This is a genomic window from Streptomyces sp. NBC_00846 (assembly GCF_045207325.1).
Taxonomy (GTDB): Bacteria; Actinomycetota; Actinomycetes; order Streptomycetales; family Streptomycetaceae; genus Streptomyces.
The window spans coordinates 1954270-2010092 of the sequence record NZ_CP108846.1; the positions used below are offsets into that span (position 1 = coordinate 1954270).

Annotated in this window: 52 protein-coding genes, 1 other RNA gene and 1 pseudogene (2 of these 54 only partly in view); 27 read left to right on the forward strand and 27 right to left on the reverse strand. The window is 71.3% G+C overall.

All coding sequences use genetic code 11. The annotated features are described in order from the left end of the window. The 5 genes from OG936_RS09040 to OG936_RS09060 form a co-directional block, all read right to left on the reverse strand. On the reverse strand, positions 1-11 hold the start of the coding sequence (locus OG936_RS09040; RefSeq protein WP_406493771.1) for a GNAT family N-acetyltransferase. 538 nt of this gene lie to the left of the window's left edge; only the first 11 of its 549 coding nucleotides appear in the window; its start codon is at positions 9-11; the stop codon falls past the left edge of the window. A gap of 616 nt (positions 12-627) precedes the next feature. Beyond that, the gene (locus OG936_RS09045) at positions 628-1728 is read right to left on the reverse strand and encodes an NAD(P)-dependent alcohol dehydrogenase (RefSeq protein WP_406493772.1); all 1101 of its coding nucleotides are present in this window, start codon (positions 1726-1728) and stop codon (positions 628-630) included. 475 nt (positions 1729-2203) lie between these two features. Continuing rightward, positions 2204-2605: RNase P RNA component class A (rnpB, locus tag OG936_RS09050), an RNA gene on the reverse strand. A gap of 70 nt (positions 2606-2675) precedes the next feature. Next, entirely contained in the window at positions 2676-3245 is a 570-nt protein-coding gene (locus OG936_RS09055; protein WP_406500369.1) for a Uma2 family endonuclease, read from the reverse strand. Positions 3246-3447: 202 nt separating this feature from the next. Beyond that, entirely contained in the window at positions 3448-4869 is a 1422-nt protein-coding gene (locus OG936_RS09060) for an RNB domain-containing ribonuclease (protein ID WP_406500370.1), read from the reverse strand. Between the two features lie 200 nt (positions 4870-5069). On the opposite strand from OG936_RS09060, the gene yaaA reads away from it, so the two are divergent. Next, positions 5070-5870, forward strand: coding sequence for a peroxide stress protein YaaA (yaaA, locus tag OG936_RS09065; RefSeq protein ID WP_406493773.1), 801 nt, complete (start codon positions 5070-5072; stop codon positions 5868-5870). Between the two features lie 127 nt (positions 5871-5997). Next, complete coding sequence (gene eda, locus OG936_RS09070) at positions 5998-6618, forward strand: bifunctional 4-hydroxy-2-oxoglutarate aldolase/2-dehydro-3-deoxy-phosphogluconate aldolase (protein ID WP_406493775.1); 621 nt, start codon at positions 5998-6000, stop codon at positions 6616-6618. A 110-nt stretch (positions 6619-6728) separates the two neighbouring features. On the opposite strand, the gene OG936_RS09075 is transcribed toward eda, so the two are convergent. From OG936_RS09075 to OG936_RS09090, 4 genes are all read right to left on the reverse strand, one after another. Next, on the reverse strand, positions 6729-8009 hold the full coding sequence (locus OG936_RS09075) for a bifunctional RNase H/acid phosphatase (protein ID WP_406493777.1): 1281 nt from the start codon (positions 8007-8009) through the stop codon (positions 6729-6731). Continuing rightward, on the reverse strand, positions 8009-8752 hold the full coding sequence (locus OG936_RS09080) for a zinc ribbon domain-containing protein (protein WP_406500371.1): 744 nt from the start codon (positions 8750-8752) through the stop codon (positions 8009-8011). Before OG936_RS09080 ends, OG936_RS09075 begins: the two co-directional genes overlap by 1 nt. Then, entirely contained in the window at positions 8749-9591 is an 843-nt protein-coding gene (locus OG936_RS09085) for a Nif3-like dinuclear metal center hexameric protein (protein WP_406493778.1), read from the reverse strand. Before OG936_RS09085 ends, OG936_RS09080 begins: the two co-directional genes overlap by 4 nt. 152 nt (positions 9592-9743) lie before the next feature. Further along, complete coding sequence (locus OG936_RS09090) at positions 9744-10781, reverse strand: ABC transporter substrate-binding protein (RefSeq protein ID WP_406493779.1); 1038 nt, start codon at positions 10779-10781, stop codon at positions 9744-9746. Between the two features lie 200 nt (positions 10782-10981). On the opposite strand from OG936_RS09090, the gene OG936_RS09095 reads away from it, so the two are divergent. Next, complete coding sequence (locus tag OG936_RS09095; protein WP_406493780.1) at positions 10982-12262, forward strand: hypothetical protein; 1281 nt, start codon at positions 10982-10984, stop codon at positions 12260-12262. Between the two features lie 123 nt (positions 12263-12385). Next, a complete protein-coding gene (locus OG936_RS09100; protein ID WP_406493782.1) occupies positions 12386-12559 on the forward strand; it encodes a hypothetical protein in 174 nt (57 codons plus the stop codon). Between the two features lie 85 nt (positions 12560-12644). On the opposite strand, the gene OG936_RS09105 is transcribed toward OG936_RS09100, so the two are convergent. From OG936_RS09105 to OG936_RS09115, 3 genes are read right to left on the reverse strand one after another with little or no spacing between them, the layout of a single operon-like run. Next, positions 12645-13598 (reverse strand): 3-oxoacyl-ACP reductase, encoded by a 954-nt coding sequence (locus OG936_RS09105; protein WP_406493784.1) that lies wholly within the window; start codon positions 13596-13598, stop codon positions 12645-12647. 49 nt (positions 13599-13647) lie between these two features. Next, positions 13648-14724, reverse strand: coding sequence for a Zn-dependent alcohol dehydrogenase (locus OG936_RS09110; RefSeq protein ID WP_406493786.1), 1077 nt, complete (start codon positions 14722-14724; stop codon positions 13648-13650). 43 nt (positions 14725-14767) lie between these two features. After that, complete coding sequence (locus OG936_RS09115; RefSeq protein WP_406493787.1) at positions 14768-15640, reverse strand: MaoC/PaaZ C-terminal domain-containing protein; 873 nt, start codon at positions 15638-15640, stop codon at positions 14768-14770. Positions 15641-15915: 275 nt separating this feature from the next. Between OG936_RS09115 and OG936_RS09120 the strand changes: the two genes are divergently transcribed. The 5 genes from OG936_RS09120 to OG936_RS09140 all read left to right on the forward strand — a co-directional run bounded on the left by OG936_RS09120 (position 15916) and on the right by OG936_RS09140 (position 19882). Further along, positions 15916-16908: an ABC transporter ATP-binding protein gene (locus OG936_RS09120; protein ID WP_406493789.1), complete on the forward strand. Its 993-nt coding sequence runs from the start codon at positions 15916-15918 to the stop codon at positions 16906-16908. After that, positions 16908-17630, forward strand: a complete 723-nt coding sequence (locus OG936_RS09125) for an ABC transporter permease (RefSeq protein ID WP_406493791.1) — start codon at positions 16908-16910, stop codon at positions 17628-17630. Before OG936_RS09120 ends, OG936_RS09125 begins: the two co-directional genes overlap by 1 nt. 83 nt (positions 17631-17713) lie before the next feature. Then, positions 17714-18991 carry a sensor histidine kinase gene (locus tag OG936_RS09130; RefSeq protein ID WP_406500372.1) on the forward strand — a complete coding sequence of 426 codons (1278 nt, stop codon included), beginning with the start codon at positions 17714-17716 and terminating at the stop codon, positions 18989-18991. A gap of 93 nt (positions 18992-19084) precedes the next feature. After that, positions 19085-19231 (forward strand): hypothetical protein, encoded by a 147-nt coding sequence (locus OG936_RS09135; RefSeq protein ID WP_406493793.1) that lies wholly within the window; start codon positions 19085-19087, stop codon positions 19229-19231. 12 nt (positions 19232-19243) lie between these two features. Next, on the forward strand, positions 19244-19882 hold the full coding sequence (locus OG936_RS09140; protein ID WP_266745866.1) for a response regulator transcription factor: 639 nt from the start codon (positions 19244-19246) through the stop codon (positions 19880-19882). A gap of 47 nt (positions 19883-19929) precedes the next feature. On the opposite strand, the gene OG936_RS09145 is transcribed toward OG936_RS09140, so the two are convergent. Together OG936_RS09145 and OG936_RS09150 are read right to left on the reverse strand one after the other, a co-directional pair. Continuing rightward, on the reverse strand, positions 19930-21126 hold the full coding sequence (locus tag OG936_RS09145; protein ID WP_406500373.1) for a lipid-transfer protein: 1197 nt from the start codon (positions 21124-21126) through the stop codon (positions 19930-19932). A gap of 92 nt (positions 21127-21218) precedes the next feature. Next, positions 21219-23516, reverse strand: coding sequence for an acyl-CoA dehydrogenase (locus OG936_RS09150; protein WP_406493795.1), 2298 nt, complete (start codon positions 23514-23516; stop codon positions 21219-21221). Between the two features lie 268 nt (positions 23517-23784). Between OG936_RS09150 and OG936_RS09155 the strand changes: the two genes are divergently transcribed. Continuing rightward, positions 23785-25581, forward strand: a complete 1797-nt coding sequence (locus OG936_RS09155; RefSeq protein ID WP_406493797.1) for an MFS transporter — start codon at positions 23785-23787, stop codon at positions 25579-25581. Here the strand turns inward: OG936_RS09155 and pepE are convergent. Beyond that, positions 25544-26272 carry a dipeptidase PepE gene (pepE, locus tag OG936_RS09160; protein WP_406500374.1) on the reverse strand — a complete coding sequence of 243 codons (729 nt, stop codon included), beginning with the start codon at positions 26270-26272 and terminating at the stop codon, positions 25544-25546. The genes OG936_RS09155 and pepE overlap by 38 nt on opposite strands. 29 nt (positions 26273-26301) lie before the next feature. Next, entirely contained in the window at positions 26302-27132 is an 831-nt protein-coding gene (locus tag OG936_RS09165; protein WP_383750664.1) for an IclR family transcriptional regulator, read from the reverse strand. Between the two features lie 155 nt (positions 27133-27287). On the opposite strand from OG936_RS09165, the gene OG936_RS09170 reads away from it, so the two are divergent. The 3 genes from OG936_RS09170 to OG936_RS09180 are packed head-to-tail and all read left to right on the forward strand — an operon-like array spanning position 27288 to position 30993. Further along, the gene (locus OG936_RS09170) at positions 27288-28241 is read left to right on the forward strand and encodes a DUF1177 domain-containing protein (RefSeq protein ID WP_406493799.1); all 954 of its coding nucleotides are present in this window, start codon (positions 27288-27290) and stop codon (positions 28239-28241) included. Beyond that, positions 28241-29632 (forward strand): cytosine permease, encoded by a 1392-nt coding sequence (locus OG936_RS09175; RefSeq protein WP_406493800.1) that lies wholly within the window; start codon positions 28241-28243, stop codon positions 29630-29632. The genes OG936_RS09170 and OG936_RS09175 overlap by 1 nt, the downstream gene beginning before the upstream one ends. After that, the gene (locus OG936_RS09180; RefSeq protein WP_406493802.1) at positions 29629-30993 is read left to right on the forward strand and encodes a M20/M25/M40 family metallo-hydrolase; all 1365 of its coding nucleotides are present in this window, start codon (positions 29629-29631) and stop codon (positions 30991-30993) included. Before OG936_RS09175 ends, OG936_RS09180 begins: the two co-directional genes overlap by 4 nt. 183 nt (positions 30994-31176) lie before the next feature. Here the strand turns inward: OG936_RS09180 and OG936_RS09185 are convergent, their stop codons facing one another. Continuing rightward, positions 31177-32109, reverse strand: coding sequence for a UTP--glucose-1-phosphate uridylyltransferase (locus OG936_RS09185; protein WP_406493804.1), 933 nt, complete (start codon positions 32107-32109; stop codon positions 31177-31179). Positions 32110-32453: 344 nt separating this feature from the next. On the opposite strand from OG936_RS09185, the gene OG936_RS09190 reads away from it, so the two are divergent. The 4 genes from OG936_RS09190 to OG936_RS09205 all read left to right on the forward strand — a co-directional run bounded on the left by OG936_RS09190 (position 32454) and on the right by OG936_RS09205 (position 36240). Continuing rightward, complete coding sequence (locus OG936_RS09190; RefSeq protein WP_406500376.1) at positions 32454-33041, forward strand: class I SAM-dependent methyltransferase; 588 nt, start codon at positions 32454-32456, stop codon at positions 33039-33041. Positions 33042-33152: 111 nt separating this feature from the next. After that, the gene (locus OG936_RS09195) at positions 33153-34094 is read left to right on the forward strand and encodes an N-acetylmuramoyl-L-alanine amidase (protein ID WP_406493805.1); all 942 of its coding nucleotides are present in this window, start codon (positions 33153-33155) and stop codon (positions 34092-34094) included. A gap of 191 nt (positions 34095-34285) precedes the next feature. Further along, complete coding sequence (locus tag OG936_RS09200) at positions 34286-35110, forward strand: hypothetical protein (protein WP_406493807.1); 825 nt, start codon at positions 34286-34288, stop codon at positions 35108-35110. 122 nt (positions 35111-35232) lie between these two features. Further along, the gene (locus tag OG936_RS09205; protein WP_406500378.1) at positions 35233-36240 is read left to right on the forward strand and encodes an LLM class F420-dependent oxidoreductase; all 1008 of its coding nucleotides are present in this window, start codon (positions 35233-35235) and stop codon (positions 36238-36240) included. A 106-nt stretch (positions 36241-36346) separates the two neighbouring features. On the opposite strand, the gene OG936_RS09210 is transcribed toward OG936_RS09205, so the two are convergent. From OG936_RS09210 to OG936_RS09235, 6 genes are all read right to left on the reverse strand, one after another. Further along, positions 36347-36952, reverse strand: a complete 606-nt coding sequence (locus tag OG936_RS09210; protein WP_406493809.1) for a VOC family protein — start codon at positions 36950-36952, stop codon at positions 36347-36349. Between the two features lie 4 nt (positions 36953-36956). Further along, positions 36957-38036 (reverse strand): PHP domain-containing protein, encoded by a 1080-nt coding sequence (locus OG936_RS09215; protein WP_406493811.1) that lies wholly within the window; start codon positions 38034-38036, stop codon positions 36957-36959. A 273-nt stretch (positions 38037-38309) separates the two neighbouring features. Beyond that, complete coding sequence (locus OG936_RS09220; protein ID WP_406500380.1) at positions 38310-38873, reverse strand: hypothetical protein; 564 nt, start codon at positions 38871-38873, stop codon at positions 38310-38312. 146 nt (positions 38874-39019) lie between these two features. After that, positions 39020-40093, reverse strand: a complete 1074-nt coding sequence (locus tag OG936_RS09225; protein WP_406493813.1) for a prenyltransferase — start codon at positions 40091-40093, stop codon at positions 39020-39022. Then, the gene (locus OG936_RS09230; RefSeq protein WP_406493815.1) at positions 40090-40845 is read right to left on the reverse strand and encodes a class I SAM-dependent methyltransferase; all 756 of its coding nucleotides are present in this window, start codon (positions 40843-40845) and stop codon (positions 40090-40092) included. The genes OG936_RS09225 and OG936_RS09230 overlap by 4 nt, the downstream gene beginning before the upstream one ends. Before the next feature lie 59 nt (positions 40846-40904). After that, positions 40905-42236: a glycosyltransferase family 4 protein gene (locus OG936_RS09235; RefSeq protein WP_406493817.1), complete on the reverse strand. Its 1332-nt coding sequence runs from the start codon at positions 42234-42236 to the stop codon at positions 40905-40907. Between the two features lie 230 nt (positions 42237-42466). On the opposite strand from OG936_RS09235, the gene OG936_RS09240 reads away from it, so the two are divergent. The 8 genes from OG936_RS09240 to OG936_RS09275 all read left to right on the forward strand — a co-directional run bounded on the left by OG936_RS09240 (position 42467) and on the right by OG936_RS09275 (position 49561). Beyond that, positions 42467-43075 carry a TetR family transcriptional regulator gene (locus OG936_RS09240; protein ID WP_406493818.1) on the forward strand — a complete coding sequence of 203 codons (609 nt, stop codon included), beginning with the start codon at positions 42467-42469 and terminating at the stop codon, positions 43073-43075. Positions 43076-43232: 157 nt separating this feature from the next. Continuing rightward, a complete protein-coding gene (locus OG936_RS09245) occupies positions 43233-43613 on the forward strand; it encodes a DUF4190 domain-containing protein (RefSeq protein WP_406493820.1) in 381 nt (126 codons plus the stop codon). Positions 43614-43838: 225 nt separating this feature from the next. Next, positions 43839-45086 carry a substrate-binding domain-containing protein gene (locus tag OG936_RS09250; protein ID WP_406493822.1) on the forward strand — a complete coding sequence of 416 codons (1248 nt, stop codon included), beginning with the start codon at positions 43839-43841 and terminating at the stop codon, positions 45084-45086. A gap of 3 nt (positions 45087-45089) precedes the next feature. After that, on the forward strand, positions 45090-45890 hold the full coding sequence (locus OG936_RS09255; protein ID WP_406493823.1) for an ABC transporter ATP-binding protein: 801 nt from the start codon (positions 45090-45092) through the stop codon (positions 45888-45890). Next, complete coding sequence (locus OG936_RS09260) at positions 45887-46630, forward strand: ABC transporter ATP-binding protein (protein ID WP_383750700.1); 744 nt, start codon at positions 45887-45889, stop codon at positions 46628-46630. The genes OG936_RS09255 and OG936_RS09260 overlap by 4 nt, the downstream gene beginning before the upstream one ends. Further along, positions 46630-47517: a branched-chain amino acid ABC transporter permease gene (locus OG936_RS09265; RefSeq protein WP_406493825.1), complete on the forward strand. Its 888-nt coding sequence runs from the start codon at positions 46630-46632 to the stop codon at positions 47515-47517. Before OG936_RS09260 ends, OG936_RS09265 begins: the two co-directional genes overlap by 1 nt. Continuing rightward, positions 47514-48659, forward strand: a complete 1146-nt coding sequence (locus OG936_RS09270; protein ID WP_406493826.1) for a branched-chain amino acid ABC transporter permease — start codon at positions 47514-47516, stop codon at positions 48657-48659. Before OG936_RS09265 ends, OG936_RS09270 begins: the two co-directional genes overlap by 4 nt. Further along, positions 48656-49561, forward strand: coding sequence for an alpha/beta hydrolase (locus OG936_RS09275; RefSeq protein ID WP_406493828.1), 906 nt, complete (start codon positions 48656-48658; stop codon positions 49559-49561). Before OG936_RS09270 ends, OG936_RS09275 begins: the two co-directional genes overlap by 4 nt. 107 nt (positions 49562-49668) lie before the next feature. Here the strand turns inward: OG936_RS09275 and OG936_RS09280 are convergent, their stop codons facing one another. From OG936_RS09280 to OG936_RS09290, 3 genes and pseudogenes are all read right to left on the reverse strand, one after another. Next, on the reverse strand, positions 49669-51648 hold the full coding sequence (locus tag OG936_RS09280; protein ID WP_406493830.1) for a helix-turn-helix domain-containing protein: 1980 nt from the start codon (positions 51646-51648) through the stop codon (positions 49669-49671). A gap of 30 nt (positions 51649-51678) precedes the next feature. Further along, positions 51679-52521: a 3-hydroxybutyrate dehydrogenase gene (locus tag OG936_RS09285; protein ID WP_406493832.1), complete on the reverse strand. Its 843-nt coding sequence runs from the start codon at positions 52519-52521 to the stop codon at positions 51679-51681. Positions 52522-52715: 194 nt separating this feature from the next. Next, positions 52716-52970: pseudogene (locus OG936_RS09290) on the reverse strand (aldo/keto reductase); the annotation flags it as partial. A 230-nt stretch (positions 52971-53200) separates the two neighbouring features. On the opposite strand from OG936_RS09290, the gene OG936_RS09295 reads away from it, so the two are divergent. Together OG936_RS09295 and OG936_RS09300 are read left to right on the forward strand one after the other, a co-directional pair. After that, positions 53201-54676: a PHB depolymerase family esterase gene (locus tag OG936_RS09295; RefSeq protein WP_406493834.1), complete on the forward strand. Its 1476-nt coding sequence runs from the start codon at positions 53201-53203 to the stop codon at positions 54674-54676. A 492-nt stretch (positions 54677-55168) separates the two neighbouring features. Beyond that, positions 55169-55693, forward strand: coding sequence for a hypothetical protein (locus tag OG936_RS09300; RefSeq protein WP_406493836.1), 525 nt, complete (start codon positions 55169-55171; stop codon positions 55691-55693). 58 nt (positions 55694-55751) lie between these two features. Here OG936_RS09300 and OG936_RS09305 read toward each other — a convergent pair whose 3' ends face one another. Beyond that, positions 55752-55823 carry the end of a nuclear transport factor 2 family protein gene (locus OG936_RS09305; RefSeq protein WP_406493837.1) on the reverse strand. Its footprint extends 333 nt past the window's final position, so the window shows 72 of its 405 coding nt (coding positions 334-405); its start codon lies beyond the right edge, outside the window — the gene reads right to left on this strand; it ends in the stop codon at positions 55752-55754.

Consider the following 55823-nt stretch of genomic DNA (forward strand, 5'->3'; position numbering starts at 1 on the left):
CGAAGATCCATGCCCGGAGGGTAAAGACCCCTCGGGTGGCTCGCACACGGTTTTGGAGCCGGAAGGACACGCGGCCAGTGACCGTTCGGTCCCATACCGGACCAGCATCCGAACGGAGCGTCTCGCTCCGACGGGGCGAAGGTCCGCTGATACAGCACTGGACCGTGGCACCCCGCTCCTTGAGCGCCGTGAACAACGGCGCCAGGGCGGGGGTTTCTTCATTTTCGCTACCTCTGTCCATACTCCAGCAGGTCCTGGAGATGCCCGCTTCTGGCGTTGCAGGCGCCCTCGGCCACCACCACGTCACTACGCCCCCGGATCCGAAGCTGGAGACAACCTGGGCTGATACGCCGCCGGCAACCACACACGGTCACCAGCAGGGCTGGTCCGGCGGGGAACTGGCGACAGTCGAACAGGAGAGCCCACCAGTAGAAGCCGGTGTTCGAGCCGAGGATGGACTGGGCCTTCCGGCGGCAGGAACCGGCACCACCGGGATTCAGGTGAAGTCCGAGGGGCGCACGAGCTCAACAGCTCGTGCGCCCCTCGCGTTCGGACTGCGGGGCCCACAGGACTCGATCCCCGATCCCCGATCCCCGTCCCTGGCCTCGACGGCCCTCGACCGGAACGTCAGAAGACGACGACCGGCTTGACCGCCGCCCCACTGGCCGAGTCGGCGAATGCCTCGTTGATCGCCTTGAACTCGTAAGTCCGGACGAGCTCGTCGAAGGGGAAGCGGCCCTGCTGCCACAGCTCGACGAGGCGGGGGATGAAGACCTGCGGGACCGCGCTGCCCTCGATGACGGTCTTGAACGTCCAGCCCTTCAGGAGGGACTCGCCGATCTCGAAGGGAACCGTCGTACCGGCCGCCGCGGCTCCGACGAGAACGATGGTTCCCCGGATCGCCAGGGCGTCCAGCGCCTGGGTCAGCAGGGCCGGTACGGCGGTGGTGTCCACCGCGTAGTCCACGCCCTTGCCGCCGGTGATCCTCTTCAGCTCGGACACGACATCGGCGCTGCCGGAATTGATGGTGTGGGTGGCGCCGATCCGCAGGGCCAGGTCCAGCCGGGAGTCGTGCAGGTCCACGGCGACGATCGTGGTGCAGCCGGCGACCTTGGCCGCCATGATGGCCGCCGAGCCCACCGCGCCGGCCCCGAAGACCACCAGGGACGTGCCCGCGGCGGGCTGCAGCTCGTTGAGCACCGCCCCGGCGCCGGTCTGCAGGCCGCAGCCCAGCGGGCCGAGCTTCTCCAGCGGTACGTCGGCCGGAACCTTGACCACGCTGCGCTCCACGACGTTGGCGTATGTCGCGAAGGAGGACTGGCCGAAGAAGTGGGAGGACACCTGTTCCCCGTTCGAGGACAGGGAGGTGGTGCCGTCCGGGCGCCGACCGCCGAAGCACTGCGCGTAGGCGTTCTCGCAGTAGGTCGGGCTCCCGCTCATGCACTGCGAGCAGACCCCGCAGGACGCGGCCGACAGGACCACGTGATCCCCGGGCACCACACTGGTGACCGCGCTGCCGACCGCTTCCACGACGCCGGCTCCCTCGTGGCCGAGGACAGCGGGCAGCGGGGTCGGGTACACCTGGTCTCTCACGATCGCGTCCGTGTGGCACACACCGGTGGCGACCATGCGGACCCGGACCTCGCCCGGTCGGAGGTCGTCCAGTTCGAGTTCCTCGATCGTCAGCGGCTTCGACTTGTCCCGGGCGACAGCGGCGGTGATGTTCATGGCACAAACCATCCTTTCGCTTCTGCGTCGTGCAGATAGTTGAACCGTAAATCATTTTGCGAGCAAACGCTAACCAAGGGTTCGGGGAGTGTCTGAGCAGGGACGACCGCTACGGCGTTCGGTTTCGTGAACGCATGATGGTGGCGCCGATGGGGTGGGAGGCTGTCGCCAGTGGCAGGTGAGCGGGTGAGGAAGTCCCGCCGGGAGCGTCGGGTGCCGGCGCGGGTACGGCGGGCGGCGTGGCGGTTGGAGCAGCGAGCGGGAACGCCGGTGGGCGCCGGCCTCCGCCCGGGAGGAGAAGGTCTCGGTGCGCAAGGTCGCCGACCCGCCGCGGCAGACGATCGCCGCGAGACGATCAGCCCGCTATCAGCACGAGCCGATCACCCTCGACTCACACCAGCCCTGTGACCTGCGACTTCAGGCGGAAACGTCCACCCCGTGGAAACACGCTCTGAGCTGCAGAAAAGCAGAGCGGCAGACGAGTCGGGCTGTACGCCGGGTTCTGTCGCCCGGTCGCCTCGCGGCTGCCGGGGAGACGGCCATCCATCTAGGACCGGCATTGCTGCCGGCCTCGTGCGGTCTACCCGCGAACTCGGGCGGGCCGCCCTCGAACATTCGCGCAGGGCCGTCTCGCGACGGCCCCTCTTGACCTTGCTCCGGGTGGGGTTTACCTAGCCGCCTGAGTCACCTCAGGCGCTGGTGGTCTCTTACACCACCGTTTCACCCTTACCGAGGACCGAAGTCCCCGGCGGTCTGTTTTCTGTGGCACTGTCCCGCGGGTCACCCCGGGTGGCCGTTAGCCATCACCCTGCCCTGTGGAGCCCGGACGTTCCTCGGGGAGATCCGAAGATCCCCACGCGGCCGTCCGCCCGGCTCGTCTGCCGTGCCGACCATGCTACCCGCCTGGCCGTGGCCACCGGACGGGGCCGCCGGACCGGGCGGTGGCCTCACAAGAATTCCTCGGTCTCCAGATCGAAGGCGAATGGTGTCGGGAGCGCGAGACGCTTACCGAACGGGATCGTGCAGTGCTGACGGTAGTCGTCGCCCTCCGGCTCGCTGAACAGCGTCACCGAGGACTGCTCGCGGTCGACCAGGAGGTAGAGCGGGACGGGTCCGCGGGCGTAGCAGTGACGCTTGTCCGTGCGGTCGGCCTGGGGCTTGGTCGAGGTGACCTCGACGACGAGGGCCACCCCCTCACACGGCATCCAGGGGTCCGCTCCCCGGTACAGACGCAGTTCGGTCGGGGCGAAGGTACCGTCGGGAATGACGTGGTTCTTGGGGCAGCGTCCGCCGCTCGTCAGCTTCAGTCCCTTGTTCCCTGAAAATCGCATCTTGGTGCGAGAGCGGGTGATCACTTGCTCAAGGATCACGCCGATGTAGTCCTCGTGGTCCCCGTCCGGCGGCGGCGTCACGACAATCTCCCCCTCGATCAGCTCCGCCCGGAAGCCCTCCGGCGTGTCCAGCGCCAGGAAGCCCTCCAGCAGGACGTCCGCCTGCGTGAGCAGTTCGTGCGGCATGGCAGTCATGTCACGCCCCTTCCTCGGTCGCTCGCCAGATTGGGACATCGATGGACCCGCCGTCCGTGAGATGGGAGTTCTTCATTCGATCGTGGCACAGGAGGGCGCGGAGTTGTCCGATGCGGGCGGTTCGGCACCACCGCATCGGTCTGCTGCCCGGGCCCGGCAGGAGGCCGGGATCAGGGTGCCGTCGTGGCCGGGCTCACGCGGGGGTGAAGAGGACCTTCGCCGAGCCAGGGTCCGCCCGGGCGAGCCTGACCGGCAGCCGTTTCCCGAGGGGGAGCTTTGCCGTGCCGCCCTCGACGCGGGCTACGACGGCCGGGTCGTCGATGTGGATGGTGCCCGTGGTCGGCTCCTGCTCCGACACATCGATCACGTACGCGTCGAAGACCTCACCGATCCGGTCCTTGAGGAGCGCGGCCTCGACCACGTCGACGCATTCGCGCTCCACCGTGTCGGCGCGCCTCGTTCCGTCCGCCATCTCCTTCGGCAGGCCGGGCAGCGCGGCGAGGACCCACTCGGGAGGGTCCTGTTCCGCGACGGCGGCGACGCACAGCTCGGCCGCGTACCGGTCGACGAGGCGGCGCAGCGGGGCGGTGCAGTGCGTGTAGAGGTCGGCGACGGCGGCGTGGACGGCGGGGGTGGGGAGTTCGCCGTGCGCGAAGACGGTGTAGCCGGCGCCGCGCAGGAGGGTGGTGCACTCCTGGAGGAACGCGGCGTGGGTGGTCCTCCTCGGGTCGAGGGAGCGGACGACCTCGGCGTACGGGACATGGTGCGGCCAGTCGATGTGCAGCGCCTCGGCCGAGCGCCGGAGCCGGGCCACTGCGCCGTCCGGGGCGACCGGGAGGGTCCGCAGGATGCCGGTGCCGGTCTCCGTCATGAGGTGGGCGGCGGACATGCCGGTCAGTAGGGAGATCTGGGCGTTCCAGCCGTCGGCGGGCAGCGGGGCGCGGTAGCCCAGGCCGTATGTGCCGTCGCGCGCGACGATCTCCTGCTCGGGCACGTTGAGGGAGATTCCGCCGCGGGCGACCTCCTGTTCCTCGCGGAGCCGTCCGATGTCCCGGAGCAGGGCCAGGGGCTCTTCGGCGGTGCCCGATTCGATCTGCCGCTGGACGCCCGCGTAGTCGAGTTCGGCGCGGCTGCGGACGAGGGCCCGGCGTACCGAGGTGGCGACGGTGGCGCCCTCGGCGTCGAGGTCGATCTGCCAGAGCAGGGCGGGGCGGGTCCGGCCGGGGAGGAGGCTGGCCGCGTCCTCGGAGAGCGAGGTGGGGTGGAGCGGCACCTGTCCGTCGGGGAAGTAGAGGGTCGTCGCCCGGCGGTGGGCCTCGGTGTCGAGTGCGCCGCCGGGGCGTACGAAGGCGGCGACATCGGCGATGGCGTAGTGCACGCGGAAGCCGTGACGGCGGCGTTCGAGGTGCATGGCCTGGTCGAGGTCGGTCGACGCGGGCGGGTCGATGGTGAAGAACGGCAGGTCCGTCGCGTCCCGGTGGGCCGACACCGCCGGGGCGCCCGCCGCCTGTGCCGCCTCGGCGAGGACGTCGGGCGGGAAGCCGTCGGGCACGTCGAGTTCGGTACGCAGCTTGCGCAGGACCGCCCTCAGCGGGGTGTCGGCCGGCCCGGTCATGTGGAGATGGCGGCGGGGCATGCACCGAGCGTATGGCGGGGCGGGGCGGGCGGCATCCCGGGTGGCGGGCGGGCGTGGGGCCGCTGTCCGGCCACGATCCGCCGGGACCGGCCCCGATGGCGGTACCGGTGGCCCCCGTACGCTGGTGCGCGGGCCTTCTCGGCCCGTCTGCCTGTGCGTACGTACGAAGGAGAACCGCCGTGCTCGTGCTGTTGCCGCCCTCCGAAGGAAAGGCCGCTTCGGGGCGCGGAGCACCCCTGAAGCCGGAGTCGCTGTCGCTGCCGGGGCTGGCCGCGGCGCGGGCCGCGGTCCTCGACGAGCTGGTCGAACTGTGCACGGCGGACGAGGAGAAGGCCCGTCAGGTGCTCGGGCTGAGCGAGGGGCTGCGCGGTGAGATCGCGAAGAACGTCGAGCTGCGGACGGCGGGGACGCGTCCGGCCGGGGAGATCTACACAGGCGTGCTGTACGACGCCCTCGATCTGGCTTCGCTGGACGCGGCGGCCAAGCGGCGGGCCGGAAAGGCGTTGCTGGTCTTCTCCGGGCTGTGGGGCGCCGTACGGGTGGGCGACCGGATTCCTTCGTACCGCTGCTCGATGGGGGTGAAGCTGCCGGGGCTCGGAGCGCTCGGAGCGCACTGGCGCGACCCGATGGCAGCGGTCCTGCCGGAGGCGGCCGGGGACGGGCTGGTCCTGGACCTGCGGTCGTCCGCGTACACCGCGGCCTGGAAGCCGAAGGGTGAGGTGGCGGAGCGCACGGCGAGCGTGCGGGTGCTGCATGCCCAGATGGTGGACGGGGTCGAGAAGCGGTCCGTGGTCAGCCACTTCAACAAGGCGACGAAGGGACGGATGGTCCGCGATCTGCTGCTGGCGGGCGCCCGGCCGAAGGGGCCCGCGGAGCTGGTGGAGACCTTGCGGGAGCTCGGGTACGTGGTGGAGGCCGAGGCTCCCGCGCGGGCCGGGCGGGCGTGGTCGCTCGATGTCGTGGTGACCGAGATCCACTGAGCCGGAGGGCTCGATTGTGTCGCGGCGCGCTGCGGGCCCGCTGCGGCGGGCTGCGGCACGCCACAGTGCATTGCGTCATGCGCAACGGTCGTTGCGTAGCGTGCCGTGCGCGCGGCAGGATGAGTGCATGATCCCCTCTGTGCTGGACCTTGCCCCCGTCGTGCCCGTTGTCGTTCTGGAGGATGCCGCCGACGCGGTGCCGCTCGCGCGGGCCCTGGTCGCGGGTGGGCTCCCGGCCATCGAGGTGACGCTGCGCACCTCCGCGGCACTGGACGCGATCAGGGCGATCGCGGCCGAGGTGCCGGACGCGGTGGTCGGCGCGGGCACGGTAATCTCCGTGCGGAACGTGTCCGACACCGTCGCCGCGGGCGCCCGGTTCCTGGTGAGCCCCGGCTGGACGGAGACGCTGCTGGACGCGATGAAGGCATCGGGGGTGCCGTTCCTGCCGGGCGTCTCGACGACGTCCGAGGTGGTGGCGCTGCTGGAGCGCGGGGTCACCGAGATGAAATTCTTCCCGGCCGAGGCAGCGGGCGGCACGGCGTATCTGAAGGCGCTCTCCTCGCCGCTGCCGCAGGCCCGGTTCTGCCCGACCGGCGGCATCTCCCTCGCCTCCGCGCCGTCCTATCTGGCACTGCCCAACGTCGGCTGCGTGGGCGGCAGTTGGATGGTCCCGGCGGATGCGGTGGCGGCGAAGGACTGGGTGCGGGTGGAGCAGTTGGCGCGCGAGGCCGCGGTGCTGCGCGGCTGACGGGGGCAGTTGGCGGGGCCTGCGTCAGGTGCCGGACGCGACGGTTCCAGGCCCCGGTGCCAGCCCCACGTCAGGTGCCGGACGGGACGGTTCCAGGCCCCCGCCGCCCCCTACCTCAGATGCGACGTGTCATTCAGCAGCCTGAGTGACACGTTCCCGTCCGAGTAGTACGCGACCGCGGACACCGAGGCCGCCGAGAGTTCCATCCGGAACATGGCTTCCGGCGGGGCGCCGAGCGCCAGACGGACCAGGGTCTTGATCGGCGTCACATGGGTGACCAGGAGAACCGTGCGGCCCGCGTAACGGGCGGTGAGGCGGTCGCGGGTGGACGCGACGCGGCGGGCCACCTCGGCGAAGCTCTCGCCGCCGCCGGTGGGGGCCGCCTTCGCGGAGGCGAGCCAGGCGTCCAGGTCGGCGCCGTAACGCTCGCGCACCTCGGCGAACGTCAGCCCCTCCCAAGCGCCGAAGTCCGTCTCTCGCAGGCCGTCCTCGATCCGGACCTCCAGACCGAGCCGGGCCGCCACCGCGGCCGCCGTTTCGCGGCAGCGGCGCAGCGGGGAGCTGACGATCTCCTCGATCGTGCCGCGGGCGGCCAGCGACCGGGCGATGCGTTCGGCCTGGTCACGGCCGGTCGCCGAGAGTTCGGGGTCACTGCCGCCACTGCCCGAGAAACGCTTCTCGGGGGTGAGGGCCGTCTCGCCGTGCCGGAGCAGTACGAAGGTGGCGGGCGCGCCGAGGTCGGGCGCCGCGGCCCAGCCGACCTGGGGCGCGGCCATGCCGGCGGCCGGTGCCGTGCCCGTAGCGGCTTCCGGGCGGGCGGACATCGCCGCGCGGGCCTTCGCCGCGCCCGCCGCCGCGTCACCGGGCGGCCCGGAGACCGGCGGCAGGACGGCGGTCGTCGAGGGACGGGGGGTGTCGAGGGCGGCGGTCGAGGACGACGGCTCCCACTGCCTGCCACGCTTGCCCGCGTCCATCGCCTCGTTGGCGAGCCGGTCCGCGTGCTTGTTCTGCTCGCGCGGGATCCACTCGTACGTGACGGCGGAGGCCGGCAGGATCCTGGCGGCCTCCGCCGCGAGCGGCTTCATGTCGGGGTGCTTGATCTTCCAGCGGCCCGACATCTGTTCCACGACCAGCTTGGAGTCCATCCGGACCCGCACCCGGAGCGCGCCGTCCGCCGAGGCGTCCGGCAGCAGCGCCTTCGCCGCCTTCAGGCCGGCGATGAGGCCCTTGTACTCGGCGACGTTGTTCGTCGCGACGCCGATGTACTCGGCGGCCTCGGCAAGGGTCTCCCCCGTCACCGGGTCGATGACGACCGCACCGTAACCGGCGGGCCCCGGGTTGCCCCGGGAACCGCCGTCGGCCTCGATGACGAGCTGGCGCGGCTGGGTCATTACAGGCCCGACTCCGCCGTACGGACCAGGATGCGACGGCAGTTCTCGCAGCGCAGGACCGTGTCCGGGGAGGCTGCCTTCACATCGTTGACCTCGGTGATGTTCAGTTCGAGACGGCAGCCCTCGCAGCGGCGCTGGTAGAGGCGGGCCGCGCCGACCCCGCCCTGCTGGACGCGGAGCTTGTCGTACAGCTTCAGCAGGTCCGCGGGGACGGAACCGGCGACGAGCTCGCGCTCCCGGGTGACGGTCGCGGCCTCCTCGTCGAGCTCCTTGGTCGCGGCGTCGCGACGGGCGATCGCGTCGTCGGCCTTGGCCTGGACCGCGGAGACCCGGTCGGACAGCTCGGTGACGCGCTCCTGGGCGGACTCGCGGCGCTCCATCACTTCGAGGACGACGTCCTCCAGGTCGCCCTGGCGCTTGGCCAGCGAGGCGATCTCGCGCTGGAGGCTCTCCAGGTCCTTCGGCGAGGCGACCGCACCCGAGTCGAGGCGCTGCTGGTCACGGGCGGCGCGCTGGCGCACCTGGTCGACGTCCTGTTCCGCCTTGGTCTGCTCGCGGGCGGTGTCGCTCTCCTCGGTCTGCGAGGCGACCAGCAGGTCGCGCAGTTGCGCGAGGTCGCTGGTGAGCGACTCGATCTCGGCGTGCTCGGGCAGCGACTTGCGGCGGTGCGCAAGCTGCGACAGACGTACGTCGAGGGCCTGGACATCGAGGAGTCGGATCTGGTCGGCGGGCGCGGCGTTCAGTTGGGGGCTCCAGAAGAGTGGTGGGTGGTGGTGGTCCAGGGGTCGGTGACCTGCTTCGAGACATGGACCCGCAGGCCCCATCCGTGGCGGTCGGAAATCGCGTCGAGCTGCGCCGCGGCCTGTTCGCACCAGGGCCACTCGGTGGCCCAGTGTGCGGCGTCGATCAGGCCGAGCGGGGAGTGCTGGATGGCTTCGGAGGCCGGGTGGTGGCGCAGGTCGGCGGTGAGGAAGGCATCGACGCCCGCGGCGCGCACCGCGTCGAAGAGGCTGTCGCCGGAGCCGCCGCTGACCGCGACGGTACGCAACGTCGCCGCGGGGTCGCCCGCGAGCCGGATGCCCTGCGCGGTGGCGGGCAGCCGTGCGGCGGCGCGGGCGGCGAAGTCGGCCAGGCTCTCGGGATGGTCGAGCGCACAGATCCGGCCGAGGCCGCGACGGCCCTTGGGGTCGGTGGGATCCGGTACGAGGGGCCCCTCGACGCGCAGGTCGAGCGCACCGGCGAGGGCGTCAGAGACGCCGGGGTCGGCGGTGTCGGCGTTGGTGTGGGCGACGTGCAGCGCGACGTCGTGCCTGATGAGGGTGTGCACGACCCGGCCCTTGAAGGTGTCGGCCGCGACCGTCGTCGTACCCCGCAGATAGAGCGGGTGGTGGGTGACGATCAGCTGGGCGCCGAGTCTGAGTGCCTCGTCGACGATCTCGTGGACGGGGTCGACGGCGAAGAGGACCCGGTCGATGCGCGAGGCGGGGTCGCCGCAGACGGTACCGACCGCGTCCCAGCCCTCGGCCCGCTCGGGCGGCCAGAGAGCGTCGAGCTCGGCGATGACTTCGGACAGACGGGGCACAGGGAAAAGGCTACCTGCCCTTCGTGCCCCGTCGCCCATGGCTTCCGCGACCCGTACGGACGGGCCACGGTGTGCGAAGAATTGTTACGGCCTGATCCACTCGCCATCGTGCACCAGGCCGTCACTTCACGAGGTCGTCGAGGACCGGATCGTTACTTCACGAGGTCGGCGCGGAGGTCGTCGAGGACCAGGTTCGCGGCCGTGACACCGAGGCCGAGGTACCAGGTCTCGTCGGAGACGTCCTTGGCCCGGCCGTCCTTGACCGCCTTGAGGTTCTTCCACAGCGGGTTGGACTGGGTGGTGTCGCGCTCGGTGGCCTTCACGTCGCCGTAGACGCCGGTGAAGATCCAGTCGGCGTCGGCCTCGTCGATCTTCTCCGGGCTGATCTCCGCGGCGAGGTCGTCGATCTGCTGGTTCTTGGGCCGCGGCAGGCCGACGTCCTCGAGGATGGTGCCGATGAAGGACGCCTTGGCGTAGAGGCGGATACGGTCCGGGAGGTAGCGGACCATGGAGATGGTCGGCTTGTCCGGGCCGATGTCCTCGCCGAGCTTCTTCGCCTTCGCCTCGTAGGCGTCGAGCTCGTTCTTCGCCTTGGCGGTCCTGTCCAGCGCCGCCGCGTTGAGGAGGTAGTTCTCCTTCCAGGTGAAGCCCGGGCGGATGGAGAACACGGTCGGCGCGATCTTGGAGAGAGCGTCGTACTTGTCGGCGGCGCGGAGCTGGCTGCCGAGGATCAGGTCGGGCTTCAGGCCGGCGATGGCTTCGAGGTTGAGGTTGTTGATCGTGCCGACGTTCTTGGGGTTGCCCGCGTCCTTCTTCAGGTACGAGGGGATGGCCGCGTCGCCCTCGGAGGGGGCGTAGCCGACCGGCTTCACGCCGAGCGAGACGACGTTGTCGAACTCGCCGACGTCCAGCACGACGACGCGCTTGGGGGCGGACTTGATCTCCGTCTTGCCCATGGCGTGGGTGAGGGTACGGGGGAACTGGCCGGCCTCGGCGTCCGTCCCGTACGCCGCCGTCTTCTTCGCGGCGTCGCCGAAGTCCTTGCCGCCGGTCGCGACGGCCGCCTTCTTGTCGCCGCCGGACTTGGCCGAGTCGCCCGATCCTGCGTCATCGCTCCCGCAGGCGGAGAGGGAAAGGGCGGCGGCCACTGCCAGGCCGACTGCGGCGGTACCGCGGCGACGAAGGGACATCACTTGCTCCAGATCGAAGGTCACAACCAGGACTGCTTAGGACTGCCTAACCTTACCTATTCGGTTTCACGTCCAGCACAGGTACCCCCTCGCTCTCAGGCGAATCCCGGCATCACCACCCTTATGTGTGAAGTGACCGGTCTCGTGTTGTTCGGCAGGAAGTGCGAAAACTAGCTTCGGTTGCCGGAGGTGACCAGTCCATGACTGCCTGTGCTATCGAGAACGAGACCGTGGGGGTGGCCGGGGATGCCGGAGACGCCGGAACCGCCGGAGACACGAACCTGGGGGACGACGAGCCGGATGCGCCGGGTGAACGGGGTGCGCCCGACCGGGCGGCCCTCGTGCCGCCCGCCTTCACGATCGCGGCGGACGGTTCGTACGCGGCCCGGCTGGCCCGGCGCGGCATCGGGCCGGCGGGCGAGCCGTCGCACGAGGCCGGGCAGGCGTGGTTCGTGGAGCGCTGGACGCTCGACGGGCACGAGCCGTACGCCGTGCCGCTCCCCCTCGACCAGCCGGAGGAGCCGGACTCGGATGTGCTGCCGCTGGCCGACGGGCGCGTACTGATCCGGCGCCGGGTCGCGGACCGGCATGCGTTCTCGTTGCTGTATCCGACCGGTCCCGGCACTGGTGAACTGCCGCTCGGCGCCCTCGGATGCCCGGATCCGACCCTGCTGCCGCCGTCGCCGGACGGCCGGTGCGCGTACGCCCTGTCGGTCGGTGCGCGCTCCACCGCCGTCTGGCGAGTGGCGGGCGGCGTCTTCGGCCCCGAGCAGGTCGCCGAGGTGCCCGGGCGCTGCTCCGGCGGGGTCTGGCTGGACCGGGCGGGGCGGCTGCTGGCCCTGGACCGGGAGCTGCCGGGCGGCGGGCCGGTCAAGGCGGTCGCCGTGGACCTGGAGCGGGGCGGCGAGGTGACACCGCTGCTGCAGATCGCGCCGGGGAGCAACGACCGGCTGCTGCTCGCCGACGTGGACAGCGGTCTGCTGCTGATCCGCTCGGACGCGCCGGGGCACGACCGGCTCGGGTGGGGGGTGCTGGGCAGCTGTCTGCCGGTGCGTTTCCCGGAGTGTCTGCGTCCGGCGGATGTCGCGGTGACGCCGTTCGCCGTACAGCCGGGGCAGATGCTGATGCCGGAGAGCTGCGCGGTGGCCTTAAGGATCGACGGGGCGGCGGGCAGCTGGCTCGGGGTGTGGCGGCCGGCGGGGCGCCGGCTGCATCAACTCGCCGCCCCCGAGGGGTGGCAGGCCGGTCGCGGGGTATGGACCCGGGACGGCGTGCTCAGACTTCCGTACGCCAACGAGAACGTGGCGTGCGGGGTGGCACTGCTGGAGGCACCGGTGGACGGGGAACCCGGCGATCGGCCGTCGGCGGATCCGGCCGCGGAAAGCGGTATGCAACCGTCCGCTGCCGCTGCGCCTCTTCCAGTGTGCAAGCCGATTCCCCTGGGGCAGGCGCCTCTCATGGGGCGGTCGGTGCCTGGCTAGAATCCTGGGCCTGGGCTACGCAGCCGTACCTATCGGTCGCTGTAGGTGACCGTGCCGTGTTGCGGTGGCGTGATCGGCCCTGGTGACACACACGTAAGCGATCACGACGGGGTGACTTCCCACATGTCTGAAGCCCGAACCGACACGACCCAGACGCGCCCGCCGGGGGCGGACGCGGAACGGGCCGAAGCCGGTGGCGCCGGAAAGCACCGAGGCGGTGTCGCGACGGACGACACGGCAGCACAGCCGCACGGCCGTCACCGACGCCCCCTCGAAGGGGACAGCCGGGCGGCCTGACCGCGCGGAACATCGACGAGGGACGGGTGGGCCCCGGCAGCCGATCGGCTGCCGGGGCCCACCCGTGTCCCTTTGTCCCTTGCGGTCAGCCCCGTTTCAGGCCGAGCACCTCCGCCGCGGCGAACGTCTCGTTCGGCGGGCGGTCCTCGTAGTACGGAGAGATCAGCGTGTCGAGTTCGTCGAAGGAGAACGTCTCCTTCGACGAGTCGAACTTCGCGGCCACCCTGGGGCGTTCGACGATCGCGACCATCCCGCCGTGCACGACGAGCAGCTGCCCGTTGACCTTGGCGGCCGCCGGGGAGGCCAGGTAGCCGACCAGCGGCGAGACGTGCTCGGGGGCGAGCGCGTCGAGCCGGCCGTCCGCCGGTTCCTGGAAGCCGGCGAAGACGTCCTCCGTCATCCGGGTGCGGGCCCGCGGGCAGATGGCGTTGGCGGTCACGCCGTACTTGGCCAGGGCCAGGGCCGTGGAGGTGGTGAGGCCGACGATGCCGCCCTTGGCCGCCGCGTAGTTCGGCTGGCCCGCCGAGCCGGCCAGGAACGCCTCCGAGGAGGTGTTGACGATCCGGCCGTAGACCGGGCCACCGGACTCCTTGGAGCGGGCCCGCCAGTGGGACGCGGCAAAGTGGGTGGTGTTGAAGTGGCCCTTGAGGTGGACCCTGATGACGGAGTCCCATTCGTCCTCGGTCATCGAGAACACCATCCGGTCGCGCAGGATGCCCGCGTTGTTGACCAGGATGTCGAGCTTTCCGTACGTGTCGACGGCCAGCTCCACCAGTTCGCGGGCCTGCGCATGGTCGGAGACGTCGCCGAGGTGCGCGACCGCCCGGCCGCCCGCCGCCCGGATCTGCGCGGCAACCTCCTCGGCGGGGGTCGCGGACGCCTCGCCGGAGCCGTCGCGGCCCGGCTGCCCGTAGTCGTTGACGACGACGGACGCGCCGAGCCCCGCCAGTTCCAGCGCTTCGGCGCGTCCGAGGCCGCGGCCCGCGCCCGTGACAATCGCCGACATGCCGTCCAGGGGACGTGACAGGGGAAGTGACATCGGAATCTCGGAGCCTCTCAGGAGGGATCAGGGGACACGGGTGAGGCCGTCAGAGTTCGATGCAGGTGCGCAGCGACTCGCCGGTCCTCATCTGGTCGAGGGCGTCGTTGATGCCGTCGAGCCGCACCCGGTGGGTGATCATCGATTCGAGGTCGATGCGGCCGGCCCGCCAGAGCGCGATGGCCCGTTCGTACGAACGGAGCACGTCCCCTCCCCCGTACATGGAGGGCAGGATCCGCTTCTCGTCGAAGAACAGCTCGAACATGTTGACCTGGAAGTTGTCGTCCATGGCGCCCGCACCGACGACGCAGAGGGTGCCGCCGCGCCGGGTGTTCTCGTACGCCGTGCGGGCGGTGGCCGACCGGCCGACGACCTCGAAGACGTAGTCGAAGCCCTCGCCCGCGGTGATCCGCTGCTTGGCCTCGGCGAGTTCGTCCGGGGACACCGCCTCCGTCGCGCCGAACCGCAGGGCCGCCTCGCGCCGGGACGCGACCGGGTCCACGGCCACGATCTGCGCGGCGCCCTGCACCCTGGCGCCCTGGATGGTGGAGATGCCGACGCCGCCGCAGCCGATCACGGCGACCGACGAACCGGCCTCCACCTGTGCGGTGTTGATGGCCGCGCCGAGCCCGGTGGTCACCCCGCAGCCGATCAGCGCGGCGATCTCGAACGGCACGTCGTCGGGGATCGGCACGGCGCAGCCCGCGCCGACGACGACCTCCTCGGTGAAGGTGCCGGTGCCCGCGAAGCCGAAGACATCTCCCCCGGGGCGCTTGAAGTTGGGCGTGCCCGCGTTCATGAAGCCGGCCAGGCAGAGCTGGGTCTGGCCGCGTTTGCAGGACGGACACGCCCCGCACGCGGGCAGCCAGCAGACCAGCACCCGGTCTCCCTCGCTCAGCCCGGTGACGCCGTCGCCGACGTCCAGGACCTCGCCCGCGCCCTCGTGCCCCGGGATGAACGGGGCGGGCTGCGGCAGCACGCCGTTCATCGCGGAGACGTCGGAGTGACACAGTCCGGTGGCCCGGATGCGGAGCTTGACCTTGCCGGGGCCGAAGCCAACTGCCTCGACGTCGTCGAGGACTTCGAGCTTGTCCTGGCCTATCTCGTGCAGTACGGCTGCGCGCATGGTGCGGCTCCCCTCATGGGCCTGTGGACCTCTTGGAGTTGGTTCAGGAGTGTTCGACGAAGGTGTCACCGAGGACCATGGCGTTGTCCCGCTCGACGGCCCTCACCTCGACCCGTACCTCGTCCCCGCCGGTCCACATCTCGATGCGGAGAGTCTCGCCGGGGAAGACCACCCCGACGAACCGGGTGCGGTAGGAGCGGATACGGGCCACATCGCCACCGAGCACCGTGTCGGTGACGGCCTTGAGTGTCATGCCGTAGGTGCACAGCCCGTGCAGGATCGGCCGGTCGAAGCCGGCGAGCCTGGCGAACTCGGGGTCGGCGTGGAGCGGGTTCCAGTCCCCGGAGAGGCGGTACAGCAGCGCCTGGTCCGGGCGGATCGGACGCTCCACGATGTGGTTGGGGGCGATGGCGGAATGGACCGTCCGCCCGGACGGGCCGCGCTCACCGCCGAAACCGCCCTCGCCCCGGACGAAGATCTGGGCGTCGTTGGTCCACAGCGGACCCTCGTCGTCGGCGGCCTCGGTACGCAGCACCAGTACGGCCGCCTTGCCCTTGTCGTACACCGCGGCGACCTTCGACGTCTGTACGGCGCTGCCCTTCACGGGGATCGGCCGGTGCACCCGTACGCTCTGCGCGCCGTGCAGGACGTTGGCGAGGTCGACGTCGACGCCCGGCGAGGAGAGGCCGCCGACGACGCCCATGCCCGCACCCGCGACGGTGGCGAAGGAGGGCAGCACCTGGAGCCGGGACTCCAGGGTGTAGCGCAGCTCTCCGGGGTCGGTGGCCGGGTCGGCCCTTACCGGGTCGGCACCCGCGCCGATCCCCAGGTGGTAGAGCTGGACGTCCTTGTGGTCCCAGCTGATCCGGGTGGACCGGGGTTCGGCGGCAACAGCCTTTTCGGCATCAATGGGCATGGGGAAGCTGCTCCTTGATGGTGGGAAGACCTCGGCGCGGCCGTCCGCACCGTCGGCCGCACCGAGGTCGTGCGGGACCGGCCGCCACGCCCGTTCTAGAACGCGTTCTAGCCGATGACCCCATGTATAACGCAGCGCCCATCCGTTGTGAAGACCGCTGCTGACGTGGCGTCAGATCGGGCGTCCGGGCGGGCCCCGGCCATGACATTTGTCATGGCGAAGTCCGTACACACACCTCTGCCGGAGTGCCGGGCGCCCTCCGTAGCGTCGTGGTCATGAAGCAGACGACGGGGAGTTCGGACGCGGTGGTCCTCACCGCGGTGGTCAAGACCTTCGGCCGGGCGGGACGGACCGTACGGGCCGTGGACGGGATCGATCTGTCCATCGGCCGCGGCGAGACCGTGGCCCTGCTGGGCCGCAACGGCGCGGGCAAGTCCACCGCCATCGGCCTCCTGCTGGGGCTGAACGAGCCGGACTCCGGCCGGGTGCGGGTACTGGGCCGGACCGCCGGGCAGGCGGTCCGGGCCGGTCTGGTCGGCGCGATGCTCCAGGACGGGCGGCCCATCCAGCGCGTCACCGTCCGCGAACTGATCGCCTTCGTCGCCTCCACCTATCCGCGGCCGATGCCGGTGGCCGAGGCGCTCTCGCTGGCGGGCGTCTCCACGTACGCGAACCGGCGCATCGACAAGCTCTCCGGCGGCCAGACCCAGCGCGTCCGCTTCGCCGTCGCGCTGGCCGGCAACCCGGAGCTGATCGTCCTGGACGAGCCGACCGCCGCTCTGGACGTGGAGGCACGCCGGACGTTCTGGGACTCGATGCGGGCCTACGCCCGGCGCGGCAACACCGTCCTCTTCTCCACCCACTACCTGGAGGAGGCCGACGAGAACGCCGACCGGATCGTCGTCGTCGACCGGGGCCGGGTCGTCGCGGACGGCAGCGGGGACACGATCAGGGGCTCGGCCGGCAGCAGTCTCGTCTCCTTCGACCTGGCGGGCCGGCCGGCCGGGGGCCTGGAGCTGCTGCCCGGGGTCGTGACCGTCGAGGTGTCCGGGGACCGGGCGCTGCTGCACACGGACGACTCGGACGCCACCGTCATGGAGCTGGCCCGGCTGGGCGCGATCCGTGACCTCCAGGTCTCCCGGGCCACGTTGGAGGACGCGTTCCTCTCCTTGACCTCACCGGCCGCCGCAGTGCCCGTAACCGACTCCGAGTCCGAGTCCGAGTCCGAGTCCGAGTCCGAGTCCGAGTCCGAAGGGGAGACCGTGTGATGTACCGCTACATCGTGCTCGAAATCCGCCGGACCCTGCGCGACGGTTTCTTCCTGATCTTCGGGACCGGGATGCCGGTGATGATGTACCTGCTCTTCACCAACATCGGCGGGGGCGACGGCGTCGACGGCTGGAAGACCGCCTCGATGGTCGGCATGGCCGCGTACGGGGCACTGGGCTCCGCCATGTCGATCGGTACGGGGGTCGCCTCCGACAAGACGCTCGGCTGGCTCCAGCAGCTGCGGGTCACCCCGCTCGCCCCTTCGCAGGTGGTCGTGGGGCGGGCCATCAGCGGTTCGGTGACCGTCCTGCCGACGATCCTGACGGTGCTGCTGGCCGGTGGACTGCTCAACGGGGTGCGGCTGGACGCCTGGCAGTGGATCACGCTGGCGCTGCTGCTGTGGACCGGCGCGCTGCCGTTCACGCTGCTCGGCCTCGGCAACGGCTACCGGCTCACCCCGCAGGGCACCGGAGTGGTCAACGTGGCCTGCTTGATGGGCTTCGCGATCGTCGGCGGGCTGTGGTTCCCGCTGGAGCTGCTGCCCGAATGGCTGCGCTCCGTCGGCAGGTTCACCCCTGCCAACCGGTTCGCCGACCTGGGCTGGGCGATCACCGACGGGCACGCGCCCGGCACCGGAACGGTCGTGGTCCTCTGCGCATGGCTCCTGTTGTTCGGTACGTACGCCGTGATCTCCTACCGTCGGTCCGCGAGGACCGTATAACCGGAGACGGCCGTACAGCCGGAGAGGACCGCATGACCGGAGAGGACTGCACGACCGGAGAGGACCACCGGACAGAAATGGACATGGCCAGGAACCGGACGGACAAGGGGGCGAATGCCCGCCCGGGGAGATGGCGGAACCGGCGCAGACGGCGCGGCAACCGGCGCCCGGGACCGCCGGGACCGTACACCCTGCTGCCCTGGCTGCTGATGGGCCTGGGCTCCTTCTCCAACCTCTTCCAGGGAGAGGCCCCCAACCCCTGGCTCGGCGGCCTCGGGCTGCTCACCTTCAACTCCCTCTACGTCTCTGTGGTGTTCCGCGGCTTCCACAAGAAGAAGCGCGAAAGCCCGGTCACGTACTGGCTGCTCGCCGCGATGGCCACCGTGACGTTCGCGCTGGCGATCGGCTACGGCGGCAGCTGGCTGCTGTTCTTCCCGCTGCTCTCGCTGGCCTGCGGCACCGTCCTGCGCCACCGGCAGCTCGCGGCCGGTCTGCTCTCGCTGGCCGTGGTCGCCACCCTCGTCGCGGTGTGGCGTGGCAACGGCGGCTCGGATCCGTGGACCATCGGCTACGGCACGTTCATCTCGGGCGCGGTGACGGCCGCGATCCTCACCCTCGCGGAGACCGTGATGGAACTGCGCGCCACCCGACAGGAGTTGGCCCGTACGGCCGTCGAGAAGGAGCGGCTGCGGTTCTCCCGCGATCTGCACGACCTGCTGGGCCACACCCTCTCCGTGATCGTGGTCAAGTCGGAGGCCGCGCGCCGCCTCGCACCGCGCGACATGAACGCCGCGCTCACCCAGGTCGCCGACATAGAGTCCGTCGGCCGCCAGGCCCTCACCGAGATCCGGGAGGCCGTCACCGGCTACCGGGAGGGGAGCCTCGCGACCGAACTGGACCGGGCCCGGTCCGCGCTGACCGCCGCCGGGATCGAGCCGGTGCTCCGCCGCTCGGGGCCGCCGCTCGCCCCGCAGGCGGAGGCGCTGCTGGGCTGGGTGGTGCGGGAGGCCGTCACCAACGTCGTACGCCACTCCCACGCCACCACCTGCTCGTTCGTGGTCGACGGCAACGCCGAACGGGTCCGGCTGACGGTCACGGACGACGGCCGCGGCCCCGGCGCACCGGCCACACCCGGCATCGGCGGCACCGGTCTGACCGGCCTCACCGAGCGCCTCGCCGCGACGGGCGGCTCGCTGCGGGCGGGCCCGGGGCCGCAGGGCGGCTTCGTCCTCACCGCGGAACTCCCGGCGGAAATCCCGGCGGAACTCCCGGTAAAACTCCCGGCGGACATGCCGGCCGACGTGCCGGACGAGGCCGCTTCCGGCGCAGCAACAGACCCGCCTCGCGCGCGGGAGAGGTGAATGGGGCCCGGAACACCGTACGGCGCAGTCCGTTCGTGTGCTTCTCCCCAGGAAGGCACGCCTCTTCACCTCGCGTCATGCCACCGCATGCGCGTGATCACACTCAATCGGTCAGCGGTCGCCGCTACGGCGACAGCCGGCGGGCAGAAGTCCGGCGTCATCACCACCCACGGCAAGGGCATGGACAAGTGCCCCGGCTTCGGGGCACGCGGCGGACGCTCGCAAGGGTGCCCGGTCTGAGAGGCTGGCCGTATGACTGACATGCCTGGCGGGCGGCCCTCGAAGTGTGTACGTGTCCTGCTCGCCGAGGACCAGGGCATGATGCGCGGTGCGCTGGCCCTGCTGCTCGGTCTGGAGCCGGACATCGAGGTCGTCGCGCAGGTGGCCGCCGGGGACGAGATCGTGAACGCCGCCCTGCTGTCCCGCCCCGATGTGGCGCTGCTGGACATCGAGCTCCCGGGCCGCAGCGGTCTGGACGCCGCCGCCGAGCTGCGCGAGGAGGTGCCGGACTGCCGGGTGCTGATCCTGACCACGTTCGGCCGGCCCGGCTATCTGCGCCGGGCCATGGAGGCCGGGGCCGCGGGGTTCCTGGTCAAGGACGGCCCCGTCGAGGAACTCGCCACCGCGATCCGCCAGGTGCTCAGGGGCGAGACGGTGATCGACCCGGCGCTGGCCGCCGCCGCGCTCAGCGCCGGGCCGAGTCCGCTGACCGCGCGGGAGCGGGACGCGCTGAACGCCTCCGTGGACGGGGCGACGGTCGCCGACATCGCGGCGAAGCTGCATCTGTCCGAGTCGACGGTGCGCAACTATCTGTCGTCGGCCATCGGCAAGACGGGCACCCGCAATCGCATGGAGGCGGTCCGGGCGGCGCGGCAGCAGGGATGGCTGTAGGGCCTCTCGTCCGGATCGCGCCGGGTTCGTCCGCCCCGGTCCCCGCACTACCGCCGCAGCAACGTCACCACCGCTGCCCCGCCGAGCCCGATGTTGTGCGCGAGGCCGATCCGGGCGTCCTTCACCTGCCGCCCCTGCGCCTCTCCCCTGAGCTGCCAGGTCAGTTCCGCGGCCTGGGCGATTCCGGTGGCGCCGAGCGGGTGTCCCTTGGAGATCAGTCCGCCGGACGGGTTGACCACCCATCGGCCGCCGTACGTGGTGGCCCCCGACTCGACGAGCTTGCCGGACTCCCCCTCGCCGCACAGGCCGAGCGCCTCGTAGGTGAGTAGTTCGTTGATGGAGAAGCAGTCGTGCAGCTCGATGACGTCGAGGTCGGCGGCCGAAAGCCCCGAGGCCTCGTACACCTGCCGGGCGGCGGCGCGCGACATCGGCTGTCCCACGGCGTCGACGCAGGTACCGGAGGCGAAGGAGTCGCCGGTGTCGGTGGTCATGGCCTGGGCGACGATCTCGACGGCCCGGTCGCCCAGACCGTGCTCCTCGACGAAGCGTTCCGATACGACGACGGCGGCGGCCGCCCCGTCGGAGGTGGGTGAGCACTGGAGTTTGGTCAGCGGGCGGTGGATGGTCTTCGCGGCGAGGATCTCCTCGACCGTGTACGGGTCCTGGAACTGGGCGTACGGGTTGTTCACCGAGTGCCGGTGGTTCTTGGCGCCGACCGCGGCGAGCTGTGCCTCGGTCGTCCCGTAGCGTTCCATGTGCTCGCGGGCCGCGTTGCCGAATATCTGGGCGGTGGGCGGGCTCATCTCGAAACCGTGGGCGGCGGCCATGATCCCGTAGTGCCGGGCGACGGGTGATGTCTTGAAATCCGCGGCACCCCCGTCGGCACCACCGCCCCCGAGCGCCCCGCGCGTCATCTTCTCGAAGCCGAGCGCGAGGACGCAGTCGCTGCCGCCGCCCTCGACGAACTGCCGGGCCATCATCAGCGCCGTGGAGCCGGTGGCGCAGTTGTTGTTGACGTTGTAGACGGGCACTCCGGTCAGTCCGAGTTCGTACACGGCGCGCTGACCGGCGGTGGATGCCTGGAAGCAGTAGCCGACGACGGCCTGCTGGATCTGCTCGTACGCGAGGGAGGCATCGTCGAGCGCCGCCGTCCCGGCCTCCTTCGCCATGTCCCAGTACTGCCAGTCGCGGGTCTCGGGCTTCTCGAACTTCGTCATTCCGACACCGACGATGTACGCCTTCATGAGTTTCATGGGCTTCATGGGCTTGGGCTTCATGGGCTTGGACTTCATGGGCTTCATGGAATTCACGGGCGAGTCCCTTCCGTTCAATCGCGTCAATCGCGCGGGAGGCCGAGGATGCGCTCGGCGACGACATTGAGCTGAACCTGCGTGGTGCCGCCCGCGATGGTCAGACAGCGGGACATCAGGAAGCCGTGCAGGGCCCGCTCCCCCGCCCCTTCGCCGACCGCGCCGGCCGGGCCGAGGAGTTCGAGGGCCAGTTCGGCGACCTTCTGCTGGTGGGTGGTCTGGACGAGCTTGCGTACGGAGGCTCCCGCGCCCGGTTCGAGTCCCGAGACCTGTTGCAGGGTGGTCCGCAGTCCGATGCAGGCGAGTGCGTGGGCCTCGGCCGCGAGTGCTCCGATCCGGGCCCGGTACGTGCCGTCGAGTTCGCCGGAGCGGGCGATCAGTGCTTCCAGGCCGGTGTCGAAGGTCATCTGGTCGGCCATGTGGACGCGTTCGTTGCCGAGGGTGTTGCGGGCGACCCGCCAGCCGTCGTCGATCTCGCCGACGACGGCGTCGGCGGGCAGCAGGACGTCGTCGAAGTACACCTCGTTGAAGAGGGAGTCGCCGGTGATCTCCTTCAGCGGGCGGATGTCGATGCCCTCGGTGTTCTTCATGTCGACGAGGAAGTAGCTGAGGCCCTGGTGCTTGGGGGCGTCCGGGTCGGTCCTGGCCAGCAGGATTCCGTGGTCGGCCCACTGGGCGGCGCTCGTCCACACCTTCTGTCCGTTGATCCGCCAGCCTTCGCCGGTCCGCTCCGCCCTCGTCCGGAGCGAGGCGAGGTCGGAGCCCGCGCCGGGCTCGGAGAACAGTTGGCACCAGAGGAGCTCGCCGCGCAGGGTGGGCAGCAGATAGCGGTCCTGCTGTGCTGCCGTGCCGTGGGCGAGGAGCGAGGGGACGACCCAGGTGGCGATCCCGAGATCGCTCATCTTCACACCCTGTTCCTTCAACTCATGCTGTACGACGAGTTGTTGGACCGGTCCGGCGCCGAGACCGTAGGGGTCGGGGAGGTAGGGGGCGGCGTATCCGGTCGGCGCGAGCGCGCGGCGGGCGGCCTTCGGGTCGAGACCGCGGGCGACGGCTACGGCCTCGCGCGCCTCGGCCCGGTACGCCGCGGCCCCGGCGGGAAGTTCGAGGGCGAGTTCGCGGCGCGCCCCGCTCTCGGCCAGCCGGACGGCCCGCAGCCGGTGGGCGTCACCGGCCCCCAGCAGTTGCCGGGCCATCACCGTCCGGCGCAGATACAGGTGGGCGTCGTGCTCCCAGGTGAAGCCGATGCCGCCGAGGATCTGAATGCAGTCCTTGGCGCAGCCGTACGCGGCGTCGAGGGCGTCCGACGCGGCGAGGGCGGCGACCATGGAGCGTACGTCCAAGGTCGCCTCACCTTCGGCCTCTTCGGCGGCGCGGGCCGCGTCCCACACCAGCGCGCGGGCCCGCTCGACCCGTACGAGCATGTCGGCACAGAGGTGCTTGATGCCCTGGAACTGCCCGATGGGGCGGCCGAACTGCTCGCGGACCTTGGCGTGTTCGGTTGCGGTGTGCAGCGCCTTGGCCGCGGTTCCGCACGCCTCGGCGGAGAAGAGGACGGCGGCGAGGTCGCGGACGCGAGCGGTGTCGGTCCGTACGACGCGTTCCGCGGGAACGAGTACGCCCTCGGCGCGGATCTCGGCCGTGGGGCGGGTCGGGTCGGCACTGCGGTGCGGGCGGGCGGTCAGCCCCTCGGCGTCGGCGTCGACGGCGAACCAGAGGGTGCCGGTGGCCGATTCGGCGGAGAGCAGGAGGAGGTCGGCGTCGGCGCCGGAGAGGACGGGCGGGGCGATGCCGTCGAGCAGATGGCCGTCACCGTGCTCGACGGCGGTGAGGGTGCCGGGGCCGAGCGCGACGGCGCCGACGCGTGCGCCGGCGGCGAGGCCGTGGATCAGGTCACGCACCGGCCCACCCACCGGTCCGCTTGCCGATTCGCGTACGGGTACATGTACTGGTTCGCCTGCCGGCTTGGGTACCGGTTCGCCTGCCGGCTCTCTCGTCGGTTCGCCCGAGCCCGCCGTGTGCAGTACGGCGGAGGCGAGGACGCTCGCCAGATACGGGCCCGGAAGCGCGGCCCGGCCCGCCTCCTCCAGGACCACGGCCAGATCGAGGAGTTGGCCGCCCCCGCCTCCGCACTCCTCGGGCAGATGGATGGCGAGGAGGCCCTGCTCGGCCAGCCCGTCCCAGTACCCGGGGCGCACGCCGGGGGAACCGGGGGCGTCCGCGTCGAGGAGCTTGCGTATCTCCTCCGACGGCACGGCGCGCGCCAGCCACCCCCGTACGGCCTGCGCCAACTCCCTCTGCTCTTCGGTGATTCCGATGCCCATGCGGATCCTCGCCGGTCGCAGCCACTGGAACGGCGCAAGGGTAGAACACGTTCCATTCTGACGGAAGGTCAGATGACCGTCGGATCGGCGCGCGCTCCGGTCCGAGTGCGCAGTTGCGCCCCCATTCGTACCGTGTTCACCGGAATACCCCGGGCAGGTGGAAGGTTTCACCGTGCACACACTTGGTGGTCGGTGCTGCCCGCCCCGGACCCGCGCCCCGTACTCGCCCTCGACAAACCCTCGATCACGCCGCCCGGAGGCCACACGTATGCCACAGCCGACGAACGGACAGCACGCCGGGGAACTCCCCGATCCGCGGCCGCGCAAGGCGGGCGGCGGGGTCGTCCCCGTGCTCGCCTTCGCGGGCATCACCGTCGCGGTGATGCAGACCCTGCTCGTCCCCGTCATCAAGGATCTGCCCGCCCTTCTGCACACCGATCCGTCCAACGCCACCTGGGTGATGACCGCGACCCTGCTGGCGGGGGCCGTCTCGACGCCGATCATGGGGCGGCTCGGCGATCTCTACGGCAAGCGCAAGATGCTGCTCGCCAGTCTCGCCGTGATGGTGATCGGTTCTCTGATATGCGCCTTCACCGACGATCTCGTCGTCATGATCGGGGGGCGCGCGCTCCAGGGCTTCGCCATGGGCGCCATCCCGCTGGGCATCGGCATCATGCGTGACGAGCTGCCGCGCGAGAAGCTCGGCTCGGCGATGGCGCTGATGAGTTCGTCGATCGGGGTGGGCGGCGGACTCGCGCTGCCCGCCGCCGCGCTGGTCGCCCAGCACTCCGACTGGCACACCCTGTTCTTCGGCTCGGCCGGTCTCGGTGTGCTGTCGATGGCGCTGACCTTCCTCGCCGTCCCCGAGCCCGCGCTGCGCGCGCCCGGCCGCTTCGATCTCATCGGCGCACTCGGGCTCTCGCTCGGGCTGGTCTGTCTGCTGCTGCCCATCACCAAGGGCAGTGACTGGGGCTGGACCTCGGGAACCACGCTCGGACTGATCGCCGCCGCCCTGGTGATTCTCGTCCTGTGGGGCCTCTTCGAGCTGCGCATCCCGGCGCCGCTGGTCGATCTGCGGACCACGGCCCGGCGCGAGGTGCTGCTCACCAACCTCGCCTCGATCATGGTCGGGGTCGCGTTCTACGCCGTCTCACTGGTCCTGCCGCAGCTGCTCCAGCTGCCGGTGTCGACGGGGTACGGACTCGGCCGGTCGATGGTGGTCGCGGGGCTGTGCGTGGCGCCGCTCGGTCTGACGATGATGTTCGTCGCCCCGCTGTACGCCCGGCTGTCCGCCCGCCGGGGCCCCAAGGTGTCGCTGATGCTCGGCATGCTGATCATCGCGATCGGTTACGGGGCGGGGCTCGGGCTGATGAGCGCCCCGTGGCAGACCGTGGTGATCGCGGTGGTGCTCGGGGCCGGTATCGGACTCGCGTACTCCTCGCTGCCCGCGCTGATCATCGGGGCCGTCGATCCGTCCGAGACGGGTGCGGCCACCGGCCTGAACACCCTGATGCGGTCGATCGGTACGTCGGTTTCGAGCGCCGTGATCGGCATGGTGCTGGCCAACACCTCGGTGCGGACGGGCGGGGTGCCGCTGCCGTCGATGGAGGGGTTCCGCATCTCGTTCGGGATCGCGGCGGGTGCGGTGGTGATCGGGCTGGTGCTGGCCACGTTCCTGCCGTCGCAGCGCGACGCGATGCGCCCCGCGCTGCTGGCGAGCAGCGAGGACGACGCGTCGGCCCCCGCACTCTCCACGTCCCGTCCCGCGACCGGTTCGGGCGGCTTCCGCGGCCGGGTGCTGGACGCGGACGGTACGCCGGTGGCCCGCGCCAACGTCACGCTGATCGACCACCGGGGCCGGCAGGCCGGGCTCACCGTGGCGGACGAGGACGGCCACTACTTGCTGGCCGCCCCGTCCCGCGGCGCCTACGTGCTGGCCGGGTCGGCCGCCGGATACGCGCCGCGCGCCTACCCGGCGGCCTACCCCGGCGACGGGCTGCCGGTCGACGCCGATCTGGTGCTGGCGATCAGCGCACCGGAGCGTCGAACCGCGGTGTCGTCGTGAGCAGATGAGAGACGTCCGACCCGGCCGGCAGCTCCTGCGGCCCGGCGCCGCGGGTGAACAGCCGGGCGGGGCGGGCGCCCTGCACCCGGGCCTGGCGGCCGTTGACCCGCAGCCATGACCCTTCGCGCAGGCCGAGGACCGGCACGTCGTTCTCCTCCAGGAACTCGGTGAGCCGCTCCTCGCGGGTCTCGCCCTTGTGGGTGCTCTCCGGGTCCGGGTCCAGGTAGTGCGGGTTGATCTGGAACGGGACGAGGCCGAGCGTCTCGAAGGACGGCGGCTGCACGATGGGCATGTCGTTGGTGGTACGGAGGGTGGGCGCCGCCATGTTCGTACCGGCGCTGGCTCCCATGTACGGGAGTCCGCTCCGTACCGCTTCGGTCACGGCGTCCCGCAGGCCGGTCCGGTACAGGGCGCTCAGCAGCCGGAAGGAGTTTCCGCCACCGATGAACACGGCATCGGACGCGGCGAGTTCGGCGACCGGGTCGGCGTTCTCGTGGACCCCGCGGACGGTGATGCCGGACGGATCGAGGGCATCGCGGACGCGTGCGGTGTACGCGGTGTAGTCGGCGAGCGCGTACGGCACGAAGGCCAGCCGGGCACCGGAGGGCAGGAACGCGGTGACGGTGTCGAGGGCGTGTTCCAGATAACCGCGGCCGTACTGGGTGGAGTTGGAGAGCAGCAGCAGATTCACGGGGTTCCTCTTGGTTCTGTTCTGGATCATCAGGTAGTGGTGCGGGAGCGACGGGCGCGCGGCTTCGGGCGCTGCGGAGGCTGGGTGAGGCGTCTCTCCAGCAGCTGGGCCGCGTGGCGCAGGGCGTCGAGCCGGTCCTGCGGAGCCCCGCGGAAGAGCTCCTCGGCTCCGCCGAGGCTGAGGCTCCCGTACGGTTCGCGCCCGAGGAAGACGGGTACGGCGACGGTCGCGATGCCGGTGTCGTACTCGCCGACCGTAAAGGCGTAACCCTGGGCGCGAACCTTGAGGAACTCCTCCTCCAGCCGGTCCGGATCGGTGACGGTCCGGTCGGTGAAGCGGGCCATCGGGCGGCCCCGGAAGAGCCGGTGGCGCTGCTCGTCGGGCAGATACGCGTAGTACGACTTGCTGGTCGCCCCGGCGTGCGCCGGGTAGAGCTCGCCGACCAGGGGGTAGTAGCGCAGCGGCCCAGCCTCCCCCTCCTCCGCGGCGACGCACCGCATGTGGAAGCTGTCCGGCAGGCAGAACAGGACGGTGTCGCCGGTGACCCGGCGCAGCTCCTCCAGCACCGGCCCGGCCAGCAGCTCCAGCGATCCGGAACGCTCCCAGAGCCTGCCCAGGCGCAGCACGGCGGGGCCGATGCGGTAGCGGCGGGTGGCCGGGTCGGAGACCAGGAAGCCGCGCCCGGCCAGGGTGGCGAGCAGGCGCTGGGCCACCGAGGTGTCCCAGCCGAACTCCTCGGCGACCTCGGTGACGCCCCAGTCGGGCCGGGTCCGCTCGAAGGCGAGCAGCACGAGGAGCGCCCGGTCGACGGTTTGCAGGGCACCGGCGGGGGTGCGCCGGTCCAGATCGAAGTCCGCCATCGTCATCTCACCATTCAGACCTGAATTGCAAATAACGGGAAACAGTTGCGCTCAACGCTATCGGATCCCGAATGTTGCCTCAGCACCCCGCCCCGCGCTTCCCCCGTCGAGCGCCTCGGCCCGGGTGCCCTGATGAGCGAGAAAGTAGGGCCCCCATGTTGAAGTACGTGCTGGACATCGTCGATCTTCTGGACGATCCCCAGGTCAATGGCAAGACGGTCGCCGAGTACCTCGACTCCGTCAGCGGGGCCGAGGGTTCGTCCGCGCAGGTCACCACGGTCGCCGGCGAGCGGGGCTCGACGGACTTCGTGATGGTCCGCATCCCGGGCGCCCAAGGGCGTACGTCCGGGGGCGGCGCCCGCACGCTGGGCGTGGTGGGCCGACTCGGCGGCATCGGCGCCCGGCCCGAGGTGACCGGCATGGTCTCCGACGCCGACGGCGCGGTCTCCGCCCTCGCCACCGCCGCGAAGCTGCTCGACATGCGCCGCCGCGGCGATGTGCTGCCGGGCGACGTCGTCGTCGCCACCCACATCTGCCCGAACGCGCCGACCGAGCCGCACGACCCGGTGCCGTTCATGGGCTCGCCCGTGGACATCGCCACCATGAACCGCCACGAGGTGACCGGCGAGATGGAGGCCGTGCTCTCCATCGACACCACCAAGGGCAACCGGATCATCAACCACAAGGGCCTCGCCCTGTCGCCCACCGTCAAGGAGGGCTGGGTGCTCCGGGTCAGCGAGCAGCTCGGCGAGCTGCTGGCCGTGGTGACCGGTGAGCCGTTGGTCACGTACCCGGTGACCACGCAGGACATCACCCCGTACGGTAATGGTGCACACCACATCAATTCGATCCTGCAGCCCTCCACCGCGACGGCCGCCCCGGTCGTCGGCCTGGCCATCACCTCGGCCGCCGCGGTGCCGGGCTGCGGTACGGGCGCGAGCCACGAGAGCGACATCGCGTCCGCCGCCCGCTACGCCGTGGAGGTCGCCAAGGCCTACGGCAGCGGCAACCTGGACTTCCACGACGCGGTGGAGTTCGACAACCTCGTCAACCGCTACGGGTCGCTGGCTCACCTGCAGACCTTCGGCCGTACCCCCCAGGAGTCCTGATGGCAGCCGCCCCGCAGGCCGAGGCCGTGGCCCCCGAGGCCAAGAGCATCGGCAGCGACGACTACTCGCTCTCCCGCGTCCCGCGCGACAAGCGCTTCGGATTCTGGTCCATGCTGCTCCAGTGGCTGGCCCAGTCCGGCTCGATCTCGCAGTTCACCCTCGGCGCCACCATCGGTGTCGGCATGACCTTCGGGAACGCCTTCCTCGCCTTCACCCTCGGCGCGGTGATCCTGGAGGTCGTGATCTTCGCGATCGGTCTGGCCGGAATGCGCGAGGGTCTGGCGACCCCGATGCTGACCCGCTGGGTCGGCTTCGGACGCAATGGCTCCGCGCTGGTCAGCTTCGTCATCGCGGTCAGCCTCGTCGGCTGGTTCGGCGTCCAGAACACGATCTTCGGCAACAGCGTCTCGGCGCTGGTCGGCGGCCCGTCCTGGATGTGGTGCGTACTGGCGGGCATCGCCATCACCGCCCTGGTCATCTTCGGCTTCAAGTACATGGCCGTCTTCGCCAAGATCGTGACCCCGCTCTTCTTCGCGATGGTCGCCTGGTCGATCGTCTCGACGCTGAAGGACCACTCCCTCGGCGACCTGATCCACTCGCCGGCCCCCGGCCCGACGATCCCGCTCGCCGTCGCCGCCACCGCCATCGCGGGCGGCTTCATGACCGGTGCGATCGTGGCCCCGGAGATGACCCGGTACAACCGGAAGGGCTCGCACGTCTTCGTGCAGAGCGCCTCGTCGATGATCCTCTCCGAGTACATCGTCGGCATGACCGGTGTGCTCCTGGGTCACCTGGTCAAGAGCAACGAGGTCTCGCACATCGTGCTCTCCACCTCGGGTGCCTTCGGCGTCGTCGTCGTCCTGATGTCCACCGCGAAGATCAACGACTGGAACCTGTACGGCTCCTCGCTGGGCGTCGTCAACTTCTTCCAGGTCGTCTTCGGCAAGCGGCTGCACCGCGGCGCGGTCACGATCGTCCTCGGCATCGCGGGCACGGCCCTGTCCGCGGTCGGGATCATGACCCACTTCACCGAGTTCCTCTCCGTTCTCGGCGTCGCGATCCCGCCGATCGGCGGCATCATCGTGGCCGAGTACTGGGTCGTGAAGAGGATGCGCAAGCCGCTGGACGACACCCGGGAGTCCGAGACGCTGCCGAAGTCGTCGCCGACCTGGGTACCGATGTCCATCGCCATCTGGATCGCGGCGTTCTGCGTCGGCAAGTTCTACGACGGCGGCATCCCGGCCCTGAACTCGCTGGCCACCGCCTTCATCCTGTACAGCGTCCTCGGCCTGCTGGGCTGGGTGAAGCCGTACGGCACCTCCACCCTGGACGACGAGGACGACGCAGCCGCCCCCGCCGCCCCCGCGACAAGCCCTGTGGGAGCAGCATGACAACCCCCGACCCCACCACCACCTCTGGCCCCACCGCCACCCCTGACCCCACCGCCTCCTTCGTCCCGGCGTCCGACGAGGCCCAGGACGAGGTCATCCGGCTCTGCGCCGAACTGATCAGGTTCGACACCTCCAATCCCACCAGCGACGAGCGCGCGAGCGCCGAGTGGGTGGTGGGCCGCCTCGCCGAGGTGGGCATCGACTCGGAACTGGTCGAGTCCGCACCGGGCCGCGCCAATGTCATCGCCCGGATCGCGGGCAGCGACCCGGAGCGCGGCGCCCTCCTCGTCCACGGCCATCTGGACGTGGTCCCCGCCGACGCCTCCGAGTGGCAGGTCCCGCCGTTCTCCGGCGAGATCCGCGACGGCTACCTCTGGGGCCGCGGCGCGATCGACATGAAGGACACGGTGGCCGTCATGCTGGCCACCGCCCGCCACTTCGCCCGTACCGGCACCAGCCCGTCGCGCGATCTGGTCCTCGCCTTCCTCGCCGACGAGGAGGCGGGCGGGAAGTTCGGCGCCCACTGGCTGGTCGAGCACCGCCCGGAGCTCTTCGCCGGGGTCACCGAGGCGATCGGCGAGGGCGGCGGCTTCTCCTTCGCCATCGACGACACCCGTCGCCTCTACCCGATCGAGAACGCCCAGCGCGGCATGGCGTGGATGGAGCTGACCGCCACCGGCCGGGCCGGCCACGGCTCCTCCCCCAACGACGAGAACGCCGTCACCGACCTCGCCGAGTCGCTGACCCGGATCGGCCGCGCGACCTTCCCGGTCCGCCTGATCGCACCGGTCCGCGCCCTGCTCGAAGAGGCGGCCCGCCTCTACGGTGTCGAGTTCGACGAGAACGACATCGAGGGCAGCCTCGCCCGGCTGGGCCCGGTCTCCGACTTCATGCAGGTGGTGCTGCGCAACTCGGCGAACCCCACCATGTTCGACGCCGGTTACCAGACCAACGTCATCCCCGGAAAGGCGACGGCCCGGGTCGACGGCCGCTTCCTCCCGGGCCACGAGCAGGAGTTGATCGACACGATCGACGAGCTCCTCCTCCCCTCGGTCACCCGCGAGTGGGTCAACCACGACATCGCGCTGGAGACGACGTTCGACGGCCCGCTGGTCGACGCCATGTGCGAGGCCGTACGCGCCGAGGACCCGGACGGCCACCCGGTCCCGTACTGCAACCCGGGCGGCACCGACGCCAAGGCCTTCACGCACCTCGGCATCCGCTGCTTCGGCTTCAAGGGCCTCAAGCTCCCGCACGACCTGGACTACGGCCGCCTCTTCCACGGCGTGGACGAACGCGTCCCGCTGGAGGGCCTGCGCTTCGGCGTCCGCGTCATGACCCGGCTCTGGCAGAGCTGCTGACCTCCACATCGCAGCCCCGCCGGGGACGCCCGACCCGGGCTCACCCCACGTACGCCCCCGCCGACGCCGTCGGCGGGGGCGTACGCACTCTGCCGTGGCCTCTGGTGGCACACGGGCCGCAGGTGCTCCACGATCGAGAGGCCGCCGGTGGACGCTTCCGGGCGGCCCGAAGAATGCGGCGGATCAGCTCGTGACGGTGTCCCTGCCGGATTCGGGGTGGTCGCCATCGCCGAGTTCGCGGGCGAGCCGGCGCAGGACGGGCCCGTACTCGGGGTGCGCGAGGGCGAAGGCCATCTGGGCGACGAGGTAGTCCGCCGGGTTGCCGGTGTCGTACCAACGACCGGAGATGACCTGCCCGTACACCGCGCGGTCTGCGGCGTAGGCGTTGATGGCGTCGGTCAGGTAGACCTCGCCCTCACGGTGCTCGTACCAGCGGTTGGTCTGCTCGCGCAGTTCGTCGATGATGCCGGGGGTGATGACGTAGCCGCCGATGGCGGCATACGCCGAGGGGGCGTCGACCGGCTCGGGCTTTTCGACCAGGCCGGTGATACGCAGCAGGCCGTCGCCCAGGTCCTCCTTGACCACGGGCACGCCATAGCGCTGGGAGTCGGCGGGGCCCATCGGCATCAGGGCCAGTACCGGACAGTTGGTCGCCTCATACGCGCGGATCAGCTGCTGGGCGCGGGGCACGTCGGCCACGAACACGTCGTCCGGCCAGAGCACCAGCATGGGTTCGTCGCCGAAATTGCGGGCCGCGTTCAGCACCGGGGTGCCGTTGCCGTACGGACCGTGCTGGTCGAGGTAGGTGATGTGCCCTTGCCGGGCGAGTTCGGCGACCTCCTCCACAGCATCCGCGTAGGCGGTCTTGCCGTCGGCGCGCAGCTGTTCGACCAGGACGGGGTTGGGCCGGAAGTGGTCCTGAATCAGGGACTTGCCACCGGAGACGACGATGGTGATGTCCGTGATGCCGGACGCCACCAGTTCGCGCACGGTGTGCTCGATCACCGGCTTGTCGCCGACCGGCAGCATTTCCTTCGGGGTGGCCTTGGTCAGGGGCAGGAGGCGGGAGCCGAGTCCGGCGGCGGGGATCACAGCCCTGCGGATCCTCGGGGGCATCAGGTCTCTCTCGGTCGGACGGCAGGCCGTGCCGGCCGGCGCGGTGTGCTCCGACGCTACCAATGCGCCCGGCCGGCCGGGGACGTCAGCAACCCGGATCAGGTTCCCTTGTTCCTCCGCCCGCACCGGGCAACCGTCTCCCCCACGCCCCGAAGCCACCGGCCGCCGCCACGTCGTCCAGAACGCCCCGCCGACGCCTTCGGCGGGGGCGTACGGCACCATGGGGCGCCGTCGAAACGCGCGCCCCGAAGACGCGTCCCCACCAGGAGGTACCCGTGCACGTCGAGTCCGTCGTCGAGCCCGAGCCCGAGATTCTCGCCGCCTTCCGGGCCGCCAAGGGCTTCATGCCGGTGGTCGAGGGGCTCGCGCTGTACCGGGCCGCCGCCGAGGCCGCCGCGCTGGGGCTGCCGGTCCTCGAGGTCGGGACGTACTGCGGGCGCTCCACCATCCTGCTCGCCGACGCCGCGCGGGCGGCCGGTGTGACGGCTCTCACCGTCGACCACCATCGCGGCAGCGAGGAACAGCAGCCCGGCTGGGAGTACCACGACCCGACCGTGGTGGACCCGGAGGTCGGCCGGATGGACACGTTGCCGACGTTCCGCAGGACCCTGCACGCGGCGGGTCTCGAAGACCATGTCGTGGCGCTGGTCGGACGGTCTGTGCGGGTCGCGGCCGTGTGGGGCGGGAAGCTCGGCCTGGTCTTCATCGACGGCGGTCACACCGACGAGCATGCGAACGGTGATTACGAGGGCTGGGCGCCGCATGTCGCCCAGGGCGGGCTACTGGTGATCCACGATGTGTTCCCGGACCCCGCGCACGGGGGCCAGGCACCGTACCGGGTCTATCTGCGGGCGCTGGCCTCCGGCGCGTTCACCGAGGTCTCGGTGACGGATTCGCTGCGGGTGCTGCGGCGTACCGGAACGGGGATCTGAGTCCGGTCGGGCACGGAGCACGGAGCACGGGGACCCGAGTCCGGTCGGGTACGGAGACGGGGCACGGGCGTCCGGGCCGATCGGCCGGGGGCGCCCCGATAGCATCGCGGGGTGCCGTACGACGAGAGCGTTCCCCCCACCCAGCGCCGCCGGCCCCTGCTCGCCGCCGCGCTCGCAGCCGTCTGTCTGACCGCCGTGGGCTGCGGCGCGGGCGATGACGGCGGCGGGGCGCAGGCCCGGCCCCGGCAGGGCGGCAGTGGCACCTCCGCCGCGCCGCCTCCGGCATCGCCGTCGCAGAGCGCTCCGGCGCCGGGGAAGACGTCCGCCTCCCCCAGCCCGTCCGCGAAGTCCTCGAAGTCCACGGGCGGCCGGGCCGGCGGGCCGCTGTCCGGAAAGACCGTCGTCATCGACCCCGGACACAACCCGAACAATTATCTGCACACCCGCGAGATCAACCGCCAGGTGGACATCGGCACCGGGCACAAGGAATGCGACACCACCGGGACGTCGACCAACTCCGGTTACGCGGAGTCCCGGTTCACCCTCGACGTGTCGCACCGGGTGCGCACGCTCCTGCGGGCGCAGGGCGCGAACGTCGTGCTGACGCAGGACGACGACCGCCCGTACGGGCCCTGTGTCGACGAGCGCGCCCGGATCGGCAACGAGGCCGGGGCCGACGCGGTGGTCTCGGTGCACGCGGATGGTTCCGCGGTCGGCAACCGCGGCTTCCATGTGATCCTTCCCGGGCTCGTACGGGGCGGTGAGGCGGACACGTCGAAGATCGTCGAACCGTCGCGTGATCTCGGCACCCGGATCGCCGGTCTCTTCGTCCGCGATACCGGAAGCGCGCCTTCCAATTACGTCGGTGGCAATAGCGGGTTGGACATCCGCAAGGATCTCGGCGGACTGAATTTGTCGACCGTGCCCAAGGTGTTCATCGAATGCGGCAATATGCGTGATCCGAAAGATGCGGCCCTGCTCACCAGTGAGGGCTGGCGACAGAAGGCGGCGCAGGGCATTGCCGATGGCATCAGCAGCTACCTGAACGGGTAGAACGAGGTAGTTCCGAGGCGAAATTGGGGGGAAGTGCGTCCGGCGTTCAGGCAAGGGCACAACCCGCCCAGGCAGACGATAGATTCATCCGTACGATGGGGAGCCGCTCCCGAGCTTCGTGCGTGCCCGCCGTACCCGTACATGCGGCAGCGACGACCGCCCCGACGAGACGACCTACTAAGGACCTTCACGTGAATATCCGCTCCCTCACTCGAGGCGACGGCGTGGTGATCGGAGCAGCGGTGGTGCTGTTCATCGCCTCTTTCCTCGACCTCTCCGGCTTCGACTGCCCTGAGGGCCTCAACTGTTCCAGCTACAACGCCCCGAACGCCTGGGACGCCCTCGGGGTCCTCATGAGCGTCTTCCTGGCCGGAATCATCGGTGGGGCGCTGGTCGTCGTGGGCCGTTCCATGCCGAGCCGTAAGGTCGTCGGCCTCGACCTCGGTCAGTTCGGGGCCGCGTTCTGTGTCTTCGCGCTGTGGACGGCGTTCTGGACGACGATCGACGCCACCAACGCGGGCGCCGGCATGATCCTCGGTCTGCTCGCGGCCATCGTGCTCGCGGGTGGCGCGGTCGCCACTCCGCTGGTCCCCGCGCTCAAGGCTCCGCTGATGGGCGCCCCGCGTCCGCGGGCCGTGCAGCAGCCGTACGGCGGTCAGCCGCAGCCGGGCCAGGGATACGGCTACCCCGGCGCCCAGCAGCAGCCGTACGGTGCGCAGCCGGGTCAGCAGCAGCCGTACGGTGCGCAGCAGCCGCAGCCCGGTCAGCCGGAGCCGCAGAACGCCCAGGCGGCTTCGGCGGCCGGTGCGCCGGGCGGTGACTTCACGCCGTTCTGGTTCGCGGTGCCGGTGGCCCGCCCGCTGTACGGGGAGGACGGTTCGCCGTCGCCGATCGCCGAACTGGCACCCGGCACCTGGTACCTCGCGGTGGAGCAGCGCGGTGCGGCGCTCATCGCCCAGACGCAGGACGGCCGTCGTGGTGTGCTCCAGGACACCACGGGCATCCAGCGCGGCTGAGCCCACGCTCCGGCGGTACGAACAGCGGCCTCTCGCCCCTTCCGGGCGGGGGGCCGCTGTCGTACTCTCCGTCCGTGCGTCGGATGACTGACGCAGCGTCAGACATGCTGGGAGGCAGCGGAATGCGGCTCGGACTCGCCCTCGGCTACTGGGGCCGCGGCCCGGACCCCGCCCATCTGGAGCTCGCCCGGGAGGCGGAGGCACTGGGGTACGCGTCGGTGTGGACGGCGGAGGCCTGGGGCTCCGACGCGTTCACCCCGCTGACCTGGATCGCCGCACACACCTCCCGTATCCGGCTGGGTACCGGCATCGCGCAGATGGCGGCGCGCACCCCGACCGCGACCGCCATGCACGCCCTCACCCTCGACCATCTCTCCGGCGGCCGGATGATGCTCGGCCTCGGGCTGTCCGGGCCACAGGTGGTGGAGGGCTGGTACGGGCGGCCGTTCCCCGCGAGCCCGCTGACCGCGACCCGCGAGTACGTCGACGTCATCCGCCAGGTGCTCGCCCGTGAAGCCCCCGTGGAGCTGGACGGACGCTTCCACGCGCATCCGTACAACGGTCCGGACGGCACCGGCCTGGGCAAACCGCTGAAGCCGATCACCCATCCGCTGCGGGCCCGGCTGCCCGTGCTGCTCGGGGCGGAGGGGCCGAAGAACATCGCTCAGACGACGCGGATCGCCGACGGCTGGCTGCCGTTGTACTGGTCGCCGCTGCGCACGGAGGTGTACGAGGCCTCGCTCACGGACCTGCCGGACGGATTCATGATCGCGCCGATGGTGCGGGCGCTGGTCTGTGACGATGTGGCCGAGGGACTGCTGCCGGTGAAGGCGATGCTCGGCTTCTACATCGGGGGCATGGGGCACGCGGCCCGTAACTTCCACGCCGATCTGATGGCGCGGATGGGTTTCGAGGAGGAGGCACGGCGGATCCAGCGGCTCTTCCTCGAAGGGCGCAAGGAGGAGGCCGTGCTGGCCGTGCCGGACGCGTTCGCCGATGAGATCTCGCTTGTCGGCCCACGTCAGCGGATCGCGGAGCGGCTGGAATTGTGGCGCAAGGGGCCGGTGACCGACCTGCTGGTCACGGCGCCGGACCCGCACACTCTGCGGGTGCTGGCGGAGCTCAGCTAGTGCCGCGACCGGCAATGTTTGCCCGGCAGGAGCGTCGTCCAGTGCGTGCGATCGCAAGGCGGCCGGAAGTCCTTGTAGCGGAGAGCTACCAGGGCTTTTGGCCAACTCAGCGAGCGTGCGTGCTGTGAGGGGCACTGGCGCCCGGTCTGGCCGGGTCTGTCGGCCAGGTCCGGGTGGCGGAGACCGGGGTGGGGCGTACGCGTCGTCGGGTGGCGGTGCGCTCCCAGGGCTGGGGATCGGGGTAGGTCAGGAGTTCCAGGGTGCTGCCCCATGGCGTGCGCAGATACGCGAACCGGTTGCGCTCCCCCGCCTCGGGGCCCGGCAGCGGCTGCGCCTCGGCGAGCAGCGTGGCGCCCGCGTCGACACAGTTCCGTACGGCCGCGTCCAGGTCGTCGGCGTAGAGCGCGACATGCTGCCAGCCGAAGTCGCAGGGCCGCGCCGGGGGTTCACGCCGGGGGCCCTCGAACTCGAACAGCTCGATGCCCGGCCCGTCGCCGGGGAGGGCCAGCATCCGGATCGCCAGCTGCCGGGTGCCCGCGGGGACGCCGAGCCGGCGCTCGACGTCCGGTCCGCCGAGCGGCTCGTCGTGGCGGCGCAGGGCGTCGTACAGCACCTCGGCGCCGAACGCCCGGACGAGGAAGAGGGTCGCGGTCTCCAGATCCGGGACGGTGACCCCGATGTGGTCGATGCCTCGCACGCTTGTGGCCGTCATGGCTTCACCGCTCCTGTCCCGGGGCTGCGCCGACCGCCCCGTCCACCCCGGAGCGGGCCCGCTCCGGGGTCGTACCCCCGCTCGACCAGGCCAGCAGTTCGTCGGCCGGCCAGGTGGTGACGACGCGTTCCGCCGGTACGCGGCACTCCTCGGCGCGGGCGCAGCCGTGGATCTGCCAGTCGAGCTGTCCGGGCGCGTGGGCGTCGGTGTCGACGGCGAACAGGGTGCCCGCGTCGACGGCGCGGCGCAGGAGCCGGCGGGGCGGGTCGAGCCGTTCGGGCCGGCTGTTGATCTCGACCGCCGTGCCCGCCTCCGCGCACGCGGCGAAGACCTCGTCCGCGTCGAAGCGTGATTCCGGGCGGCCCCGGCCGGTGATCAGCCGCCCGGTGCAGTGTCCGAGGATGTTCGCCCGCGGATGGCGGACGGCCGTGAGCAGGCGCCTGGTCATCGGCGCGGGGTCCATCCGCAGCTCGGAGTGTGCGGAGACCACCACGACGTCCAGCCGCTCCAGCAGCTCCTCCTCCTGGTCGAGGGAGCCGTCGGGGAGGATGTCGCACTCGATGCCGGTGAGCAGCCGGAAGGGCGCCCAGCCCGCGTTGAGCTCGGCGATCACGTCCAGCTGGTGGCGCAGCCGCTCCGGGGAGAGCCCGTTCGCCACGGTCAGCCGGGGCGAGTGGTCGGTGAGGACCGCCCATTCGTGGCCCAGTTCCGCCGCGGTGCGGCCCATCTCCTCGACCGGGCTGCCGCCGTCCGACCAGTCGGAGTGGAGATGGCAGTCGCCGCGCAGCAGGGCGCGGAGGCGCTCGCCGCCCTCGGGGAGCGGGACGGCGGCGGCCTCCTCCTCCAGCCGTTGCAGGTAGCCGGGCACTTCTGCGGCCACCGCTTCGCGGATCACCTGCGCGGTCTTCGGCCCGATGCCCTTGACCGCCTCCAGCGAGCCGTCCGCGACCCGCTGTGCGGTCTCGCCGTCCGCCATCGCCGCGACTGCGGCGGCGGCCGTGCGGAAAGCCTGGACGCGGTAGGTGTCGGCCCCGCCGCGTTCCAGCAGGAAGGCGATCCGTTTCAGGGCGTGGACTGGCTCCATCGGCACCTCCACCGGGGCCGCCGGACACAATGGCCTGTCCATTCCAGCTTGGCTCAGCACCGCCGCGCCCGCACAGCGGACGGGAGAGCGGCGCCCGCACGGCAGCCTGTGTGGCTCGGCCGAACGCGGAGCGCTCCAGCCAGATGTCCAGCAGCTCCGCGTCCCCCAGCACCTCGACGCGGTCGCTGTCCGCGGGAGGCGCCGGGCAGAGATCATGTCGGAGTGCGCTCATGACACGCACCCTGGTTCGGTCAAGGGCCACAACCGCATCGGCTATCCGCCGAGTTGCGCGGTGGTGGGCACCTTGTCCTTGACTTCGGCGCCCGCGCTCTTGCCCGCGTCCTTGATGTTGTTGATCACGCTCTCGAACGCGCCGATGTCGCCTGCGCCCGCCTCGCCCGTGCGGAGTTTGCTGCCGAGCCCCTTGAGCGATTCGATGCCCGCCGTGAGCGGCGCGACCGCCTTCGACAGCAGCGGGTCGCCCTTGGCGTTGGCCACTGCGGCCTTCAGCCGGTTGTACGCGAAGCCGCCCGCGAGTCCGGCCTTGACGAGGGCGAACTTCCGCCCGTCCGCGCCCTTCTTGAACGTGCCCGCGCGGTACGGCTTCACGATCCACTGGTACGTCGCACCTGCCGCGAGCCCCGCGTTGGCGACGAACCGGGTCTTGGCGAACTTCTGCGCCTCGGCCGAGGACGTGGCGCTCGGGGACGCGGAGCTGCTCGCGGAGCTGCTCGCGCTGTTCTTGCCCCCGCCGCCGCACGCGGTGGCGCCCACCAGCACGGCGCAGGACAGCAGGAGCGGGACGAGCAGACGGCGGAGCGGTACGGAACCGGTCACGGCGGTACTGGGCACGGCGGGCCTCCCTGGCCGGACACATCACGACGACCTCTACGGTGAGCGACCAATTCCGGCACTCTCCGTAAGGCTCGCCCGGCCCCGAGTGGTATGCCACTCGGGGCCGCCGTCCGGGTAGACGAGAGGTCCTAGCCGCAGCAGTCCGGTGCCAGTCCGTGCGGCAGGTGTTCGCCGCTGAAGACGGCGGTGGTCGCCTCGTCGCCGCCGAGCGCGGCCACGGCGAGCAGTAGCGAGCCGGCGGTCCAGGTGGTGAGCTCCTCCGGCCAGAACGCCCGGTTGCCCTCGAAGACGTACCCCGTCCAGTACATGCCGCCTTCGGCGCGCAGGTGCTGGATGGACTGGAGGATCTCCAGCGCCCGGTCGGACTCGCCCATCACCCAGAGCGCCAGGGCGAGTTCGCAGCTCTCACCGCCGGTCACCCAGGAGTTGGGCAGTACGCAGCGCACCCCGAGGCCGGGGACCACGAAGCGGTCCCAGCCCTCCTCGATCCGCTCCTTGGCGGCCGCTCCGGTGAGCGCCCCGCCGAGGACGGGGTAATACCAGTCCATCGAGTAGCGGCTCTTGTCGAGGAAGCGTTCCGGGTGACTGCGGATCGCGTGGGCCAGCGCGCCCGTCGCCAACTCCCAGTCGGGCTGCGGCTCTTCGCGTCGTTCGGCGATGGCGAGCGCGCAGCGCAGCGCCTGGTGGATGGAGGAGCAGCCGGTCAGCAGCGCGTCGTCGACGGGGGTTCCGTCGGCTTCGCGCTTCCAGCCGATCTGCCCGCCGGGCTGCTGGAGCCGCAGCACGCATTCGACGGCGGCGAAGACGGTCGGCCACATCCGGTCGACGAACGCGTCGTCGCCGGTGGCGAGGTAGTGGTGCCAGACGCCGACGGCCACGTACGCGCAGAAGTTGGTCTCCAGCCCGCGGTCGGTCGGCCGTTGCGGGTCGCCGTCGGCGTAGGCGGCGTACCAGGAACCGTCCTCGTTCTGGTGCCGGGCCAGCCACTCGTACGCGCGTTCCGCGGCGGCATGCTCACCCGCCGCGTCGAGGGCCATGGCGGCCTCGGTGTGGTCCCACGGGTCGAGGTGGTGGCCGCGGAACCAGGGCAGCGCGCCGTCGTCGCACTGCGCGGCGAGGAGGGCGGCGACGGTCTCGGTGGCCTGCTCGGCGGTGAGGACTCCGGGCAGGACGAGGTGTTCGGTCTGCTCGGGAGTGGTCACGCCTCGGCCTTGGAAAGGTCCTCGGCGGTGGCCGCGGGCAGGTGCGGCTTGGTCGCGTACGCCACGAAGCTCTTGCCGACGACGGGGTTGAGCAGCTGCTCGGCCACCCGGGTGGCCATCGGCTTCTTCATGATGTCCCAGACCAGCAGCTTGTGGTACGCGCGGACCGGCAGCGACTTGTCGTTGTCCACCCCGAACGCGCACTTGAGCCACCAGTACGGCGCGTGCAGAGCGTGGGCGTGGTGGGTGCCGTACGGCTTGAGGCCGGCGCCGCGGATCTTGCCGAGCAGTTCGTCGGCCTTGTAGATGCGGATGTGGCCGCCCTCGACCTCGTGGTACGCGTCGGAGAGCGCCCAGCAGACCTTCTCGGGGCCGTAGCGCGGCACGGTGATCGCGATCCGGCCGCCGGGCCTGAGCACCCGGACCATCTCGGCGAGCACGCCCTTGTCGTCGGGGATGTGCTCCATCACCTCGGAGATGATCACGACGTCGAAGGACTCGTCGGGGAACGGCAGGTTGAGCGCGTCACCCTCCATCGCGGTGGCGGTGGCGCCCTCGGGGGCCTCCCCGGCCTCCTTCATCGCGGCGAACCACTTCGCGACCTCGCGGATCTCCTCGCCGTTCCGGTCGAGGGCCACGACCTGGGCGCCGCGCCGGTAGCACTCGAAGGCGTGGCGTCCGGCGCCGCAGCCCAGGTCGAGCACCCGGTCACCTGCGGCGAGCGGGAAGCGGGTGAAGTCCACGGTCAGCACGAATGCCTGCTTTCGCGGTCGAGGGGGGTCTGCTTGGACGACGGGGGAGGACGGCGGTGTCAACGACGCCCGCCGGAGCGCGTGGTGGCCGCGCGGGCGGCGATCGCCTCGCGGTAGAGGGCGGCGGTGCCGATGGCGGCCTGCTTCCAGGTGAACCGGGACAGCACCCGGGCGCGGCCCGCCGCGCCGAGCCGGGCGCGCAGTTCCGGGTCGCCGAGCAGCCGGGCGAGCGCGTCGGCCAGTGCCCCGGCGTCGGCGGGCGGCACGGCCAGGCAGGTCTCGCCGTCCGGGCCCGCGACCTCGGGGATCGCACCGCCGGTGGTGGCGACGAGCGGCGTGCCGGTGGCCATGGTCTCGGCGGCCGGCAGCGAGAAGCCCTCGTAGAGCGAGGGGACGCAGGCGATCTGGGCGCCGCGCACCAGGTCGACGAGTTCGGCGTCGCTGATGCCCTTGACGAACTCGACGGCGTCCTGGAGTCCGTGCCGCTCGATGGCTTGCGCGACCGGTCCGTCCTCGGCCCGTTTGCCGACGACCACGAGGTGCGCCCGCGGGTTCTCCGTACGGAGCTTGGCGAGCGCCTCGACGAGGTGGACGAGGCCCTTGAGCGGGACGTCGGCGCTGGAGGTGGTGACGATCCGTCCGGGGATCTCGGCGACCGACGGGTCGGGCGACCAGAGGTCGGTGTCCGCGCCGATGTGCACGACGTGGATACGGTCCTGGCGCACCCCGAGATGGTCGACGATCTCCTGCCGGGAGGAGCCGGAGACGGTGAGCACCGAGGGAAGCCGGCGCGCGACCCGCTTCTGCATGCGGGTGAAGGCGTACCAGCGGCGTATGGAGGCGCGGCGTCGACGGGTCCCGGCGGCGTCCAGGTCCAACTGCCGGTCGACGGTGATGGGGTGGTGGATCGTGGTGACGAGCGGGGCACCGAGATCCGCCAACAGGCCGTAGCCGAGGGTCTGGTTGTCGTGGATGACGTCGAACTCGCCGCGGCGGGCAACAAGATGGCGTCGGGCCCGGAGGCTGAAGGTGAGCGGTTCCGGGAAACCGCCGGTCCACATGGTGGCGACCTCGGCGGCGTCGATCCAGTCCCGGTACTCACCGCGCTTCGGGGTGCGGAACGGGTCGGGCTGGCGGTACAGGTCCAGGCTCGGCAGCTCGGTGAGCGGGACGCCCTCGTCGAGCACCGGATAGGGCTGGGCGCCGATCACCTCGACGCTGTGGCCGAGGCGGGCGAGCTCGCGGCCGAGGTGGCGTACGTAGACGCCCTGGCCGCCGCAGAAAGGATTGCCCTTGTAGGTGAGGAGTGCGATACGCAACGGACGGCCGTCGGGGCTGCCCGACGCGTCGCTGCCCGCGCGGGGGCCCGTCTCTATGGCCTCAGCGGTCACACTCGGCCCCCTTCTCACTGCGTGTTCGCCGGAGCGTAACCGCTCACGCTAATCTAGAACAAGTTTCAGACTGGATCGTTCAATGAGCTACGAATCTACCGGCAGGTAGCGTCGGTGCAACGGCCGGACCGGGTGATTCGCGCCACGACCGGCACCCTGGCATGCTGTGCGCCGCCGGGGGGACCGAGCACCTCCCTCCGGTTGCGGACGGAAGCCATGGATGGGGACACATGACAGCGGAAGCCAAGCAGGCATCGCCGCCCCTGACGGAGCGACAGGAAGCCCGTCGCCGTCGCATCCTGCACGCCAGCGCCCAGCTCGCCGGCCGGGGCGGGTTCGAGGCGGTGCAGATGCGTGAGGTCGCGGAGGCCGCCGAGGTCGCCCTGGGCACGCTGTACCGCTATTTCCCGTCCAAGATCCATCTGCTGGTCGCCACCATGCAGGACCAGCTCCAGCGCCTGCACACGACGCTGCACAAGCGCCCGCCGGCCGGGGACGACGCGGCGCAACGGGTCGCCGAAACCCTGATGCGGACGTTCCGCGCGCTGCAGCGCGAGCCGCATCTGGCGGACGCGATGGTGCGGGCGCTGACCTTCGCGGACCGCAGTGTCAGCCCGGAGGTGGACACCGTCTCCCGGATCACGACGACGATCATCCTGGACGCGATGGGGCTGGAGCATCCGACGCCGGAGCAGCTTTCCGCGGTCCGGGTCATCGAGCACACCTGGCACTCGGCGTTGATCACCTGGCTGTCGGGGCGGGCGTCGATCGCCCAGGTGAAGATTGACATCGAGACGGTGTGCCGGCTGATCGACGTGACGGCACCGCGGGACGCGTAGGGCCCGTCCGGCCCCGGTAGCGGATCGAGATCTTTCGTCACACATCCCTCACCGCCTTGTTCGAAAGCGTTACAAGCCTCTCCTTAACATGGTCATGACCAGGGCCTGTCCGGCCCTGGTCCGCCGGGCAGGGCCCGGCACCGATGGAGAGGAAGACATGGCTGACCAGTCAGGCAGTACAGACGGCGCAACGGGGATGCAGGCCCCGGGCGGACCGGGTTACGGCATGCAGGCCCCGGGCGGACCGGGTTACGGCATGCAGCCCCCGGCCGGCTACGGGTACCCCGGTGGCGCCCCGCTGCCCAGCGGCAAGGCGACGGCCTCGATGGTGCTCGGCATCGTCGGGCTGGTGCTGATCCCGATCATCCCGCCGATCATCGCACTGTGCCTCGGCCTCTCGGCCCGGCGCATGGCCGACCGGGGCGAGGGCGGCGGCCGCGGCATGGCGACCGCCGGCATGGTGATGGGCATCATCGGCATCGCGTTCGCCGCCTTCGGCGTGATCATGGCCACGGTGCAGGCACTCGCCGCTATCTGACAGGCCATCACCGCCCACGGTTTTGACACATCGGTGCCGTGGGCGGCCCGGGGACGGACGATGCGGCTCCCCGCTCCGGCCCTCGGGGCGCGCCCCCGGCTTCGGCCCATGTGCGGCCCCCACATGCGCACCGCGTCAGGTGAGGTGTCCTGCACCATGTCGACGGCGGCACGGTGTTCATACGGTTCGGCGACATCACAGGTACACGCCGAGGAGCCGGTCACCATGCGTCGCAGAGCCCCAGGAACCGTCCGTCACCACAGATCCCTCGCCGCCGTCGCCACGCTCGCCTCGGCCGGCCTCCTGCTGGTCGGGTGCACCGCCGCCGGGAAGGCGGGCGAGGACGATTCCGCGTCCGGGAAGGGCGCGAAGGACCAGAGCGTGAAGGTGGGCCTCGTCTACTCCCGTACAGGACTGCTCGCGGACTACGGGAAGCAGTACCGCGACGGGTTCATGGCGGGCCTGGACTACGCGACGAAGGGCACCGGCAAGGTCGCCGGGCACCGTATCGAGGTCACCGAGCAGGACGACGCGGGCGACCCGGGCAAGGCGGTCGCCGCGGCCAAGAACCTGATCGGCAAGGGCTACAAGGTGCTGGCCGGCACCACGGATTCCGGGGTGGCCCTCCAGATGGCGCCGCTCGCCGCCCAGAACAAGGTGCTGTACATCAGCGGCCCGGCCGCCACCGACGCCGTGACCGGGATCAACGACTACACCTTCCGCTCGGGCCGGCAGTCCTACCAGGACATCCTGACGGCCGGGGCGATGCTCGGCGAGGCCAAGGGCAAGAAGGTCACGGTGCTGGCCCAGGACTCCACCTTCGGCCAGGCGAACGTCGCCGCGGTGAAGGCCGTCCTCGGCGCCAAGGGCGCGAAAGTGGGTTCCGTACTGGCTCCGCCGAGCGCCACGGACCTGACCCCGTTCGCCCGGCAGGTCAAGGCGGGCGGACCCGATCTCGTCTTCGTCGCCTGGGCCGGCTCCACCGCACCGGCGCTGTGGACGGCGCTGGACCAGCAGGGCGTGCTCGGGGCGGGCAAGGTCGTCACGGGACTCGCCGGAACCGCCTCGTACCCGGTGTTCGGGAACGCCGGCTCCAAGGTGTCGTTCCTGGCGCACTACTTCCCGGGCGCGGGCGGCGGCAACGCCGTGGAGAAGTCCATGCTCGACTCCGTCACGAAGGCCGGCGGCACCCCGGACCTGTTCACCCCCGACGGCTTCACCGCGGCACAGATGGTCGTGCGCGCCGTCGAGGAGGGCGGCGCCACCGATTCCGCCGCCATGGTGAAGGCCCTGGAGGGCTGGAGCTTCGACGGGGTGAAGGGCAAGGAGCAGGTCCGCGCCGAGGACCACGCGCTGGTGCAGCCGATGTTCGTCGCCAAGCTCAAGGGGACGGGCCCCAGCGCGGTGCCGGAGTTGGTGAGCACCGAGCCGATGGACGAGGTGGCGCCGCCCGTCAAGCCCTCGGCGGGCTGACCCATGACCGTACCGGGCATACCGGACACCATCGCGGAGCGCCCGGACGGGACGCGGACCACCGCACCGGTGCTCCAGCTGGAGGGGCTCGGCTGGGGTGTCGGCGGGGCGACGATCGTCGAGGACGTCACACTGAGCGTCCACGAGGGCGAGTTCCTCGCCTTCATCGGCCCCAACGGGGCCGGCAAGACCTCCCTGTTCAACCTGATCAGCGGGCTGACCACGGCCACGTCGGGCACGATCGCGCTCGACGGTACGGACATGACGGACCGCCCCGCGCACGCACGGGCGCGGCGCGGCATCGGCCGCACCTTCCAGACGTCCAGTCTCTGGCCGGGGATGACCGTGGCCGACCACGTCCGGCTCGCCGCGCAGGCGGCCGGGGGCGGTTCGTACCGGCTGTGGCGGCGCGCCTCCCCGTACACCGCGGAGGTGGCCGGCGTACTGGAGCGCACCGGTCTCGGTCACCGGGCCCGGGCGACGGCGTCCGAGCTGTCGCACGGCGAGAAGCGGAAGCTGGAGCTGGCGGTGCTGCTGGTGGGCGAGCCGCGGCTGATGCTGCTGGACGAGCCGATGGCCGGGGTGAGCGCGGAGGAGGTGCCCGCGCTGACCGAGCTGATCCGCACCCTGCACCGGGACGAGGGACGCACCGTCCTGATGGTCGAGCACCACATGGACGTCCTGCTGGGCCTGGCCGACCGGCTCGCCGTGATGCACCACGGCCGGCTGCTGGCGCTGGACACCCCCGACGCCGTGACGGCCGACCCGACCGTGCAACAGGCCTACCTCGGGGAGGGGTTGTGACGACGAGACCTCTGCTCGCCGTGCGGGACCTGCGGGTCCTGATCGGCGGCCGGCACATCCTGCACGGCGTGGACCTGGACGTCGCCCCGCACGGGGTGACCGCGCTCCTCGGCCGCAACGGCGCCGGGAAGACCACGACCGTACGCGGCATCCTCGGCCTCGTCCCGCGCACCGGCAGCGTACGGCTGGACGGCGAGGAGACCGTATCGATGCCCACCCACACCGTGGTGCGGCTGGGCATCGGCTACGCCCCCGAGGACCGGGGAATTTTCGCCGGACTGACCGTCGCGGAGAATCTGCGCCTGGCCGAGCGGCGCGGCGCGGGCGCGCCGGCGTACCCGCTCGTCCATGAACTCTTCCCCGAACTGAAGCTCCGGGAAAGGCAGTTGGCCGGGACACTGTCCGGCGGCCAGCAGCAGATGGTGGCCATCGGCCGCACGCTTCTCAACGGCAACCGACTGATCATCGCCGACGAACCCACCAAGGGCCTGGCACCCAAGGTGGTCACCGAGGTCGCCCAGGTGCTGGAGCGGGCCGCCGAGGCGGTGCCGGTACTGCTCGTGGAGCAGAACCTCGCCGTCGTACGCCGCCTGGCCGAGCACTGCGCGGTGCTCGCCGACGGCCTGACGGCCCATCAAGGGCCGGCCGCCGAACTGCTGAGCGACGCGGAAGCGGCACGCAGGCTGCTCGGCGTGGGCCACGGCCCGCTCACTACGCACCCCGTGGAGGCGGATTCCTGATGTCCACCGTCGTCCTGCTCACCATGACCGGACTCGGTCTGGGAGCGCTCTACTTCCTGATCGCCTCGGGGCTCTCACTGATCTTCGGGCTGATGGACGTGCTCAACTTCGCGCACGGGGCTCTGCTCTCCATCGGCGCGTACGGCACCTGGTGGGCGGCGTCCGGCAATCTGCCCGGCGCCGGCCCGGGCGGTGCGGGCTTCGTCCTCGCGGTGCTGTTCGGTACGGCGGTGGGCACCGCGGCCGCCGTGCTGCTGGAGCTCGCCGTCGTCCGCCCGCTCTACACCCGGCCCCGCGAGCAGGTCCTCGCCACGGTCGGGGTGGGGCTCGCCGTCCCGGCGCTGCTGTCGGGGATCTGGGGCTCGGACGCCCGGACCTTCCCGGGGCCCGAGGCCCTGTCCGGCACCTTCGGGCTGCTCGGCGCGCGGGTCCCGGTCAACCGGCTGGTACTGGTCGCGGCAGCGGTCGTCGTACTCGTGGCACTGCGGCTCTTCCTCGGCCGTACCCGGCACGGTCTGGTGGTACGGGCCGGGGTCGAGGACCGGGCGATGGTCACCGCCCTCGGCATCGACGTACGCAGGGCGTTCACGCTCGTCTTCGCGATCGGCGGCTGCGCCGCCGCCCTCGGCGGGGCACTCGGCGGCCTGTACTTCGGCTCGGTCGACCCCCGCCAGGGCACCTCACTGCTGATCTTCGCGTTCGTCGTGGTCGTCACCGGGGGCATGGGCTCGGTGACCGGCGCCGCCGTGGCATCGGTCGTCATCGGCCTGGTCCAGCAGTTCGCCAACTACTACACCGCAGCGGGCCTCGGCGACCTGGCCGTCGTCGTCCTGCTCGCCGCGCTGCTGCTCATCCGGCCGCGCGGACTGACCGGGAGGCTCGCGTGAGCACCGTCACCGAGACACACGAACGCACCGGCGACGGGCCCGCCCTGGCGCCGCCCCCCGGGAACACCGCCCGGCTGCTGCGCCGCTGGTGGCCCGCCGCCGCACTGCTGGTCCTCGCCGTCGCGCCGTACAGCGCACTTCCGCTGCCGGGCCTCCTGGACGGCCCGCTCGGCAGCCCGGGAAGTCTCCAACTCCTCGCCACCTGCCTGCTGTTCGGGGCGCTGGCGACCGGTTACGACCTGCTGCTCGGCCGCACCGGGCTGCTCTCCTTCGGGCATGCGCTCTACTTCGCCGCGGGCAGCTACGCCACCAATCTGTTCCTGCTGGAGGCGGGCCTCCCCTTCGCCGTGTCCGCGCTGCTCGGCCTCTGTTGCGGGATCGTGCTCGCGCTGGTGCTGGGGTCGGTGAGCCTGCGGGTCACCGGGATCGGCTTCTCCATGGTGACGCTGGCCTTCGCGCAGGCGGGCTCGATCCTGGTCTCCCGCAACCCGGGCGGTCTCACCGGCGGCGAGGAGGGCCGGGCCGCCCCCGCCGAGCTGCTGCCGTCCGGGCTCGTGGGCATCGAGAACACCGCGAACCTCTACTGGGTGGCGCTCGCCTATCTGGTGCTCACCCTCGCCGTCGTCCACTGGGCGGTCCGCTCACCCACCGGACGGGTCTGGGAGGGCATCAAGGAGAACGAACGCCGGGTGGAGGTACTGGGGTTGAAGCCGTACGGCTTCAAGCTGACGGCGTTCGTCCTGGCGGGTGCGCTGGCCGCGCTCGGCGGCCTCGTCCACCTGCTGCTCACCGGCGGCTCGACCCCGCAGACGACCACCTCCGACTTCACCCTCTCCCTGCTGGTGATGGTGGTGCTGGGCGGATCCGGCACCCGCTGGGGCCCGATGGTCGGCGGCATCCTCTACACCTGGGCCGATCACCGGCTCGGCGATCTGGCCGGGTCGGGCGCGGTCGCCGAACTGCCCGCCGTGCTGCGGGTGCCGCTGTCCCAGCCGCTGTTCCTGCTCGGTGTGCTGTTCGTGGCTGTGGTACACCTGCTGCCCGGTGGCCTGGCCCGGCTGCCGTCCCGACTGGTGCCGCGCCGCGGCCCCGCCGACGAAACACCCGCGAAGCGCGCCCGGAAGGAGAACGGACAGCCGTGATTCCGTACGAAGAGATTCAGGTCCCCGTGAACGGCGACGAGTTGGCGGTACTGAGGTGGCCGGCCCGGGAGCCGGACGCCCCGGTCGTCGTCGCCCTGCACGGCATCACGGCCAACGCGCTGTCCTGGGGCCCGGTGGCCCGGCTGCTGGCCGGCCGCGTCACCTTGATCGCCCCGGATCTGCGCGGCAGGGCCGGGAGTTCCGCCCTGCCGGGACCGTACGGGATCGCCCGGCACGCCGATGACGTCGCCGCGCTGACGAAGGCCCTGGGCCTGGGCCGGGTGGTGCTGGCGGGCCATTCGATGGGCGCGTTCGTGACGGCGCTGGCCGCCGTACGCCACCCCGAACGGTTCGGGCCGCTGCTGCTCGTCGACGGCGGCATCGGCTTCCCCGCCCCCACGCACCTCTCCCCGGACGAGCTGCTGACCGCCGTGATCGGCCCGGCCATGGACCGGCTGTCGATGACCTTCCCGGACCGGGCCGCGTACCGCTCCTTCTGGCAGGCGCACCCCGCGTTCGCGGATGCCTGGTCGGCCGAGGTGGACGCGTACATCCAGCGCGATCTGACCGGGGACGAACCCGCCATGCACTCCGGCTGCCGGATCGAGGCCGTACGCGCCGACGGCATCAACCTCTTCGACGAGGAGGTACTGACGGCGGTACGGAAGCTACCGGCCCCGGCGACGCTGCTGTGGGCGCAGCGGGGCCTGATGAACGAGGAGCAGGGCCTGTACGACGAGACCCGTCTGGCGGCGGCCGACCTCGGGAGGACCGGGGTGACGCCGGTACCGGTACGGGACGTCAACCACTACACGCTGCTGACGGGAGAAGCGGGCGGCAAGGTGATCGTGGACCACTTGCTGACGATGACCGGCACCCTGGGGCCGTCGTCCCCCGCTTGAGGACACCTTTTCAGCCGTCCGGCGCTCGAGGGCATCTTCGCGGCCCGTCCGGCGCTCGAGGACACGGGGAGCCGGCGCAACCCGTCCCTCAAGCGGCCGGACGGCCCCTACCGCTCCTGCCCTTCGCCCGTCAACGCATGCAGCCGCAAGGCGAGTTGCAGCTCCAGCGCCCGCCCGGGCTCGTTCCAGTCGTGCCCCAGCAGCACCTGCACCCGGTCCAGCCGTTGCACCACCGTGTTGACGTGCACGTGGAGTTCGTCCTTGGCTCGGATGAGGCTGCCCCCGGACCCGAAATAGGCGTCCAGCGTCCGCACGAGATGGGTGCCGCGCTGCGCGTCGTACTCCAGCAAGGGCCCCAGCGTCGCGGAGACGAAGCCGTCGACATCCTGGGCGTCGCCCAGCACAACGCCCAGGAAGCCGAGTTCTCCGACGCACGCGCCTTCCCCCGTACGCCCCAGGACCCGCATGGCGCGCAGGCAGCGGGCGGCCTCCCCGTACGCGGAGGCCAGCTCCCTGGCGCCGCGGGCCGGCCCGGTGGCGGCGACGGTGACGGGGGCCTGGATCAGCTGCCCGAGCTGCGCCGCCGCCACGCGCGCCGCGTCACCGGCGACCGGGCCGGGGTCACCGGCATCGATCAACAGCACCACGTTCCCGGCGTGTTCGGCGCTCACTCCGTGAATGTCACCGCCGAACAGATAGCGCATCGCGGCAGGGGCCAGCCGCTCCCTGGTGCCGCTCTCGGCCACCAGCAGCAGATGCGGGCGGTCGAGGTCGATGCCGAGGCGCCGGCCGCGTTCGGCGAGCCCGGCCGGGTCGCGGTCCGGGTCGCTGAGCAGGTCGCTGATCAGCTCGCCGCGGACCCGGTTCTCGGTCTCGGCGACCGTGCGCCGCAACAGCAGCAGGAGACCCGTGACCACCGAGGCCCGCTCGAACAGCCGACGGTCGGAGTCGTCGAGCGGTGCGCGGCGGTGCAGGACCAGGCCGGCCAGGAGTTCCTGCCCGGCGAGGACGGCGCAGATCACCCGCCCGTCGCGGTACACGGCGCGGGCTCCCGTACGGGACTCCTCGGCGGTCTCGGCCAGCCACCCGGCGTCCATGCTGTCGGCCGCGAAGTCCGCACCGTCGGGCCGGACGGCCGCCAGGGGCCGCCCGCCGGGGTCGTGGATGGTGAGCGGGGAGTCCAGCAGCCCCGCGACCGCCGCCGCGACGTCCTTGACGTCGCGGCCGCGCAGCACCAGATCGGTCAGCCGGTCGTGGGACTCCTCGGCCCGTTGCATGGCCGCCGAGTGGGCCCGTACGGCCGCGTTGGCCTCGGCCAGCTCAGCGTTCGTCTCGGCGAGTTCGTCCAGCGCGGACCGGGTGTCGGCGAGTGCGCGCGCGGTGTCGATGGCGATCGCGGCGTGCGCGGCGAGCGAGCACAGCAGGGCGACCTCGTCGGGGCTGAAGACGCGCGGCGCGCGGTCGGCGGCGAAGAGGACGCCGATGACCTTTCCCGTACCGCCGCGGCTGGAGCCCAGGAGCAGGGGCACGCCCAGGATGGCGACGAGCCCTTCGTCGAGCACCCCGGCGTTGATGTTGCGGGTGTGGTGGAAGCGCTCGTCGGTGCGGTAGTCGGGGGTCGCGTACGGGCTCGCGGTCTGCGCCACGAGACCGCCGAGCCCATGGCCGAGCTCCAGCCGCAGCCGCTGGAAGAGCACCGACACCGACCCGTCGGTGACCCGCATGTAGGTGTCCCCGGCCTCCTCGTCGGGGAGCGTGAGATACGCGGTGTCCGTGCCGAGCAGCACCCTGGCGCGGCGGACGATGGCGTTCAGCACGTCGTCCAGGTCGCGCGAGGCGGCCAGGTCGCCCGCCGTGTCGAAGAGCGCGGTGAGCTGGAGCTCGCGGCGCCGGTGCTGACGCAGGGCACCCCTGATCCGCAGGGCGGTGGCGGTGGCCCGCTCCACCTCCGCCAGATCGCCTGCGGGCACCCCGGCGGCCCGCGCCTGTGAGGAGACGGCGCCCAGCGCCTCGGCGGGGGCGCCGTCGGCCAGCAGGTCGAGGAGGCGCCGCAGATGGGGCGCGGCGGAGGCGGATGGTTCAGACATGGGCGACCGGCGTTCGTAGGGGGCGGGGGATCAGTTGGCGGTCCAGCCGCCGTCCATGGAGAGGGAGGTGCCGGTGATGTGCCCGGTACGCGGCCCGCAGAGCCACAGCACGGCTTCGGCGACCTCATCGGTTTCGATCAGGCGCTTGATCGCGCTGCGTTCCAGCATGATCCGGCTCACGACTTCCTCCTCGGAGATGCCGTGCGCGCGGGCCTGGTCCGCGATCTGGTTCTCGACCAGGGGCGTGCGTACGTACCCGGGGTTGACGCAGTTGCTCGTCACCCCGTGCTCCGCCGCTTCGAGCGCGACCACCTTGCTGAGTCCCTCCAATGCGTGCTTGGCCGTCACATAGGCCGATTTGTAGGGGCTGGCCCGCAGACCATGGACGGACGAGATGTTGACCACGCGCCCCCAGCCGCGTTCGTACATGCTCGGCAGGGTCCGGCGCAAGATGCGGAACGGGGCCTCCACCATGACCCGCTGGATCAGCGCGAAGCGGTCCGGCGGAAACGCGTGCACGGGGGCGACGTGCTGGAGCCCGGCGTTGTTGACCACGATGTCCGCGTCGGCGGGCAGCGTGTCGACCGCGTCGGGGACGGAGAGATCGAGGACCCACGCCGTCCCGCCGATCGCCCGGGCCAGGTCCTCGGCGGCGTCGGCGGCCTTGTCCACCACGTGGACGTGGGCGCCCGCGGCGGCCAGGGCCTGTGCGCAGGCCCGCCCGATCCCGCTCGCCGCCCCCGTGACCAGGGCGGTGCGTCCGGCGAGGAGCCGGTCCGTGGGCGACGGCGAGGAACCGGTGGCGAGCGGCGGGACGGTGGCCGGGGCGGCGTGCGGGGCGGGCCCGTGATCCGGGCTCTGAGGAGTCTCCATGGTCGTCACCGTAAGGAGGCCGGAGCCCGCGTCACACGGGGTCGGTGCACACACCGTCGTACGTTGGCATGGTGGCGGCATACATGGTGCGGGCCCTCGCCGGGGGCCGTGAGCGGGCAGCGTCCGGAGCGATCGGGGCATCGCGTCCAAGGCTGTCAGTGGGCCGCGTCGAGCGCCGCCCGCTGCTCGGCGGTCAGCTCGTCCCCGACCCCGCGGCTGCGGCGCCAGCGGCCGAGCAGCTTCTCGCTCTCCCCGCCCCGGGTGCCGTGGACCCAGAACGCGTAGTTGTTCGACGTGTCGACGAAGGTGCCGCCGGCTTCGGCGTACCGGTCGAGGATCGCGAACGACGTCGCCTCGTCGGTGAGCGTGCCCATCAGCATGGCGCCGAGGCTGAGCACACTCACCTGCCGGCGGGTGGCGGGGTCGGTGCCGATCGTGCGGTAGCGCATGCGTATCCCTTCTCAGCAGCCTGTCTCTGTACGGGCGTTGACGGGGAGTCTGCGTGTTGGAGCGCACTCGATGTCAACACGCGCAAGAGCGGCGCGGCACACAGCCGGGACGGTGGAGTGTCCGCGGGGCCCATGGGCGTCGGAGGCCCGGTCTCATAGCGTCCGCCGCGCACTCATCAACGACGCACACACCCGGCACTGCCCCGACAGTTCCGTACAGGGAGGCACCCGTGCGCCCATCGATCCTGCGACGCCTGTTCCGGCGCGTCGCCTCCACGGCCACTCTCGCACTCGTCGCGGCGACGCTGAGCACCGTGGCGGCGGCGCGGCCGGCCGCTGCCGCCGGTGGCCTGGAGCAGGTCACCGGCTTCGGCACCAACCCGGGCAATCTGCAGATGTACGAGTACGCTCCCGCGGGTCTGCCCGCGAACGCGCCGCTGGTGATCGCCCTGCACGGCTGCACGCAGACCGCCGACGCCTACTACACCCATTCGGGCTGGCCGAAGTACGCCGATCTGTGGGGCTTCGCCGTAGTCTTCCCGCAGACCACGTCGGCCAACAACGCCCTGTCCTGCTTCGGCTGGTTCGACCCGGCCGAGGACACCAGGGGCAAGGGCGAGGCCGCCTCGATCGTGCAGATGGTGGAGTACGCGAAGCAGCAGTACGGCTCGGACGCACGCCGGGTGTACGTCACCGGCCTGTCGGCGGGCGGCGGGATGACGGCCGACCTGCTGGCCGCGTACCCGGACGTGTTCGCGGGCGGTTCCGTGGCGTCGGGCCTGCCCGCCCAGTGCGCGACGAGCCAGTCCGCCGCGTCCGGCTGCCAGACGGGCCCGCAGAAGCTGACGGCCGCACAGTGGGGCGACAAGGTGCGCGGCTCCTATCCCGGATACTCCGGCCCCTGGCCCCGCGTGGCGATCTGGCAGGGCACCTCCGACTACACCGTGTATCCCGCCAACGCCACGGCCCTGCGCGACCAGTGGACGGACGTCTGGGGCATCGGCCAGACCCCGTCGTCCACGGACACCCTCCCCGGGAACACGACCCGCAGCGTCTACAACGACGCCGACGCCACCGGGAAGCCCGCCGTGGCGACGTACTCCGTCTCCGGCATGGGCCACGGCCTCGCCGTAGGCCCCGGCTCCGGTACCGGCCAGTGCGGGAGCACGGCGGCGTACTTCCTGAACACCATCTGCTCGACGTACTACACGGGCGTCTTCTGGGGCCTGGACCGGGGCACACCGGGCGGCGGCGACCGACTCCCCGCCCCGTCCGGCCTGCGGGTCACCGCCGTCACGGCGCACAGCGCCTCCCTGTCCTGGAACGCGGTCCCGGGCGCGGCCTCGTACACCGTCCACCGCAACGGTACGAAGGTCGCCTCCCCCACCTCCACGACGTACACGGACACGGGCCTCATTGCCGGTACGGCCTACCAGTACACGGTGACGACGGTCGACGGTTCGGGCACGCCCGGCACTGCCTCGCCCCAGGTGACGGCGACCACGACCGGCGGTACGCCCGCCCAGTGCTTCACGGCGACCAACTACGCGCACGTCACGGCGGGGAGGGCGCACACCACGGGCGGATACACGTACGCGAACGGCTCGAACGAGAACATGGGCCTGTACAACGTCTTCGTCACCCACACGCTGCGGGAATCACCGGCGGGCCATTTCGTGATCGCGGACAGCGGGTGCGCGACCTGAGCGGCGCCCGGTCCGTCGAGGGCCGGCTCATTCGTCCTGCGCCGGAGTTCGGCATCCTTCGTCGCGCCCACCGGATCGGTGCCGTTCCGGACGGTGCGGTCTGGCAGTGCCCGGTGGAAAGGAGGCGGGACCCATGCGATCCGGACATGGGCCCCTCGGAGCTGCTGTCCGAGCTCAGCTCGGCTGGTCTCCGGTGTAGCGGTAGATGGCTCCGTCGGAGTTGACGTGGTAGACGGTGCCGTCGGCGGCTACGCCGATGTCCACAAGAGGCCGAGAACGGCGTCCGGTTCACGTCCGAGCGCACATCGCCCTACTCCACGGTCGCAGCTCGAACAGCAGGGTCGCCGTCCGCCCCGGCAGGCTCCGTGAGCGCACCGGTTGCCCCTCACAGGCCGCGTGATGGAATAGCAGATCGTGAGCACGGTGGGGGAAGCAGTGACGGATCACAAGAGATCTCTTGTACGGGTAAGCGCACTCCTACTGGCGGCAACTGTGGCCACAGGCTGCGCGGTCGGACCCGCCGCCGACGCGAAGGCCACGTCCCCGAAGGCCGCCGAGATCGACACCGACACCGAGCCGCTGGCCAAGCGCCTGCCGAAGCTCGGCCGGATCGTCTCGGCGCACTGGCAGCAAAAGGCCCCCGGCGCGGACAGCCGAGTGCCCGGCCCTACGGACTACCACGTCAGCGCCCTCATGAAGCTCGCCCCCGGCTCGGTGGCCGCCCTGACGGCGTCCGCGCAGATGCAGCCGGCGGCCGTCGGGACCGAACCCGAAAGCATCTCCATTCCCGCGGAACTCACCGAGTTCGCACCAACGGGGGCGCAGTGGATGCACAGCAGAGTGCTCGACGAGCGCCTGGTGCGCGCCGACTCCGCAGAGCTCTACTTCGACCCGGCCTCGGACACCGTCTACCTCTCGGCCACCAACGTGCACCTGCCGAACGCCGTCACGGTCCACGTCGGCCCGGACGGCAACCAGGTATCCATCACGCCCACGCCGCCGGCACCCACGCCATGAACGACCTCCAGAACCAGGCCATGTCCCGAGCCAGGACGTCGGCCACTTCGATGGTGGGTCAGGCCCTGGCGATATTCCTGCCCGGCATCGGCTCCGCGAGTGCTGTCCGCCATTCAGGCGCACCGAAGGC

What these genes read in the sequence shown, in the direction of transcription:
- OG936_RS09045 (WP_406493772.1), bottom strand. Translation starts at nt 1,728, where the DNA reads ATGAACATCACCGCCGCTGTCGCCCGGGACAAGTCGAAGCCGCTGACG.
- OG936_RS09055 (WP_406500369.1), bottom strand. Translation starts at nt 3,245, where the DNA reads ATGCCGCACGAACTGCTCACGCAGGCGGACGTCCTGCTGGAGGGCTTC.
- OG936_RS09060 (WP_406500370.1), bottom strand. Translation starts at nt 4,869, where the DNA reads ATGACCGGGCCGGCCGACACCCCGCTGAGGGCGGTCCTGCGCAAGCTG.
- eda (WP_406493775.1), top strand. Translation starts at nt 5,998, where the DNA reads ATGATCCCCTCTGTGCTGGACCTTGCCCCCGTCGTGCCCGTTGTCGTT.
- OG936_RS09075 (WP_406493777.1), bottom strand. Translation starts at nt 8,009, where the DNA reads ATGACCCAGCCGCGCCAGCTCGTCATCGAGGCCGACGGCGGTTCCCGG.
- OG936_RS09090 (WP_406493779.1), bottom strand. Translation starts at nt 10,781, where the DNA reads ATGTCCCTTCGTCGCCGCGGTACCGCCGCAGTCGGCCTGGCAGTGGCC.
- OG936_RS09095 (WP_406493780.1), top strand. Translation starts at nt 10,982, where the DNA reads ATGACTGCCTGTGCTATCGAGAACGAGACCGTGGGGGTGGCCGGGGAT.
- OG936_RS09100 (WP_406493782.1), top strand. Translation starts at nt 12,386, where the DNA reads ATGTCTGAAGCCCGAACCGACACGACCCAGACGCGCCCGCCGGGGGCG.
- OG936_RS09105 (WP_406493784.1), bottom strand. Translation starts at nt 13,598, where the DNA reads ATGTCACTTCCCCTGTCACGTCCCCTGGACGGCATGTCGGCGATTGTC.
- OG936_RS09110 (WP_406493786.1), bottom strand. Translation starts at nt 14,724, where the DNA reads ATGCGCGCAGCCGTACTGCACGAGATAGGCCAGGACAAGCTCGAAGTC.
- OG936_RS09115 (WP_406493787.1), bottom strand. Translation starts at nt 15,640, where the DNA reads ATGCCCATTGATGCCGAAAAGGCTGTTGCCGCCGAACCCCGGTCCACC.
- OG936_RS09120 (WP_406493789.1), top strand. Translation starts at nt 15,916, where the DNA reads ATGAAGCAGACGACGGGGAGTTCGGACGCGGTGGTCCTCACCGCGGTG.
- OG936_RS09125 (WP_406493791.1), top strand. Translation starts at nt 16,908, where the DNA reads ATGTACCGCTACATCGTGCTCGAAATCCGCCGGACCCTGCGCGACGGT.
- OG936_RS09130 (WP_406500372.1), top strand. Translation starts at nt 17,714, where the DNA reads ATGGCCAGGAACCGGACGGACAAGGGGGCGAATGCCCGCCCGGGGAGA.
- OG936_RS09140 (WP_266745866.1), top strand. Translation starts at nt 19,244, where the DNA reads ATGACTGACATGCCTGGCGGGCGGCCCTCGAAGTGTGTACGTGTCCTG.
- OG936_RS09145 (WP_406500373.1), bottom strand. Translation starts at nt 21,126, where the DNA reads ATGAAGGCGTACATCGTCGGTGTCGGAATGACGAAGTTCGAGAAGCCC.
- OG936_RS09150 (WP_406493795.1), bottom strand. Translation starts at nt 23,516, where the DNA reads ATGGGCATCGGAATCACCGAAGAGCAGAGGGAGTTGGCGCAGGCCGTA.
- OG936_RS09155 (WP_406493797.1), top strand. Translation starts at nt 23,785, where the DNA reads ATGCCACAGCCGACGAACGGACAGCACGCCGGGGAACTCCCCGATCCG.
- OG936_RS09165 (WP_383750664.1), bottom strand. Translation starts at nt 27,132, where the DNA reads ATGGCGGACTTCGATCTGGACCGGCGCACCCCCGCCGGTGCCCTGCAA.
- OG936_RS09170 (WP_406493799.1), top strand. Translation starts at nt 27,288, where the DNA reads ATGTTGAAGTACGTGCTGGACATCGTCGATCTTCTGGACGATCCCCAG.
- OG936_RS09175 (WP_406493800.1), top strand. Translation starts at nt 28,241, where the DNA reads ATGGCAGCCGCCCCGCAGGCCGAGGCCGTGGCCCCCGAGGCCAAGAGC.
- OG936_RS09180 (WP_406493802.1), top strand. Translation starts at nt 29,629, where the DNA reads ATGACAACCCCCGACCCCACCACCACCTCTGGCCCCACCGCCACCCCT.
- OG936_RS09185 (WP_406493804.1), bottom strand. Translation starts at nt 32,109, where the DNA reads ATGCCCCCGAGGATCCGCAGGGCTGTGATCCCCGCCGCCGGACTCGGC.
- OG936_RS09190 (WP_406500376.1), top strand. Translation starts at nt 32,454, where the DNA reads ATGCCGGTGGTCGAGGGGCTCGCGCTGTACCGGGCCGCCGCCGAGGCC.
- OG936_RS09205 (WP_406500378.1), top strand. Translation starts at nt 35,233, where the DNA reads ATGCGGCTCGGACTCGCCCTCGGCTACTGGGGCCGCGGCCCGGACCCC.
- OG936_RS09210 (WP_406493809.1), bottom strand. Translation starts at nt 36,952, where the DNA reads ATGACGGCCACAAGCGTGCGAGGCATCGACCACATCGGGGTCACCGTC.
- OG936_RS09215 (WP_406493811.1), bottom strand. Translation starts at nt 38,036, where the DNA reads ATGGAGCCAGTCCACGCCCTGAAACGGATCGCCTTCCTGCTGGAACGC.
- OG936_RS09240 (WP_406493818.1), top strand. Translation starts at nt 42,467, where the DNA reads ATGACAGCGGAAGCCAAGCAGGCATCGCCGCCCCTGACGGAGCGACAG.
- OG936_RS09245 (WP_406493820.1), top strand. Translation starts at nt 43,233, where the DNA reads ATGGCTGACCAGTCAGGCAGTACAGACGGCGCAACGGGGATGCAGGCC.
- OG936_RS09250 (WP_406493822.1), top strand. Translation starts at nt 43,839, where the DNA reads ATGCGTCGCAGAGCCCCAGGAACCGTCCGTCACCACAGATCCCTCGCC.
- OG936_RS09255 (WP_406493823.1), top strand. Translation starts at nt 45,090, where the DNA reads ATGACCGTACCGGGCATACCGGACACCATCGCGGAGCGCCCGGACGGG.
- OG936_RS09265 (WP_406493825.1), top strand. Translation starts at nt 46,630, where the DNA reads ATGTCCACCGTCGTCCTGCTCACCATGACCGGACTCGGTCTGGGAGCG.
- OG936_RS09280 (WP_406493830.1), bottom strand. Translation starts at nt 51,648, where the DNA reads ATGTCTGAACCATCCGCCTCCGCCGCGCCCCATCTGCGGCGCCTCCTC.
- OG936_RS09285 (WP_406493832.1), bottom strand. Translation starts at nt 52,521, where the DNA reads ATGGAGACTCCTCAGAGCCCGGATCACGGGCCCGCCCCGCACGCCGCC.